The sequence below is a fragment of the Sunxiuqinia elliptica genome (assembly GCF_900113005.1).
GTDB lineage: Bacteria > Bacteroidota > Bacteroidia > Bacteroidales > Prolixibacteraceae > Sunxiuqinia > Sunxiuqinia elliptica.
The window spans coordinates 863,629-921,299 of the sequence record NZ_FONW01000002.1; the positions used below are offsets into that span (position 1 = coordinate 863,629).

Annotated in this window: 37 protein-coding genes and 1 pseudogene (2 of these 38 only partly in view); 24 read left to right on the top strand and 14 right to left on the bottom strand. The window is 41.3% G+C overall.

The window, feature by feature from the left end:
- The 3 genes from BM156_RS08310 to BM156_RS08320 form a co-directional block, all read right to left on the bottom strand.
- Positions 1-3,024, bottom strand: the 5' portion of a protein-coding gene (locus BM156_RS08310) for a TonB-dependent receptor (RefSeq protein ID WP_093919357.1). It extends 381 nt beyond the left edge of the window; 3,024 of the gene's 3,405 nt are visible here — the first part of the coding sequence; its start codon is at positions 3,022-3,024; its stop codon lies beyond the left edge, outside the window.
- A gap of 91 nt (positions 3,025-3,115) precedes the next feature.
- On the bottom strand, positions 3,116-4,135 hold the full coding sequence (locus BM156_RS08315) for a FecR family protein (RefSeq protein WP_093919358.1): 1,020 nt from the start codon (positions 4,133-4,135) through the stop codon (positions 3,116-3,118).
- 78 nt (positions 4,136-4,213) lie between these two features.
- Positions 4,214-4,804, bottom strand: coding sequence for an RNA polymerase sigma factor (locus BM156_RS08320; protein ID WP_093919359.1), 591 nt, complete (start codon positions 4,802-4,804; stop codon positions 4,214-4,216).
- A 193-nt stretch (positions 4,805-4,997) separates the two neighbouring features.
- Here BM156_RS08320 and BM156_RS08325 point away from each other — a divergent pair, with 193 nt between their 5' ends.
- The 9 genes from BM156_RS08325 (at position 4,998) to BM156_RS08365 (ending at position 21,046) form a co-directional block, all read left to right on the top strand.
- Complete coding sequence (locus BM156_RS08325) at positions 4,998-6,824, top strand: alpha-L-fucosidase (RefSeq protein ID WP_093919360.1); 1,827 nt, start codon at positions 4,998-5,000, stop codon at positions 6,822-6,824.
- 403 nt (positions 6,825-7,227) lie between these two features.
- Positions 7,228-7,839: an RNA polymerase sigma-70 factor gene (locus BM156_RS08330; RefSeq protein ID WP_093919361.1), complete on the top strand. Its 612-nt coding sequence runs from the start codon at positions 7,228-7,230 to the stop codon at positions 7,837-7,839.
- A gap of 141 nt (positions 7,840-7,980) precedes the next feature.
- Entirely contained in the window at positions 7,981-8,964 is a 984-nt protein-coding gene (locus tag BM156_RS08335) for a FecR family protein (RefSeq protein WP_093919362.1), read from the top strand.
- A 158-nt stretch (positions 8,965-9,122) separates the two neighbouring features.
- On the top strand, positions 9,123-12,419 hold the full coding sequence (locus BM156_RS08340) for a TonB-dependent receptor (RefSeq protein WP_170846898.1): 3,297 nt from the start codon (positions 9,123-9,125) through the stop codon (positions 12,417-12,419).
- Between the two features lie 12 nt (positions 12,420-12,431).
- Complete coding sequence (locus BM156_RS08345) at positions 12,432-13,961, top strand: RagB/SusD family nutrient uptake outer membrane protein (protein WP_093919364.1); 1,530 nt, start codon at positions 12,432-12,434, stop codon at positions 13,959-13,961.
- Positions 13,962-13,972: 11 nt separating this feature from the next.
- Positions 13,973-16,147 (top strand): hypothetical protein, encoded by a 2,175-nt coding sequence (locus tag BM156_RS08350; protein WP_093919365.1) that lies wholly within the window; start codon positions 13,973-13,975, stop codon positions 16,145-16,147.
- 126 nt (positions 16,148-16,273) lie between these two features.
- Positions 16,274-17,572, top strand: coding sequence for a hypothetical protein (locus tag BM156_RS08355; protein ID WP_093919366.1), 1,299 nt, complete (start codon positions 16,274-16,276; stop codon positions 17,570-17,572).
- Positions 17,565-18,794 carry a hypothetical protein gene (locus BM156_RS08360; RefSeq protein ID WP_093919367.1) on the top strand — a complete coding sequence of 410 codons (1,230 nt, stop codon included), beginning with the start codon at positions 17,565-17,567 and terminating at the stop codon, positions 18,792-18,794. Before BM156_RS08355 ends, BM156_RS08360 begins: the two co-directional genes overlap by 8 nt.
- A gap of 17 nt (positions 18,795-18,811) precedes the next feature.
- Positions 18,812-21,046 (top strand): GH92 family glycosyl hydrolase, encoded by a 2,235-nt coding sequence (locus tag BM156_RS08365; RefSeq protein ID WP_170846899.1) that lies wholly within the window; start codon positions 18,812-18,814, stop codon positions 21,044-21,046.
- 78 nt (positions 21,047-21,124) lie between these two features.
- Here the strand turns inward: BM156_RS08365 and BM156_RS08370 are convergent, their stop codons facing one another.
- The 3 genes from BM156_RS08370 to BM156_RS08380 form a co-directional block, all read right to left on the bottom strand.
- Positions 21,125-22,318 carry an AGE family epimerase/isomerase gene (locus tag BM156_RS08370; RefSeq protein WP_093919369.1) on the bottom strand — a complete coding sequence of 398 codons (1,194 nt, stop codon included), beginning with the start codon at positions 22,316-22,318 and terminating at the stop codon, positions 21,125-21,127.
- Entirely contained in the window at positions 22,315-23,493 is a 1,179-nt protein-coding gene (locus BM156_RS08375; RefSeq protein ID WP_093919370.1) for a glycoside hydrolase family 130 protein, read from the bottom strand. The genes BM156_RS08370 and BM156_RS08375 overlap by 4 nt, the downstream gene beginning before the upstream one ends.
- Before the next feature lie 195 nt (positions 23,494-23,688).
- Positions 23,689-25,515, bottom strand: coding sequence for a sodium:solute symporter family protein (locus BM156_RS08380; protein ID WP_093919371.1), 1,827 nt, complete (start codon positions 25,513-25,515; stop codon positions 23,689-23,691).
- A 151-nt stretch (positions 25,516-25,666) separates the two neighbouring features.
- On the opposite strand from BM156_RS08380, the gene BM156_RS08385 reads away from it, so the two are divergent.
- A complete protein-coding gene (locus BM156_RS08385) occupies positions 25,667-26,551 on the top strand; it encodes an AraC family transcriptional regulator (RefSeq protein ID WP_093919372.1) in 885 nt (294 codons plus the stop codon).
- Positions 26,552-26,657: 106 nt separating this feature from the next.
- Here BM156_RS08385 and BM156_RS08390 read toward each other — a convergent pair whose 3' ends face one another.
- From BM156_RS08390 to BM156_RS08415, 6 genes are all read right to left on the bottom strand, one after another.
- Positions 26,658-28,082, bottom strand: coding sequence for an alpha-L-fucosidase (locus BM156_RS08390; protein WP_244525722.1), 1,425 nt, complete (start codon positions 28,080-28,082; stop codon positions 26,658-26,660).
- Between the two features lie 225 nt (positions 28,083-28,307).
- A complete protein-coding gene (locus BM156_RS08395) occupies positions 28,308-29,912 on the bottom strand; it encodes a SusD/RagB family nutrient-binding outer membrane lipoprotein (protein WP_093919374.1) in 1,605 nt (534 codons plus the stop codon).
- Positions 29,913-29,939: 27 nt separating this feature from the next.
- The gene (locus BM156_RS08400) at positions 29,940-33,626 is read right to left on the bottom strand and encodes a SusC/RagA family TonB-linked outer membrane protein (protein ID WP_093919375.1); all 3,687 of its coding nucleotides are present in this window, start codon (positions 33,624-33,626) and stop codon (positions 29,940-29,942) included.
- 139 nt (positions 33,627-33,765) lie between these two features.
- Positions 33,766-34,797, bottom strand: coding sequence for a FecR family protein (locus tag BM156_RS08405; RefSeq protein WP_093919376.1), 1,032 nt, complete (start codon positions 34,795-34,797; stop codon positions 33,766-33,768).
- A 286-nt stretch (positions 34,798-35,083) separates the two neighbouring features.
- On the bottom strand, positions 35,084-35,668 hold the full coding sequence (locus BM156_RS08410) for an RNA polymerase sigma-70 factor (RefSeq protein ID WP_093919377.1): 585 nt from the start codon (positions 35,666-35,668) through the stop codon (positions 35,084-35,086).
- 156 nt (positions 35,669-35,824) lie between these two features.
- Positions 35,825-36,730 (bottom strand): sugar phosphate isomerase/epimerase family protein, encoded by a 906-nt coding sequence (locus BM156_RS08415; RefSeq protein WP_093919378.1) that lies wholly within the window; start codon positions 36,728-36,730, stop codon positions 35,825-35,827.
- Positions 36,731-37,013: 283 nt separating this feature from the next.
- On the opposite strand from BM156_RS08415, the gene BM156_RS08420 reads away from it, so the two are divergent.
- The 9 genes and pseudogenes from BM156_RS08420 to BM156_RS08460 all read left to right on the top strand — a co-directional run bounded on the left by BM156_RS08420 (position 37,014) and on the right by BM156_RS08460 (position 48,075).
- Positions 37,014-37,355, top strand: a complete 342-nt coding sequence (locus BM156_RS08420; protein ID WP_093919379.1) for a PadR family transcriptional regulator — start codon at positions 37,014-37,016, stop codon at positions 37,353-37,355.
- 139 nt (positions 37,356-37,494) lie between these two features.
- Positions 37,495-39,003, top strand: coding sequence for a glycerol kinase GlpK (glpK, locus tag BM156_RS08425; RefSeq protein WP_093919380.1), 1,509 nt, complete (start codon positions 37,495-37,497; stop codon positions 39,001-39,003).
- 141 nt (positions 39,004-39,144) lie between these two features.
- The gene (locus tag BM156_RS08430) at positions 39,145-40,713 is read left to right on the top strand and encodes a glycerol-3-phosphate dehydrogenase/oxidase (protein WP_093919381.1); all 1,569 of its coding nucleotides are present in this window, start codon (positions 39,145-39,147) and stop codon (positions 40,711-40,713) included.
- A 44-nt stretch (positions 40,714-40,757) separates the two neighbouring features.
- Positions 40,758-42,254: a glycerol kinase GlpK gene (gene glpK / locus BM156_RS08435; RefSeq protein WP_093919382.1), complete on the top strand. Its 1,497-nt coding sequence runs from the start codon at positions 40,758-40,760 to the stop codon at positions 42,252-42,254.
- Between the two features lie 24 nt (positions 42,255-42,278).
- Positions 42,279-43,019: pseudogene (locus BM156_RS08440) on the top strand (MIP/aquaporin family protein); the annotation flags it as partial.
- A 146-nt stretch (positions 43,020-43,165) separates the two neighbouring features.
- Complete coding sequence (gene glpT, locus BM156_RS08445) at positions 43,166-44,557, top strand: glycerol-3-phosphate transporter (protein ID WP_093919384.1); 1,392 nt, start codon at positions 43,166-43,168, stop codon at positions 44,555-44,557.
- A gap of 23 nt (positions 44,558-44,580) precedes the next feature.
- Entirely contained in the window at positions 44,581-45,510 is a 930-nt protein-coding gene (locus tag BM156_RS08450; protein WP_093919385.1) for an HAD family hydrolase, read from the top strand.
- A gap of 37 nt (positions 45,511-45,547) precedes the next feature.
- The gene (locus BM156_RS08455) at positions 45,548-46,315 is read left to right on the top strand and encodes a glycerophosphodiester phosphodiesterase (protein ID WP_093919386.1); all 768 of its coding nucleotides are present in this window, start codon (positions 45,548-45,550) and stop codon (positions 46,313-46,315) included.
- A gap of 308 nt (positions 46,316-46,623) precedes the next feature.
- Complete coding sequence (locus BM156_RS08460; protein ID WP_093919387.1) at positions 46,624-48,075, top strand: sulfatase family protein; 1,452 nt, start codon at positions 46,624-46,626, stop codon at positions 48,073-48,075.
- A 155-nt stretch (positions 48,076-48,230) separates the two neighbouring features.
- Here BM156_RS08460 and BM156_RS08465 read toward each other — a convergent pair whose 3' ends face one another.
- Positions 48,231-48,611, bottom strand: coding sequence for a hypothetical protein (locus tag BM156_RS08465; RefSeq protein WP_093919388.1), 381 nt, complete (start codon positions 48,609-48,611; stop codon positions 48,231-48,233).
- A gap of 81 nt (positions 48,612-48,692) precedes the next feature.
- Positions 48,693-49,541: a LytR/AlgR family response regulator transcription factor gene (locus BM156_RS08470; RefSeq protein ID WP_093919389.1), complete on the bottom strand. Its 849-nt coding sequence runs from the start codon at positions 49,539-49,541 to the stop codon at positions 48,693-48,695.
- Positions 49,542-49,694: 153 nt separating this feature from the next.
- Here BM156_RS08470 and BM156_RS08475 point away from each other — a divergent pair, with 153 nt between their 5' ends.
- The 5 genes from BM156_RS08475 to BM156_RS08495 all read left to right on the top strand — a co-directional run.
- The gene (locus BM156_RS08475) at positions 49,695-50,273 is read left to right on the top strand and encodes an RNA polymerase sigma-70 factor (protein ID WP_093919390.1); all 579 of its coding nucleotides are present in this window, start codon (positions 49,695-49,697) and stop codon (positions 50,271-50,273) included.
- A gap of 66 nt (positions 50,274-50,339) precedes the next feature.
- Positions 50,340-51,341 (top strand): FecR family protein, encoded by a 1,002-nt coding sequence (locus BM156_RS08480; RefSeq protein WP_093919391.1) that lies wholly within the window; start codon positions 50,340-50,342, stop codon positions 51,339-51,341.
- Positions 51,342-51,556: 215 nt separating this feature from the next.
- Positions 51,557-54,931: a SusC/RagA family TonB-linked outer membrane protein gene (locus BM156_RS08485; protein ID WP_170846900.1), complete on the top strand. Its 3,375-nt coding sequence runs from the start codon at positions 51,557-51,559 to the stop codon at positions 54,929-54,931.
- 25 nt (positions 54,932-54,956) lie between these two features.
- Positions 54,957-56,678: a RagB/SusD family nutrient uptake outer membrane protein gene (locus tag BM156_RS08490; RefSeq protein WP_093919393.1), complete on the top strand. Its 1,722-nt coding sequence runs from the start codon at positions 54,957-54,959 to the stop codon at positions 56,676-56,678.
- Positions 56,679-56,802: 124 nt separating this feature from the next.
- Positions 56,803-57,671, top strand: partial view of a glycoside hydrolase family 18 protein gene (locus BM156_RS08495; RefSeq protein ID WP_093919394.1) — the 5' portion only. 793 nt of this gene lie beyond the right edge of the window; 869 of the gene's 1,662 nt are visible here — the first part of the coding sequence; its start codon is at positions 56,803-56,805; its stop codon lies off the right edge, out of view.

A 57,671-nucleotide genomic window follows, 5' to 3' on the forward strand; every position in this document is an offset into this window, starting at 1 on the left:
TTGGAAAAAACAGGAAAAGTCGATGTTTTTATATTTGATGGAGGGACCGAAACCATAAACAATTTCTGGAACAGTAGGATGTCCCATGGTTACTCTATCATCGGAATTTATAATTCCATCATACTCTCCATCTGCATTGGGCTGGTCTATGTATTTTATATCTCCGGGAGCAACATTTTCTGAAATTTGCTGATCGGCACTGTTGGCTATATGATTCCAGTCAATAAAGAGATTATCCGATACATACCCTTCTATTCGGTTTAAATAGCTACCAACGCGTCTCAAGTGAGGGTATTCCATATAAGAGGGCTCATCGTAAGCGGTAATCTTGTTACGAGCAAATGTAAATGTTCCTTTAAATTGGACAGTCCAGTTATGGTTTAGTATTTTTCCATAATCAACGGCAAGATCAAGTCCTTGATTTCGTACGGCTGCAAAGTTTCCAAACACCTTTGTGTCAGATGTTCCGAGGTAGTTTGGAATAGTTGCTTTTTGTTGAAAAATATTTTCCCGATTTTCCCTGAAAAAATCGGCAACAATATTTATATTTCTAAATAGTTGAAGATCTGCACCAATATTTAGCTTTTTACCAACTTCCCATGTGATATCGCTATTGCTATATCGTACATATTTGGGACCAGCCAATTCTGTTGTAGTTGAGCCATAGCCGGTTTGATATTTGTTACTCCCGCTCAAATTGATATCTGAAAGATATACAAAACGGTCACTGCCAATTTGATCATTACCAACTAATCCATAGGAAGCTCGGAATTTTAGGTTAGATATTGTATTGCTTAATGGTTCAAAGAAAGCTTCACGAGATATGTTATAGCCAACCGCGATGGAAGGGAAAAATCCCCAACGATGGCTTTTAGCAAAATTTTCAGATCCATTATAACCTAAATTTACTTCGAACAAGTAGCGGTTGTCATATCCATAAGAGACACGTGCGGCCATTCCTTGTTTACGCTTTGGCAGCGAGGCCATAAGATTGTTTGCTTTATTGTTTGCTAGTTGATCTTGATTGTAAAGTAACATTGCGTTTACATCATGTACTCCAAACTTTCGGGAATAATCAAAGTAAGTTTGGAGATAGACACGACGGTTTCCGCTAATTTCACCAGAAGTAGAAAGTACAGGATCATTTTCTTCTCCTTGAGCTTCAATGGTGTAGGAATAGCTTCCATCTTCATTCATTATATAATCCGTTACTCGGTAGCCGTTATACCCCTGTTCGCGTTTTGTCGTTGTTGAAGAATTGTTGCGAAAAGAAACCAATGCCTTGAATTGTAGTCCTTTGGTTAGTATGTCGAGTTTTTGCTCGAACTCCAAGTTAGCTGTTATATTACTATTAAATGAATCTTCGTACCCTTTTACTAATTCTGCAAGTGGATTTATTCCAGAAATTCCTTCTGAGGTTCCTCCCCATTTTATCCAGGAGTCGTCTTCATTGCGTGGATACATTACTGGGAAAATTACAGGACTTGTATTAATAACTGATGAAAATAAACTTTTGGTATCTTTGGATGGAGAGCGTTTGGTTTGGAGTTGTGTGTTCAGTTTAAGACCAACTTTGGATGTTTGAGATAGCTTTAAATTAATGTTGTTTTGAAACACATAGCGGGATAGATTAATGTTGTTCTTATACGAAAAGAATTCACTACTTCGTCCTCTCAACATTCCTTCTTGATGATTGTATCCTACATTCATGAAATAGTCAAGTTTTTTTCCTCCTCCTCTCACATTGAAATTAATGTTTTGAGACATGGAGGACGATTTGAAAATTTCATCATACCAGTTTACATCAGGAAAAACATACGGGTTGAGCCCTTGTTCTGTTCCGTTTATTTCTTCATTGGTGTATAGTCTATCGCCCAATGACTGGTTACGTATAGCCTCATTAAATAAATTCATATATTGGGGAGCTGGAACAAACTCTGGAGTAGTAGTAGGAGTATTTATGGTATTTTCTATTCGTACATTAATAACAGGGCGCTTCATGTTGGCACCACTTTTTGTTGTTATTATCAGGACTCCATTTGCACCTCGAGTACCGTACATTGCAGTAGCAGTTGCATCTTTCAAAATTGAGAAACTTTCAATCGTTTCAGGCGGAAGCGCATTCAAACTGGATTTAGAAGATTCAACGCCATCGATTACAATTAAAGGATCTTTAGCTCCACTCAGAGTTGATATTCCTCGGATGTAGAAATTAGCCCCATCAGCTCCTGGTTCTCCGCTTCGCTGGAAAGCAATTACTCCAGATAATCTTCCAGCAAAAGCATTTGAAAGGTTTGTTGCAGGAATAACTAAGTCATCAGGGCGTATACTTTGAATAGAACCAACGACACTCTCCTTTCTTTGAGCAGTGCCAAAAGCTGTAACAACAACTTCATCTATTCCTTTGGTTTCTGCTATCATTGTGACATTTATTGTGTTTTGATCAGAGACTTCAATTTCTTGAGATTTCATGCCAATAAATGAAAACTGCAGAACAATGCCCTCTTGTTTTGCAACTCTTAATGAGTAGTTCCCATCAGAATTGGTTATTGTTCCTTGTGTGGTACCTTTTATGACAACGGTTACTCCAGGAAGAGGTTCCCCTGTAGTATCTTGAACTTTTCCTTTTATGTTTAGAGGTTGTTGTGTGCTTGTTCGCTTACTTGTAGTTAGAATGATTTGTTTGCCGATTATCTGGTAATCTATTCTATTGCTTGTAAGTAGTTTATTCAGAATGTTTTCGATGGCTGTGTCTTCAAAGTTGACTTTGACCTTCCGAGTAAGGTCAATTTGGTTTTTATTGAAGATAAACCGAAATTCTGATTGACTTTCAATTTTGTTGAGCACATTTTCAAGGCTTACAATTTCATGCTTTAGAGTGATTTTTGCACTTTGAGAATACCCAGTTGAAGCAGCTGTTTGTAAGATACTTACCAAGGTAAAAAATAAGGCTAGGCGCATAACTTTTAATGTTTTTGAAAGAACATGGCTTTTCCATGTTCTTTCCCCATGTTTTTTTTTCATAAATTTGGAGTGTTTAGTAATAGTTAAATAACTGTCTATATGCTAAATGTAAGAGGAAGTGTTGCGAGCATTTCCTCTTTTTTAGTTGCCTTCATTTTTTGGAGATAATGAGTCTTTGTGGTTTTCCCTTTTCTGTTTTATTTTGGTTTTGATTAATTAATTCGTATTTGATTGGTAATGCTAAAGACATATAGTTCAATAAATCGTCAATTGGGCCAATTTCGATATCGGCTCTAAATAGTTGGTTATCTATGTCTTTGGGGTTTAGTTCAACTTCTATATTGTAATAACGTTTTATTTTACGACATACTTCTTCTAGGTTTTCATTACTGAAAACCAATCGGCCTTTTTTCCAGGCTGTGTAGTTACTTGCATCTACATTCGATAGGACAATTTTATTTTCTTCCGATTGAAATTGTAGTTTTTTATTGCTGCTAAGTTGTTCTTGAAATTGTTTTTCATTGCCAGCAACTTGCACTAAGCCTGATAATACAACGACTTCGGAAATTGGATCGTCATTGTAGTTTAATACGTTGAATTGGGTTCCTAATACACGAACCGTAATGTCGTTCATTTCTACGGTAAATTCGTTTTTTGGATCACGTCTAACGTCAAAAAAAGCCTCTCCATTAACGCTAACACTCCGAGCTTGATTAAAGTCCAGATTGTAAGCAATGGATGATCCACCGGCAAGCCAGCCACTGGATCCATCAGGTAAGGTAAACTTTGTTCGTGTTCCTTCTGGGCAATGCAGCTCCACAAGCTTATTTGTATTTTGAGTGCGTAAGCCAGCTTGGTAGTTCAGTGTGAAAATCAAAATTAAAGGTAAAAGCAAAGATGCAGCCGCTGCCGATATGCCTATGAGGAGTTTCCTTTGCTTTTGATTTTTTTCAAATAGAATATCGTATTTGACTTTATACAGTATATGCTTTAAGTCAGCTGCAGGAACGCTATTATCTGATAAAATATGATGCCATTGGTTTTGCTGGTAATCTTCTGTTTCCTGCTCCTTCTTTTGCTTTCCAAGATAATCCGTAACTGAGGATACTGAAGAGAAAGAGCGTTTCCCTTCAAATATATTTTCAAAATCTTTTTTCTTCGAAGTTGTCATTTTGTTGTCTTTTTTCACAAGCAGATATACACTAAAGACAAGTTCAAAAAAAAAAGTACTATGTTTTGAGTGAAAAAATTAGTAATAAAATAAAACGAGGAATAGGGTATTGGATAATCCAGTTTCTTTGGCAGCCTTTTTTAGAAAAGCAACAGCCGATGTGATTTGGTTTTTTACAGTTGCTTCTGAAATATTGAGGTAGTTGGCAATCTCTGAGATGTCAAGCCCTTCTTTTCGGCTCAGAAGAAATATTTCTTTTCGTTTTGGAGGTAGCTGGTTAATCAGTTGGTCTACTTTTTTGATGACAGATTCGTAATCTAGCTCATCAGCATCAGCTTCTTTTTCAAAAAGGTAGTTCTGAGCAATCAATTGTTTGTGCTTTTCCTGAACCAGCTTTTTATTGAAATAGTTTCGGATGTTATTTAAGGCAATCTGGTAGAGGTAAGATTTAAATGCTTTTTCCGAGCGAATTTCCTTTTTGTGCTTCCAAAGGTTTAGAAAAACATCTTGCACAATCTCTTCGGCTTCTTCTTTTAAATCGAGGTATTTATTGACAAAGTAGAATAATTTACCGGCATACAGTCCAAATAGTGTTTCAAAAGCAGCTGAATCACCGGCTTTTAGTTTTTGGATTAGCTCTAATTCGTTATTTGGTTGTCTGTTTGTCAACTTGGTTTGTTTAAATCAGAAGTGTGCTTTTTGAGTGGCTAAATATAAAGCATCTGGTTAGAAGTTGGAAATGGCATTGCGGCTTTTTATACTCACACAGCTTAGCTCGAATCGTGAATCCCTCCTTTTTTCTTTTGCCTACTGTAAAATGTGGCTATTTTTGAGAATATCTATTTTCTCATAAAACTAGCTCATGATGAACGCTAAAATGAATACGGTGTGTTTCCGTCTGCTATTGATCTTTGTTTGTTCCTTTTCCGTCGGTTCTTTGTTTGCCCAAAAGCAAACCAATGAGCGGGCCAAGTGGTTTGTCGATTCGCGGTTTGGCATGTTTATTCACTGGGGGCTCTACAGTGGGGCTGAAGGAATTTGGAAGGGAGAGAAGTTGCGCTATGATAACGACTATGCTGAATGGATTTTTTACAGGAACCAAATTGACCGGGAGGAGTATGTGACTTTGCTGGACCGTTTTGATTGGGACAGTATTGATCCGGAGCAATGGGTGCTATTAGCAAAGAAGGCCGGCATGAAGTACATTACACTGACTGCCAAACACCATGATGGTTTTGCGCTGTGGGATAGCCAAATTGGAAATTATGATTTAGGAGATTTAACAAGTCCGAAACGTGATATTGTCAAAGAGCTTGCTGAAGCTTGTCAGAAGCATGGCATAAAACTGGGCTTGTATTACTCGCATTGGGTGGATTGGGAACATCCAAATGGCTGGAACCATGAGCGGGAAATTGCAGGAATGTCGAACGAGGAATATGATGTCTATTGGCAAGGGAAGGTGATTCCTCAAATGCGTGAGCTACTGACCAATTATGGTGAAATTAGCATGATCTGGTTTGACATGTGGATCAATCATTCCGAAGCAATTGTGAGTAAAAAACAACTTCTGCAGTTGAAATCCTTGATTCGTGAGTTGCAGCCAAACTGCTTGGTTAACTCGCGATTGGGCTTGTCAATTGAGGAAGATCAGGATATTGACTACAAGACTTTGGGTGATAATCAACTGGGGGATAAGAAAGAAGATTTTCCTTGGCAATCACCGGCGACTGTTGCTCATTCTTGGGGATTTCACGCGATGGAAGAGCAATGGAAGTCAACCACAACTTTATTGCATTCATTAATCAATAATGTGAGTTTGAACGGAAACTTCATGCTGAACATCGGGCCGAGAGCGAACGGTGATGTTCCTTATGAGATTGCGCAACGCTTGGAAGAAATGGGAAGTTGGCTGGCTGTTAATGGCGATGCAATATATGGAAGTGGGGCCTTCGATTTGGACAAAAATCAGCACGATTGGGGAAAAATTACCTGTAAAACTACGGCTGATGGAACAACGAAACTTTATCTGCACGTTTTCAACTGGCCATTAAACAAGCAACTTCAGGTAACCGGAATAACAGAGGCCCCTCAAAAAGCTTATCTCTTGGCTGATAAACAGCAGGCTGCTCTTCCTTTTGATTTTGGAGAGGTTCTTACGACGATCTCATTGCCACAAATGCAACCAGATCCTTATGTTTCGGTTGTGGTGTTGGAGTACGATAATTATCCGGAGATTGCAGAGGGCTTGGTCGCTGAAACCGTTTATGGCGGGTATTCACTTACCCCCGAAAATCATGTTTGGGCTGAAGGAAGCCAGGAGCTTGTTCAACCTCAGAAGTATGGATCAGTTCCACAGCACCTTGCCATTGAACAAACAAGTCGTTATCGCTGGCGAGTTTTTGTTGACGAGCCAACAACCGTTAATGCTGATGTTTCCTATAGTTTTCAAAGTAAAAAAGCGGGCGGAACCTTTGTTGTCCGATGCTTAAATGGGGAAACAGTAGAGACCAGTATCGATCCAACCGGTCAAACAGTAGGAGAGCCCCGCTCTGATTGGCATATTGATCGTTACAAGTCGAAACGGGTTGGACAACTGAGCTTTTCCAAAGCTGGTTATTACGATATTGAATTGGAGGTCAACCCAGCTAAAGGTGCACCGGTTGATTTTCAATGGCTGTGGCTTCAGTAGAAATTGTAAGAGAATAAACGGGAAGTTTCAAGTTCAATATTCAGGGAGGTTGAGTGATTGAGCGGGTAGGTGATTAAAGGCAGTTTAGTCTACCTTTTTAATCATTCAATCTTTTTACTTCCCAGTCGTTTCTTCTTTCTATTTTTAACCTCAGGTTGAAGTTGTTCAAGGAACTGATATTTTACCTCCTAGCTTTGATTCTAAAAGTTTGAATATATGAGAATATGAAAATCTATTGTCCTTAATGGAAACTTCAGCATAAAGTCGTTCGAGTTTGAATTTATAGGTTCCCAACTTGCTAGAGAGTTATAGACATTATTAAAAAATGGCTTGATGGGAGGAGGGGTGAGAAAAAATGATGTGTGATTTTTAGATCGCAGGATTTTTCTATTTTTACGTCTCCATGAACCAACTTAAAAACACTAAACCAGCGCCAAATAGCTTGCTGTTTGATGATGAAAAGATGTTTGAATTCATCTTCAAAGCATACTATTTGCGGCTTCGAGCCTTTGCCCGAAAGTTTATTCGGGACCATGAAGTCGCGGAGGATATGGTGCAGGATGTGTTTTTAAAGGTTTGGCAGAAACGAAAAACGATCCAAGAGGATACCTTCGAATCTTACTTGTTTACCTTGATGCGAAATGCCTGTTTGAATCATGTAAAGCATCAGAAGATTGTTAATTCTTATCAGCTTGATTTAGAACAATCTCAGACGGAGGAAGGGCTTTATTATGCCGACTTCTTCAGTGATCCATTTCATCAAACGATTTTCAATGAGATTCAGCAGGAAATTGATTTGGCCATGCAAAAGCTGCCGGAGCAAACAAGAAAAGTTTTTCATCTTTCGCGGTTCAAAGGATTGAAAAATACCGAAATAGCTTCGTTGCTCAACATTTCGGTCCGCACGGTCGAAAAGCATAATACCAAAGCTCTTCACCGAATAAAAGCTCATTTGTCAGCACACTACTTGTATGTTGTTGCAGTCTTGGATCTGCTAAAAGAGATCAGTAATTAGTTCCAAGTTCCAAGTCGTTTGAAGTGGTTTGAGGGTGTCCGAGCATCCGATCATTTAGAAAATCAGAATAAAAAAACTTACAAAGAGGGGGGCGGTATTTGTTTGCTTGGTTGTATTCCTTAATAAGAAAGCATCAAGTTTATGAATACAATGAGCGAAGAATTAATGAATGGTTATCTGAATGGGACTTTATCTCAGGCCGAGGAGCAAGAGCTTTTAGCGTGGATTAAAGAATCAGAAGATAACTTGAAGGCGTTTAAACAGTTCCTTTCAGACCATCAGTTTTCTCAAAGTTTGGGAGATGAGACGTTGCAGGCATGGGCAAAACTCAAAGTAAAACTAGCATCTCATCCGGAGCGAAAGAGCAGTCGTGTGCTGCAATTACCAAGTTGGGTAAGAGTGGCTGCAATTGCTGTAATTGCTTTGTTAGCTGGCTTTTTTGTCAACCAGTTTTTGCAGTCCGATATGTCGGCATTGGCGCTGAATGAGATCGTTGTCCCCAATGGAGAAAAGGCTCAGGTTCGGCTGTCGGACGGGACCGTTGTTTATTTAAATGCAGGAACAACATTTAGTTATCCGGCCGCCTTTTCTCAAAAGCAGCGGGAAGTGATTTTGGTGGGAGAAGCTTTCTTTGAGGTGAGCAAAGACCGCTCAAAGCCTTTCATTATTGAAACTCCGGATTTTGATGTGCGGGTGACGGGAACCTCATTCAACCTAAAAACTTACCCTGAGGATCATGAGAATTCATTGACTTTACATTCAGGATCAGTAGAAATTACCCAGGCTGGAAAAAACTACCAGCTAAAACCCGGAGATCAATATACGCTTAACACAGAAACACAGCAAGCAAGTGTTGGAAAGGGAAATCTGGCTAAGTCACGACTCTGGAATGAAGGTGGGATTTACTTGGAAAATCTCGATTTGGAAGAAATTGCAAGGGTGCTGGAGCGAAAGTTTGATGTGGAGCTGATTATTGCGAAGGAAGAATTGAAGGTGATCAGGTATAACGGACAGTTTAAAGCACACGAAAGCTTGGAAGAGGTGTTGCATGTGATTCAGAAAACATCGCCTGTGAAATTTGACTACGAATTGAACGAAACCAAAGATCAAATTACGATACACTAATGAGATAAAAAAAGAAGGCGGAAAATGTTGCCCCATTCTCCGCCGGATTGCAATTTAATTACATACAGTAACTTAATTAACATTTCAAATTTATGAAAAAAAATTGTGAAATGAGGGATTCTCTGTTTTGGAGAAAACTCTCTAAACTAGTACTGATCATGAAATTTACAACCTTATTGATGTTGTTATTTGCAGTGCAGCTTTCAGCAAATGTTTACTCACAGCAAACACGGTTGAAAGTTGATTTCAATCAGGCAACATTGAAAGAAGTGATTGAAAAGATTGAAACCCAAACCAATCTGACTTTCTTTTATAGCAGTGATGTGCTGAACATCAACCAAACAGTGACCTTAACAAGTAAAAGTATGTCGCTGGAAGATGTGTTGCTACTTATCAGCAGTCAGACAGGGCTTTCGTTAACTGTTGATCAGGATCATATTTTGGTGAAGAAGGAAGAGGCTGGCAAGTCAATGATGGTTCAACAAGTGGGGAAAGTCTCGGGTCAGGTAACCGATGCCTCGGGACAGCCACTGCCGGGAGTGACCATCGTTATTGAAGGAACAACCAAAGGAGCCATAACGGACACCGAAGGGAATTTCTCTTTGAATGACGTTCCATCCAAAGCTCACCTGTTGTTCTCGTTCGTGGGGATGGAAAGCCAGCGTGTTGCTGTTTCAGGGAAAACATCGATCAATGTGGTGCTGGAAGAAGAGGCCATTGGAATTGAAGAGGTGATTGCTGTGGGCTACGGAACCATGAAAAAGAGTGACCTGACGGGAAGTGTTGCTTCCATTAAGGCCGATGATATTAAGGTGACGCCTTCCGGTTCTGTTGAAAAACTTTTGCAGGGGAAAATTGCCGGGGTTCAGATTATCAACCCTTCGGACGATAATCCGCAAGGGGGAGCAACGGTTCGTGTACGTGGAGCCAGTTCAATCAATGGTTCGAAAGCGCCATTAGTGGTGGTTGACGGTTTTCCGATGGGCGATGCAGGAAGCCTGAATATGATCAACCCAAACAATATTGCCAGCATTGAAGTTTTGAAAGATGCTTCGGCAACAGCGATCTATGGCTCAAAAGGGGCAAACGGAGTCATTTTAGTTTCAACAAAAAGAGGGCGTGTTGGAGGAACCAATGTCTTTTTCAATACAAAAACAAGTATTTCACAATTCAGCGATGAGCTGGATTATTGGAAAGACCCGGTGAAAATGGCGAAGCTTGAGAATGAAGCATTCATCAACCAAGGGCTTGAACCGCTTTATCGTGGTGCGAGAAACACGCTGGGAATTTATTATCCATCTGTTGAGCAGTTGGAAAGTGGTGCTTGGCCATATTATACCGACTGGACCGATTACGTTTTTCGTACGCCTTTGAACCAGGAATACAATGTTGGTGTGGAAAGCTCAAACGATAAAACCAGCTTTTTCCTGAATGTTGGGTACTACCAGGGAGAAGGGATGCAGGTAAAAGATGACTACAATAAATTCAGTGCCGATGTGGTGGTCGAGCATCAGTTACTTGACAATCTAAAAGTTCAAACGAAGTTTGGAATGGTGTCAGGCAATCGGAACCGAAATGGCGGTCTGAATTATGGCCGAAATCCAATCTTCCCGGTTTATACAGGGGATGGTTCTTATTTTAAAAGCTATTCCAAAGATTATGGCAACGTAGTGGCTTTGCTCAATGAGCGCACTAGTTACAATAAGACCAAAGAGCAGTTTGCTCAGCTTAAGTTTGATTGGGAGATCAGTCGAAAATTCCGGCATACCACTCAGCTAAATTACCGTCATGTGAGTTATATGGCAACATCTTTCTACCCGATTATTTATACCGAAGAAGGAGATCAGAATCATGGGCGGGGAACTTTGACCATGACGACAAATGACGCCGTGGTTGGTGATACTTACCTGACTTATGAAGAGGCTATTGGAAAGCACAACTTTTCGGTAATGGCCGGAGTGTCGTACGAAAATGATACCTATCGAAGTTCATTTTTAGAGAGCCGCGAATTTACCAACGATATTTTGCGTGAAGAAAACTTGTCGGCCGGGTCAATCAAATACCTGGGCAATGGCTACGGTTCACCTAAACTATTGTCTGGAATCAACCGGATCAACTATTCCTACAACAACAAATACCTGTTTACATTTACTTCTCGATTAGATGGTTCATCAAAGTTTGGCGAAAACCATCGCTGGGCGTATTTCCCATCGGGGGCTTTTAGTTGGAGAGCTTCAGAGGAGGACATGATTAAAGCATTGGGCGTTTTTGATAACCTGAAGTTTCGTGCAAGCTATGGTATTTCCGGAAACCAGGGAATTCCTTCAGGCTTAACTTATGAGCGTTTTGGTGAGAGTTATTACTACACCGATGGTGAAGAGAAGATCATCAACGGAATCGGTTACATTGCATCGCGCGGGCGTTTTGCCGAGTGGGGTGGAATTGCGAATAAAAGTCTGGGTTGGGAGCAAACAGCTCAGGCAAACCTTGGGGTAGACATGTCCTTTTTTAATCAACGTTTGAATGTGGTGATGGATGTGTACAGCAAGAAAACAACCGACCTTTTGCGGAAGAAGTTTTTGCCACCAAACACCGGGTTCGATGAAATCTGGATTAATGATGGAGAGGTTCAAAACAAAGGGATTGAATTGTCATTGTCCGGCGACATTATTCGTGGGAAAGATTTCAACTTTTCAGCCGACCTGATTTTCTACAAAAACAAGAATAAGGTGGTTAACATTGGTACCAAAGAAGGTGCCGGCTACAATGTTGACGAGTATGGTAATCAATATACATTCTACGGCTCACGAAGAGTGCTCGGAACCGACCAGGTGGTGAATGTGCTGGCTATTGGCAAACCCATCAACGTGTTTTATGGCTACAAGGTTGATGGCATTATTCAGGATGGCACTAAAGAAAGTGAGTTGCTTCAACCCGGAGAATACAACTATGTGGATTTGAATAACGATGGTGAGATTACTTCAGCCGACCGGACGATTATTGGCGATCCGAATCCGGATTTTACGGGAAGTGTAAACCTGAATTTAAGTCATAAGTCGGGACTTTCGTTAAGTATGATGTTCTACGGCGTGTATGGCAATGATATCTTTTCACTTCGTAAATTAACCACTCCAAGATTAGTGGAAGGGCGCTGGACTCCTACCAATCCCAATAACGATCGTCCAAGCTTGCGTTCTGGAAGACAATATAAAATTTCGGACTGGTTTGTTGAAGACGGTTCTTTCCTGCGTCTTCAAAATGTGACGCTGGGCTACGATTTTAAACGGAACTTCCTGGGGTTCTTTAAGGAAGCTAAAATTTATACCAATGCAACCAACTTGTTTACCATTTCAAATACAAGTGAATATGATCCAGAAGTGGGCGAAAATGGTATTGGCGGGAATCCTTATCCAAGGGTAAGTGCTTTTACTTTAGGAATCAATGCTAAATTCTAAAACAACGAAACAATGAGAAATAAAATAGTCATTCTAATTCTGGGAATCGTACTTTTTTCATCTTGCGAAAGCTGGGTGGAAGAGAACCCCTACGGAGTTTACTCCAACGACAATTTTTTCGAATCGGCAGATGATGCGCTTTCCGCTTTGCTTTATGCGTATGATCCACTGAACTACATTGAATATGGATCGCGGTTCATTTTTGATATTGCCGATGCGACTACCGACCAGATGATTACTTATGGAAAAGGAGAGCAGGCTTATCGTATTGAGATGTTCAACTGGACGTTTACCTCTTCGAATACGGTTATCTCAGGCTTCTTTAAATATTGCTATTTGTCCATTGCCCGGTCCAACTCTGTTTTGGAGAATATTCCGAAAATTGAGTCCATCCAGAATGGTGTAAGGGATCAATACATGGGAGAAGCTTATTTCTTGAGAGCTTTTAACTACTTCTATCTCGTTCGAACTTATGGCGAAGTGCCGGTGAGAACTAAAGTTGTGGCTGACATCAATGACGTTAAAGTTGATTTTTCTTCGATTGAAGAGGTGTATGCTCTCATTATTGAAGACTTGGAAAAAGCAGCTGATTTGATGAGTGTGCGCAAGCAACAGGGGCGGGCCGACCGGGTGGCTGCTCAGGCTTTGCTGACAAAGGTATATGCTACTTTGGCTTCGTCTAAAATGACCGGAGCAGAAGGCTATGACTGGGTTGCGGACTATGAGACCATGTATGCCGAAGCAAAGAAATACGGACAGCTGGTTGTTGAAGGGCAGGGCGATTATCGACTTGATCCGGATTTATTGGGACTGTACGAAGTTGATAACCATGAAACGAGTCCGGAGCATATTTTTATGCTTTCGCAAAAACGGTTTTTAAGTGGTGAAGAAGGAAACTTTTCGCAGATGCCTCAAATGTTTGTCATTAGTTTACCCAAGGTGTATGTAAGCAGCGAGCTGGACATGGTGGGGAATGTGTATCCTATGGTCAACAATCAAAGCTGGGCCGTTTTCCGGACCGATTCAACCTTTTATAAAAGTTATGCTGAAAACGATAAACGTCAGGATTTGTTCGTATCAAAAATATACGATGCCAATGGTTCATTATTGGCTGAATATCATCCCTCGAATATTGATAGCGAAGATCAGATTTTGAGCGCTTTTTATTATCCGTTTTGCCGGAAGTATTCCGATCCTGAATCGGACGGAACAAAAACCAGTGCCAATCCTTACTTCATTCGTTTTGCTGATGTGGCTTTATTGTATGCCGAGGCTTGTGGCAATACCGAAGAGGGCTACCATTGGGTTAATCAGGTGCGCTCACGGGCCGGACTCGACGAGTTGGATACGGGTTTGTCGTTGGATGATTTTAGAAAAGCAGTCTGGAATGAACGGAAGTATGAGTTGGCTTTTGAGGGACACCGTTTGTACGATTTGAGACGGACCAACCGCGTGGTTGAAGAAATCACGAATAAGACTGTTGACGCTAACTATGCCAACTTTTTCCCGATACCACAAAGAGAAACTGATTTAAACCAATAACACAAGAACCAATGAAAAACAAGATAATAAGTGGCCTGCTGCTTTTGGCATTTGTGGTGGGGCAATACAGTTGTAAAGAAGATGAATTTTCGCAAGGAACTCAGGTTTCCTTGACCAGCCAGGAAGAGGTGAATAGCTTTAATTATCCTCGGGAGATTGATGTGCTGAAAATATCAGGAGAAGGAATTACCGATCTTTCTGCGGTCTCTGTTCAGGTTGTGAACACGTTAATTGTTGAAAATACTGGAATAACAAATGTTGATTTGCCGAATTTAAGTGCTGTGCGGGTGGCTTTAGTGGTTAAGGATAACCCTGCATTGACTCGGTTTACCGAAGTTCCGTCCTTGAAATTTTTAGGCGGAAGTGTTGAGTTTGATAACAACGACAATCTGGAAGATATCTCCGGATTTGACTCGTTCGAGTTTGTGAAGGGAGAATTGATCATTCGCAATAATGACAAGCTTGGTGAGGATAAAGATTGTGCCATTGAGGAAGGAAGCTTTTGCGGATTGTTGAATCTATACAATGCGGGAGTGCTTGAAGGAAAGGTTACGTTGAGTAACAACCATCCGAGTTCAGTTTCTGATGTCAGCATGATTGGTTCCATTGCTCGTCAGAGTGGCTACATCGATTATGTTTTGACTTCGCAGGCTGCGATTGATCAATTTACACCCGCCAAGGATACCATTGGTAACCTGACCATTCGAGGAATTGATATTGGTTACATCGGCTCGATTGCACAAAAAGTGAAGGTGGTTAAGGGAACAATTACCATTCAAAATACTTCGGTACCAACAACAGAAGGCTTCTTCGATGTTGTTCGGGCCGATAGCAGTGTTTACCTGTTGGACAACCCGGAACTGAACAACCCGAATGGCTTTAAAAATACCAGTCGAATTAATGGAGATTTGGTGGTGGATAATTGTCCTAAGCTGCCATTTGCATGGGCTCCTGATGCCTTTACAAAAATCGATTCAGTTTATGGGGACCTGATTATCCGCGACTGTCCTCAGTTTATTTCCGGAGCTATTGGTTTGCAAAGCTTGGTTTATGTTGCTGGCGATTTTGAAATCTCAGGTAGTGGGGGTGATCTTTGGAACTTAGGTTCCATGAATCCTGGAATTAAATACATTGGTGGCGACCTGACTTTCTCAGGAAACCAAGTGGTGAATAGCCTCGATGGATTCCAAAACCTGGAGTATTTGGGCGGTGATAGCATTACCATTGTGGACAATGGCGGTATTCCTAAATACTCCGGTGAGGATGGCCCCGGTTTCTGCCTGTTGCGAGAAAAGTGGGCTGAAGGTAAGATTGCTGCTTCGGTTACTCAGCTGAAACGCTCAGGTGAAGAGAATTACATCGATTTTAATGCCTTGCGAATGTGTGATGGAAGTGATGTGCCTCAGTTTACTTCGTATAGTTTGAGTAGTCAGGGAGAAGTTGATACGTTTCAACCGGCCAATGATACCATTCAGGATTTGATCATTGAGGGAGGAAGCATTGACTACATTGGCTCAATTGCCGAGAAAGTAAAAGTGGTGATGGGGGATGTTCGGATTGAGAATACGGCACTCACGACCACCGAAAATTTCTTTGAGTTAATAGAATTTAAAGGGAATATTGAACTGCGTAACAATGCGAGCATGAATAATCCCAATGGCTTTAAACACATGGAAGTGATCTATGGTGACTTGGTTCTTGAAAATTTACCACAAATGCCTTTCAACTGGGCCCCTGATGCTTTGACTAAAATTGATTCTGTCTACGGAAGTGTCGTCGTCAAGGACTGTCCTCAGTTTATTGACGGAGGTATTGGCCTGCAAAGCCTGGTTTATGTTGGTGGCGATTTTCATGTTGAAAATAGCGGAAGTGAAGGCAATAAGCTGTGGAATTTTACGACAATGAATCCGGGACTGGATTACATTGGAGGAAACTTGATAATCAAGTACAATCCGTTTGTCAATAGCCTTGGAGGCTTGGATCAGCTAAGCTTTATTGGAGGCGACCGGATTGAGATTGTAGAGAATGGATGGATTGCCAATGAAACAAATGGAAACGGGCCTGGAATGTGTAGAATAAGAGAATACTATGATGATGGCGTAATTCAGAATGACGAAGTGGTAATTGTATTAAAACGAAGCAACGAAGATGCCGTTGATTTCGAAAGCTTAGTTCGTTGTAACTGATGAAGTCATTTTCTTTCGATTTTAATGAAAGAGTAGCGTAGTCGATTATGCACCAACACATCTGGTTTGGTGCATAATCTTTAACAAAGACTTGTGGCAGAAGCAAGTCTCAAATGAAAGGTATTTATGAAAAAACATTGGAAATATTTACTGTTGCTGTTATTGGTTCCTGGACTCCTGGCTTGTGGTGACGATCCAAGTCCGCTGCCCGATGATTCGGATGATGAAAATCCAACAACTTTTGAACGAAGCTATGCCTTTTCCGAAAGTATGCCCGAGAATGTGCTTCGAAGTTATTTAAGTCGTTCGATCACCATGGCGGAGTTCCTCACGGCTGATGAGTTTATCTACGATTCCGCAATTCCCCAGCGGGAAGACGATGAACGCATGCTTATTGACATGGGCGCTAAGTTTATTGGGCGGTCAATATTTATGTGGGGCTCGGAGAATAAAGCAGCCAATCCGGATTTTTTTGCGAAAGCCAAACAACGCTTGGAGCAAATGCATGCATTGGATGGTGATTTGATTTTCCAGGCTTGTATCTTCGAAATTATTACCACAAAGGTGAATGAGATTGCCGTTCCGGCTTGGGTTTTCGAAGCATTCAGTTTGGATGTTGAGGATCGCATGTTTGATTATTCAAAGATGATCAACACCTCGGGCAAGTTTGTGAATCAATGGGCTGATGGGGCTAGCGTCCCCGATGTGAGTCGGTTGGAAACCCGGATGTGGTTCTATTTTTTAGCGAAAAACTACATCGATATCGGAATTGAAGCCATTCATTGGGGGCAAGTTGAACTGGATGCCATGGCTGACAAAAACAACAACTACGAAGGTTGGAACGATGTGCTGACCCGTGTACGTGATTACGCATCGGAAAATGCACGTCGAAAGTTTATTCTTTCTGATGGGCATGTGCCAAGTGGTGGGCTTGTTGTAGATGGAAACTTACTGTTGGACTTTCACAGTTTTCCACTCCGGATGCGGGAGATCTACGGAAAACCTCAGGAGGCTGAGCTGGTGCTTTATTACGAAGATGCTTTTTATCGCCGAAGCAAAGGAGGAATAACGCCAAGTGGTTGGGAGAGTGAAAACTTGCCCTATTTGGTGGAGTTCGATAATTTTGGAATCTCCAGCTTTCCGGGAGAGGCAAAGTTAAGTTCTACCTGGGTGTGGGGCTACGATGAAATTACCTGGTTTAGCCTTCAGCCAGAAGACTACCGAAATGAATTCTTAAAGTATGCCTGGGATTGGATTGAAGAATATGATCCCATCGGCAACCTGCAAATGCCTGGAAACCGAAAGGTGGTTCCTTATGCCGGTTCATGGAATGAACGTTATCGTGCCAATAGGAAAACGGCCGATTTTGAGCATGGTTACAGTCAGGAGGAAACAATCAAACAAATTTGGAGTGACGATGAATAAGTGGTTAGGATTGTTGGCGATTTTGCTGTTGATGGGCTGCGCAGGAGCTGTAAAACAAGATGATCCCTATTTTTTTGAAGGGAGTATTTCTGAACCAGTTCTGCGAAACTACTTAGCCAAAGCAGTAACCATGTCTGAATTTTGTGTAAAAGCAGAGCTGGCACAAGATGGTTATAATCCCTGTAAAGACGATGATGTCCGGTTTTTGGAGAGCATTGGAGCGAAGTTCGTCGGACGGGCTGCTTTTCGCTGGGGGAACGAGGATCAACTAAACAAGCCTGAGTTTCAGAATTACATGAAGGAGACGATTGAGCGGGTTCACGAAAAGGATGGTGATGTCATTTTTCAGGCAGCTATTTTTGAGGCTGTATCCAGGCAAGTGAATCAAGTGCCAATTCCAGCCCGTGTGTTTGAAGCTTTTGGGCATGAAGTTGTGCATCGAAATTTCAACTATGGTGCAATGTTGGACGATTCCGGACGTTATGTCGATTTATGGGGAGCAGGCTGCAGTGTCCCTGATTTAACCAAATTGGAAACTCAATATTGGTTTTACTTTTTAGCAACCATGTATATCGATGCCGGATTTGAAGCGATTCATTGGGGGCAGATTGCCTTGATTGGAATGAATGATACGAATCATGCTCAGTTTCAGCAATTGTTGGATCAGGTTCGAACCTATGCGTCGATCCATGCCCGAAGAAAATACCTGTTGTTTGATGCGCACACTCCCAATAAGGGGGTGGTGGTTGATGGTCGTCTGCTATTGGATTTCCATTCTTTTCCGTTACGGGTGAAGGAGCTTGCAGGAAAGCCCATGGAAGGCATTTTTGAAGTAGGGCATTTAGATGCTTTGTACACCAAAAGCAAAGGGGGAATAGCGCCCAGTGGTTGGCACTCTGAGAGCTTGCCTTACCTGGTTGAGTTCGATAATTTTGGAATTAGCCAGGCGCCCGGAATTGCCGATACCACGTCGCACTTTGTGTGGGGTTACGACGAAATTACCTGGTTTAGCATGCTGTCGCTTGAAGATCAGTCAGCGTGGATGGCTTATGCTTATCAGTGGCTTCAGAAGAATGCTCCCAATGGTTATTTACAGATGCCCGGCGTTCGAGTGTTGACACCAGGAGATGGTTCCCGACGAATTTTTAAAGCAAATGATCGGGAGTTTTGCCCAAAAGGTGCTAATTTGGAAGCTTCAATCAAGCAAGTCTGGAATAATTAAGCCCAAAGATTAAACCGATGAGAAAAATTTTTAACCTTATAGCCTTGGCCGTTTTGGCCTTTGGTGTGTCGTGTTCAATTCCGAACAATGGGGATGAGTCAGAAAATTCCCCCGTTGACTATGTTAATCCGTACATGGGGAATATCAGTCACCTGTTGGTGCCTACCTTCCCAACCATTCATTTGCCCAACAGTATGCTGCGTGTGTATCCTGAACGTCGTGATTACACCGAAATCAGGCTGAAGGGATTGCCCTTGGTGGTGACCAGCCATCGCGGCAGTTCGGCGTTTAACCTGAGCCCTTTTCAGGGAGAGGAGAAGGATTTAGCTCCGGTGATCAACTTTAGTTACGATCAGGAAAAGCTGACTCCTTATTCTTATTCAGTTTTTTTGGATGAACAGCAAGTACAAGTTGACTTTGGCTTGTCACATCAGTCGGCGGCCTACGAGTTCAAGTTTATGCAGGATGCACCGGCTTACCTGATTCTGAACTCGGGCAATGGAGCAATGAGCTGGGATGGAAAAGCTTTAAGCGGCTATCAACTTATCGAGAATAATACAAAAGTGTATCTCTATTTAGAGCCGGAGGTTATGCCTCAAATAGTGGGATCGCTGGTTGATGGCAGCTTGCATGCCGGGAAAGAGGTGGAAGGCCGGGATGCTTGTTTGGTGCTGAAGTACCCTCGGGGAACCAAGCAGCTTCGAATGCACTATGGAATCTCGTTTATTGATGAAGCGCAGGCTAAGGCCAATTTAACCCGTGAGGTGGCCGGCAAAACGGTTGCCCAATTGCAGGAGCAAGGACGCGACGTTTGGAACAAAGCTCTAGGTAAAATCCAAGTTTCAGGAGGCACAGAAGATGACCGGACTGTCTTTTACACGTCGTTGTATCGTTGCTACGAGCGTCCGGTGTGTATTTCAGAAGATGGCCGTTACTACAGTGCATTTGATGGAGAGGTGCATGCTGATGCCGGTCGGCCATTTTATACCGACGATTGGATTTGGGACTCGTATCGGGCACATCATCCTTTGCGTATTTTGCTTGATCCGAAAGTGGAAGAAGATATTTTGCATTCTTTTGTGTTGATGTCGGAGCAGATGGATAATTTTTGGTGGCCTACTTTTCCTGAGATTACCGGTGATAGCCGTCGGATGAATTCAAATCATGGCGTTGCTTCGGTAATTGATGCCTATCAAAAGGGATTGCGGAACTTCGATTTAGAGAAAGCTTACCTGGCCTGCAAAGGAGCAATAACCGAGAAGACCTTGGCTCCGTGGTCGGGCATGTCGGGCGGAGAACTCGACCAGTTTTATAAAGATCACGGCTATATTCCGGCCTTGTACGAAGGGGAGGAGGAAACAATTCCGGAGGTACATGACTTTGAGAGTCGTCAGCCGGTTGCGGTTACCCTGGGGACTTCGTATGATGAATGGTGTTTGTCTGAGATCGCCCGGATCCTGAGAAAAGAAGAAGATGCCCAGAAATTTAAAGAAGCTTCCTTCAACTACCGTAACCTGTTCAATTCTAAAACTGACTTCTTTCACCCGAAAGACAAGGATGGGAAGTTTATTGAGCCATTTGATTACAAATTTTCGGGGGGCATGGGCGCCCGGAAGTATTATGGTGAAAATAATGCCTGGGTTTATCGCTGGGATGTTCAGCACAATATCCCCGACTTGATTGAGTTGATGGGCGGAAAAACGAATTTCATCAATCGTTTGGATGAAATGTTTACTGAGCCTTTAGGACGAAGTAAGTATGCATTTTATGCGCAATTGCCCGATCACACCGGAAATGTTGGGCAGTTTTCGATGGCGAATGAGCCTTCGCTACATGTTCCTTACCTGTACAACTATGCTGGCAAACCTTGGAAAACCCAAAAGCGCTTGCGTAAGCTGTTGTACGAGTGGTTTCGCAATGACCTGATGGGCGTTCCGGGCGATGAAGATGGGGGAGGCATGTCGGCCTTCGTCGTTTTCTCAGCCATGGGCTTTTATCCGGTAACCCCCGGATTGACTACTTACTCAATTGGTAGCCCGGTGTTTGAGCAGGTGACAATTAATTTAGGAAATGGAAAAACATTTGAGATAAGTGCTCCTCAAGCATCATCGGAGAATAAGTATATTCAGTCAGCCAGTTTGGATGGGCAGGCCTTGGTGAAGCCCGAAATTTTGCATGAGGCTATTTTGAATGGAGGGAAGTTGGTCTTTGAGATGGGCCCCAAAGCGAACCGTTCATGGGGAGTTGAATAATATTGGTATAAGTTTTATCAACGAATAAAAAAGGTACGAATTCTAAAATGAGTTCGTACCTTTTTCTTTTGGCTTGACTTATTGCAGTCGTTTCAGAATTTCCAGGCAGCCTCTGCTATTGTGGTACGGACATTTCCAGAATCCGGCTTTCACCTGGGATTGGTCCGGCTTTAGATCCTGATTAACGGACCAGTGCCATTCCCCATATTCGATGTCAAATAAGTTGTTTTTAGTGAACTCCCAGACTTTAAGCGCTTGGGTTAAAAACTGTTCGTCTTTAGAAAGTTGCCAGGCGTTAATCAAGCCCACAATTGCTTCAATCTGTGGCCACCAATGATAATCGGTATCCAGGTGGCCGGTTGCCCGGTCAAATTCATTGAGAACACCACCATCAGTAGTGATGCCTTCCGCTACAAATATTTTTGTCATTTGGATAGCCAACTCTTTAACTTCTTTCAATTCAGTTGGAGTGGCTACCTCTTCGGCTGCTTCGCATAGCAGCCACGAAGTTTCAATGTCGTGTCCGTAAGATACCAGTTGGCTTTTGATGTTCCAGTCTTCATCAAAGAACATGTTGAGGTGAAAATCAGCCCGAATAAATTTCTTTTTGAATAGTTGGAGTAATTTATTTAGTGCCTGCTTGACCTTTGGGTTGGGATAAACCTGGGCTAAACTTGAATAGGCCTCCAGCAGGTGAAGGTGAGTGTTTAGGATCTTCTTTTCATTCAGATCCTTCTCGCTCAGTCGCATGTCGTCTAGTTCGTTCCATTTTTTGTCAAATGCATCGAGGTAACCGCCATGTATTGGGTCTGTTGCTTTTTCTTCCAGCAAATCAAAAAGGCTGATTGCTAAGTCCAGAGCTTGCTGTTCTTTGGTTAGTTGGTAGTAGGCCGACAGGGCATAGATGAAAAAGGCTTGTGCGTAGATTTGTTTTCGGCTGTCTTGGTTTTTCCCTTGATAATCCACCGTCCAGACAACTCCACCAAACTCCTGATCCAGAAAATGATCCAGTAAATATTGATAGGCACGCTTGGCCATTTCAATATGTTCGTGTTTTTGAGATCGTTGGGCAACGGTTGAAAAAGTCCAAAGGATTCGTGTGTTTAAAATGATTCCTTTGGGAGCATCTGGAACCGGCTTGCCAAAGAAATCTAGTTCTCCCAGGAATCCGCCATGGTGCTGATCTGGCATTCGGCTATGCCAAAAGTCCATGATGCGGTGCAGCTCTTGCTCAACTTCGTGTTTGAATTGATGAATTAGCTCTTGTTTCATTTTACAAAGGCTTCGTTTCGGGTGATTAATTCATTGATGGTATCTACCGATTGGGCTGAGTGAAAATGATCCTCGGGAGTATTCATTACATAGTCAACCAGTTGGTCAACACTGGATGTTGCCACATGCATACGAGTGTCTGATGAAGCGTAATAGATGTAGATTTTGCCATCATCATCTGCAATCCACCCATTTGAGAAGAGTACATTGGAGACATCGCCAACCCGCTCGTCATCTTGCGGTGCCATAAAATATCCACCTGGATGATGGGTAACTTTATCCAATTCAACCAAATCAGTCATGAACAGGTACAACACATAGCGAAGTCCTGCTGCGGTATTGCGCACTCCGTGAGCAAGGTGCAGCCAACCATGCTTGGTTTTGATTGGAGCGGGCCCCAAGCCATTTTTCAGTTCGTAAACGGTGTGGTATTGTTTGTTTTGAATGATGCACTCATTTTCAACCTTCGGGTGTTCCATCCGATCGATAAATCCAAGGCCAATACCACCGCCACTGCCCACATTGATGAATCCATCCTGTGGGCGGGTGTAAATGGCATACTTGCCATCGACAAATTCCGGGTGAAGGACCACATTTCGTTGCTGCCCCGAAGTGGAGATCAGGTCTGGAAGGCGTTTCCAGGTTTTCAGGTCACGACTTCGGACGATGCCAGCGTTGGCAACAGCCGAACTGGTATCTCCATCAGGAGCATTCGGATCTTTTCGCTCAGTGCAAAAGATGCCATAAACCCAGCCATCTTCGTGGGCGGTCAAGCGCATGTCGTAAACATTCACATCCGGATCTTCGGTTTGAGGGAGGCTGATTGGCCGATCCCAAAAGCGGAATTGGTCAATACCATTGGGACTTTCGGCTATAGCAAAGAACGATTTGCGATCCCAGCCTTCGACCCTTGCGGCTAGCAGGTATTTATCCTCCCACTTGATTGCTCCGGCATTAAATACAGCATTGATGCCAAGTCGTTCCATTAAAAAGGGGTTGCGCTCTGGAGATAAGTCAAAGCGCCAGTTTAAAGGTGCGTGGTCTGCTGTAAGTATGGGGAATTGGTAACGTTCAAAGATCCCGTTGGATCGTTCTTCTATTTTATTTTTACGCTCAATCAGTTGCTTGTGCTTGTTGGAGAGCAGGTTGAGGCGTGTTGTAAAAAGCTTGTTCATTATTTAGATATTAGATTGTTAGATAATAGATTTTAGACAATAGATGTTCAGATTTTCAGAATCAAGAACTAAGAGCCACGTCTGACCGCATCAGCCGGGCAGGAGGGACCAAGGCAATAGACACTTTGGTTTTAGACAAGCACTTATAATCGCTCAAGTACTGATCACCGTCCACCCATCTCAGATCACTGATTATTAAAACTCATTTAGTTTATTCCACCAGGTTTTCTTCATGATAAAGACACAGACAGCTATAACGATGGTGGTAAGCACCATCGGAATGTTTTGTTTCAGTACAAAATAGATGGGAAGTAGCACAAGGGCTGTTTGCCCAATGATTCCTAAGGCGACATTGAATGCATCACGCTTAAAGCTTGTTTTCTTGATAAAGGCTGGATCTTCAGCCACGACTTTTTCATGTATTGGTTTCCAGAATCCCCAAGGGCGTACATTCTTGTAAAATGACTTCAAAACGCCTTCCTCTGTTGGTGGGGCTAGGTAGGTTCCGACGATACAGCCAACTGTCGAAATGAGGAAAATCAGTGGGAAATAGTACAAGTCCAGCGTTTCTGTGAATACGTAAGGGAAAATCAAGGCCGGAATCAGGCCGGCAACCATCCCCCAGAAGAAACCACTTCCATTGAATCGCCACCAGTGCCATTTTAAAACGTTGGAGGCAATGTAACTTCCATATAATCCGGATACTAACCATTGCAGGATGGAGTTAATGTCGGTTGCGAAAATTCCAAAAATGATGCTGATGGCAACCACAACAATTCCAGTGGTGTAGTTGGTTATTTTAATCTCACGGTTGGAAGCATTGGGTTTGTAATAGTTGAGGTAGATATCGTTTACCAAATAAGCCTGTGCTGCATTTAATGTACCGGCAAAAGTGGACATAAAAGCAGCGAGCAAACCGGCGAGCAATAAGCCAGTAAAGCCAATTGGCACAAACTGGTTGATTGCTGATGGTAGGATTTGCTCAAAATCGATCTTGCCGGCTATGACCAGGTTAAGCTGGTCATAATAAAGAATGGCCAAAACGGCAAAGCCGGTAATCATCAAATAGCGAACGGGAACGAGGACGACACTCACCAAACCACTCATTTTCGCAGCTTCTTGAGGCGATTTGGTGGATAAGATTTTTTGCATGTCGTAATTTGGAATTGGCCCGGCTACACTGGCTAAGACTCCTTTGAATAGCATCATCATGAAAAAGATGCTGAAAAAGGAATAGCCATCTGATGCAATTTTATCATTCATCTCATTAATAATACCAGTCCAGTCGAGATCTAATTTGATGCCGAAGAATGGATTCATCCAGCCGTCGGGGACATTTAGGCTCTGATGCCCCAAGGCTGTCATGGCGATAACTGCTATAACAACAGCCGAAATTGTCATGATGATGTATTGAATTAAGTCGGCCCAGACAATCCCAGACATTCCGCCAAGAATGGAGTAAAACACCGCAAAAAGGGTGAAGGCGATTCCGTAAACATGGGGAACGTACTCTGCTGCTACATGGAACGGGAAGTAAGGTTGAACAATGTCCCAAGGGACAAAGATTTGAACAAATTTTCCCAGTCCAATGAACCCATAAGCCATCAAGCCCAGGCAGTTGATTAAAGCAAAGGCAATAACAATTGTATGCGAAAGTTTGGCTTCACGGCCTGAGCCAAAGCGGGTTCTGATCCATTCAGCTCCGGTGGTTACGTTCGATCTTCTTAGCCACATCGACAGGTAAACCATCAGGAAAATTTGGTTGAACGAAGGCCAGAGCCAGGGGATCCAAACGCTCTTTAATCCGTAAACAACGGCCAGGGTAACCATCCACATGGTGCCTGAAATATCGAACATCCCCGAAGCATTCGATAAACCCAGCATGTACCAGGGGAGTTTGTTGCCGCCAAGCAGGTAAGCCGATTTATCGCGTTGTGCCCATTTTCGAAGAACCAGCCCAATGAGGACCGTAATGGCCAAATAGGCAATGATTACAGAGATGTCAATGATACCGAGTTTCATATGTTGTTAGTTTAAGTTTTTTATTGTGTGTTAGCTTATTATGTGAAAAATCAAGGGTAATTGGTAAGACCTTGAAAATGATGGATCAAAAATATTTTATATACTTGCAGTTGGCAAATACTATTTTATCAATTGTTTGTATTATCGAAATATGGAATCTGCAAAATCGACTTTTTTTAATCGGGAAATTACACCATTGACAGCTGAGGATTGTTTGTTGGTCTTTGATCGCTGGAAGGATAAATTTGACTTTCCAGCGCATTTTCATCCGGAGTATGAGTTGAATTTCATTGCGCATGCCCCCGGTGTAAAAAGGATTGTTGGCGATCATATTGCAGAGATAGGGGAGTTGGAACTGGTTTTGGTTGGCCCCAATTTACCTCATTGTTGGGAGCAGGGTAATTGCCGGTCAACCAAGGTGCGGGAAATTACCATTCAGTTTCACCGCGACCTGTTTGATGAAAGCTTGCTGAATCGGAACATTATGCAGCCTGTTCGCGATCTGTTAAAGCGCTCCTTGTGGGGAGTAACCTTCTCCGAAGAAACAACTCGGCAAACACAGGAGCGCATTGAAAAGCTGGCTAGTTTGAATGGTATGGATGCTTTTATGGAGTTGCTCTCGCTGCTTTTCGATCTTTCCACCTCCAGAAATCAGCAAACTTTGTCTTCGACAACCGGGAAGCATGATGATTTTTACAGTAACGAAAAGGTTCAGCGAGTTTATGAGTTTGTTCAGAAGAGTTACATGCGCAAGATTAAAGTGGAGGAGGTGGCCGATTTGTTGCATATGACCGAAGTGTCGTTCAGTCGACTTATCAAACAGCGAACCGGTAAAACTTTTGTCGATTTTTTGAATGATACGCGCATTGGTTTTGCAACGCGGCAGCTTATTGAAAATAACGATAGCATTTCAGAAATTGCTTTTCGCTGTGGGTTTAATAACCTGGCTAATTTTAACCGGATATTTAAGAAGAGAAAGGGAACCACTCCAACGGAGTTCCGGAATAATTTTGCGGGGATCCGTCGGGTGAATTAAAAAAACAAGAACCCTGTCTTTTAAAAAAACAGAGTTCTTGTTTATTGCGTTGTTTCAGCTTTTTTCTACGACAGAGAGTAGACAGTGCATCGTTTTGTTCTTGATTTTAATCTTCCAGTTTGTCAATTTTCAGAACCCAAGCTTCGCTGTGCTTTTGTTTTTTTCTAATTGACTCCGGGATTTCAACAACAAAGCCTTTCCCTACCTTTTCCCATTGAAGTTTTACATTGCTACCGAGCAATGTAACAGTAGCTTTTTTAGCCGGAGCAAATGTTGACATCCAGAGTTTAGATGGAAGTGATTTTTCATCTTCATCTGCCAAATAAATGGCGTAAACTGCTTTGGTGTGGCGGTTTTGCGTCAGGGCAACTTTGCCTTCTTTGTACGGAGCAATCGCTCTGGAGCTGTAAATAGCCTCTCCGTTAATGTCCATCCAGTTTCCAATTTGTTCCAATAACTCGTAGGCTTCAGGATCAAATTCTCCTTCAGGAGTTGGTCCGATATTCAGCAATAGGTTTCCTCCTTTGGAAACGATATCAACCAAGGTGTGGATAATCTGGTTGATAGATTTGTACTCCCGGCTTTCACGCCACGACCAACCGTCAGCAGATCCTGTTAAACAGGTTTCCCATGGAACAAGTAGAGCTTCTTCCGGAACTTTATTTTCCGGTGTGATGTAGTTTTGGTTGTGACCTTCAACGGCGCGGTCAACAACAATAAGTCCCGGTTGTTTGATCCGTGCTTTGGCGGCAATCTCATCCATTCTTAAATCCTGACTTTGCAGGTTAAATTGCTTGAAGCCTTTCATGGCACGGTAAGCCCACAATTCCTGTTCGGTGTATGGTTGCACCCAGCCCCCGTCAAGCCAAAGGATGTCAATGTCTCCGTAATTGGTCATGAGCTCATCAATTTGGTTGTGGGTGTATTGCACAAAGTTTTCCCACCGCTCAGGATAGCGCTCAATGTTGTAGTTGGGGTTTCGGTCGGCCGTTGCATTTTCGGGCCACCAAAAATAGGGCGAACTCCAGTCAGGCTTTGAAAAGTAAGCACCAATCATAAATCCTTCAGCTCCAAATTCCTTGAAAATTTCTTTGGTTACATCGGCTTTGGGATTGGTATGAAAAGGCGTTTTCTCGCCGGTAATTTTGTAGTCTGAGTATTGGGTATCATACATCGCAAAACCGTCATGGTGCTTGGTGGTGAAAACAACATACTTCATCCCGGCTTTTTTGGCTGCTTTAGCCCATCGTTGAGGATTGAATTTTACCGGATTGAAGGTGGTTTGCAGGTTGTGATAGTCCTTCTTGTACTCTTCGTAATTGTCGTTGTTACGAAAGCGTTTAATCCATTCTTCATCTTCGCCACAAATTGACCAGGATTCGATAATTCCCCATTGGCTATAGGTTCCCCAGTGCATCATCAGCCCAAATTTAAGGTCTTGCCATTGCTCCAGTTTTTCCAGAACTAAAGGATCTGTAACCGGAACATATTTTTGCTTTTCTTCCTGTGCTGAAGTGTTAATTGTCAGCATTGCTAGGATAGCTAGTAGCAAGAACTGGCCCCCCTTAAGTAGCTTTTGGGATTGTAACATAGTAAAAACAAGTTAGCAGTAATTGAATAATAGTGTGGCTAAAATAGAGAATAAAAAAAATGCAACTATACTGGTGTGTCCTGTATCAGTATTTATTGCAAAAAGACTAGTCCTAAATAGGAGTAATTGATTATTTAGGACTAGTCAAAAAAGAAGACTTAATAATTATTTATGCCAAAATAGCTTTTTATTTGAAGTATTATTTCCCTGTGTCGCATTTTGAAAGTTATCGTTATTATATAGCTTTTCACTCTCAGGATAAATTACATTGTAAAAACTATAGTCTCCGTCACTATAGTTTCCGGATTCATCTCGCGGGGTTAGTTTTGTTCTACGATAAAGGTTAAAACCGACCCAAGGCTGCATAAAGGAATCAATCCAAATCTGTTTGTAAATTTGATTTAAAGCTGTTGATTCATCTGAACTATAAGCAGCAAATTCTAAATAATCATCAATCTGAGTTTGCGATAAAGATGGTTTGTTAATTTTCCATCGCTCACATGGCTCAACAACCTGGTTGTACCAAAAATCCAACGATGCTTTTATTCCGTTCTCATACTCTTCTTTGGCTAATGAATTATTTTGAGACACCCCAATTCCCCTGTTGTAAAGTTCTGCTTTCAGAAAGTGGACTTCTGCTACAGTTATAAACATTTGAGGGATAAACTCGCGATCGGATACCAGGTAGAAGTTTACGGGAGAGTAGCGGCATCCTGCTCCTTTGTTGCTCCACTCTTGCTCGGTAGCCCCTTCTCCTCTTCCATCAGGATAAGATGCAGTTAAGTATGCTCCACGGTCTTGCACCGGAGTCGATGCATCCGGGTTTTGTGGATATGCTTTCCACTCACCGTCAATGTTTGGTTCAAAAAACACGTAGCATCGCGGATCAATAATTCCGCTTCCGTCTACATTGTCATTTTTCGACATCTGATTCCACATGGCAGTCCCCAAACAAGAGTTATTATTTTCTCGGAATGAAGCCGACCTTGAGTCTACACTCCAGTTTCCCATATTACCGGGCCACAGACCTATTGATTCGTCTCCTTCTATTAAAGGTCTATTCATAGCCTCGGTTAATAAGGGGACATAGAAATCTGAATTGGTATGTTGTACCTGTAAGGCGTAGCGAAGTATTATTGAATTGGCAAATTTTGTCCACAACTCAAAGTCTCCTTTCAAAAACGTGTCATTATTCCCAAATGTTAATTGATCAGTATCACTCGTATTCATTAATACCTTAACAGCATCATTCAACATGGTCAAACATTCTTTGTATATCTGTTCCTGATCATCATATTCAACCTTGTAATATTCTGCCCCCAAGTCAGCTTTACCTGCATTAGAAAAAGGCATGTCGCCCACGTAATCAACTGTCCTTAGTGTTTTATATGCCCAGAGAATATTCAAACACGCATGTGCTTTGTCTGTCTTTAAGCTTTGTGTTTCATCCAACATTTTTTGCAGCAGATGTATGTTTTTTAGTGGGCCGTAATAAATATTCCATATATCATTGGCACCGCTGCTTAAAGGACGTGCAGGAGTAACATTCCCCAATTGTTGCGATTGGAAATAGTATTGTTCATTATGTATAGCTGCTATTTCGTTGTATCCTAATGGTAATGATTCTTTTATAATTCCATTAAACAGGGTGTAAACTGATGTTTCTGTTGGGTTCTTAGGATCAGTATTTAATTCTTCAAACCCATCCGTACAGCTTCCTGCCAATAGGAACAGGAATGATGCACATAGATATATTATATTTTTCTTCATTGTATTCTTTTTTACAGGTTGATAAAATTAGAACGCAGCTTTTAAGGTAAAGCTAAATGACCGTGTTCCGGGCAAAGCTCCAAACTCAAGGCCTTGTGCATTTCCAGCTGAATTACTCAGGGCTTCCGGGTTCAGGTTGTCAGGCAGGGAGCTGTATAGATAAAACAGATCCCTCCCGGTAAAGCCAACACCCAACGATTGGAATACTTTGGTTTTACGGACAAAGCTTTGTGGTATGTCGTAATAAACAGATACCTCACGTAACTTAATCCAGTCGTTGTCCAATACTGATGGAGTTGTTAGGTTCCCAACGCCCCAAGAGCCTAAACGTCCGTATTTCCATGCATAATGTACCACATGATTATTGGGAGTGCCGTCTTCTAATACACCGTCCATTTTTACTCCATGGTTGGCAGTAGTACCGTCGGGATAGGTATATGGCAGGCCTCCTCCGTTTCTCTCTAAAAGTGTTGACGGGCTTAAACCTGAAGATAATGAAGTGGCATAAGTTCCACTCCATAAATCGCTGCCAAAGCTAAAATCGGCCAGACATGAGAAGCTTAAATTCTTCCATCTTAATGATGAGCTGATACCTCCAATAAAATCGGGTGTTATATTTCCAAGTTTTACACGTTCAGGAGTTGTTTTATACTTGGTGCCAATTACTTTTGTGGCATCGGTTTTATCGTAGATAACCTCAATGATTTTTTGACCTTGTTCGTTTTTGAGGTAATCCCATCCGTAAATATTTCCGTAACTGTCTCCTACTTCAACCTGGATTACAGGGCCTGCACCTCCAAAAATCTGTCCAATTTCAAATACCTCAATACCTTCGCTCATAGATAGCAATGTGTTTTTATTCTTCGAAAGATTAAGACCAATATTCCAGTCAAAGTCTTTTCTTCTAATTACGTCATAACCCGTTATGATTTCAATTCCTTTATTTTCCATCTCGCCGGTATTAAAGCGCAATCGATTATAGCCTGATGATAGAGCTACCGGTGCTTCCATAATTTGGTTGAAAGATCGGGTTTGATACCAGGTCATATCAAACTTAAACCGGTTTTCAAATAAGGATACATTGATCCCGGTTTCTATCGACTCTGAACGTTGTGGTTTTAGATTTACCGGTGGGAGTGTTGTTTTTAAAGATGTGTAAGAAGCTCCTCCAAATACTCCGGAAGAGAATGTTGGTACTACTTGGTATGGATCAGTGTCAGTTGCAGCACTGGCGTATGCTAAACGGAGTTTCCCAAAATTAAACCATTCGGGCATCGTTATAGTCTCGGTAAAAACAAAGCTAAAAGAAGCCGACGGATAAAAATAAGAATTATTGTTCATCGGCAGTGTACTTGACCAATCGTTGCGGCCTGTAAGTTGTAAGAACAACGTATTGTCGTAGCTTAAATCGATAAACCCGAAGACCGAGTTAATTCTTTTATTTAAGATGTCCTCTTTTGTAATTTGTTCGCCCCTAATTTGTCCGTTCTGTTTGTCGGGGTCGTAATTTCCAAATGTATATAGGTAGGGGTCTTTAAACCATTTTTTTCCTGATGTTTGTCCGGATATTTCATAGAAGCTGCGTTCCCAGCGCGTGGCTCCTAGCGAAAATTGGGCATTAAGTTTTTCTACAAATAGGCCGTTTTTTGATGCAGTCGCAAGAAAATCCGTATTTGTAATGACTTCTTTGTCTAGTTTATGTTGATAGAATCCGTTTTGTAATCCCAGGTTATCTGTTGGTTTTTCTTTCAGTATTTTGTCATCAATTCGCAAATCAATACTGTTTCTTACCGACAGGGTTAACCAAGCGAAAGGATTATACAGGAGGTTTAGGGAACCTAATAAATTATCCCTCTCATAGTCATAGGCATTCTCGTACAAATTCCAAAACAAGGAATTTCCGGTACCGTAAGTATTCCCAAAGTCGAATCTTGACTCATCAGCTTTTTTATACATTGAGTATGCTAGCTCTGGTTTATAGTCTGTAGGGAAAATATAAAAATATTTACTGAATAGGTTGTCATTATTTCCTATATCTAAAACATTATGTCTGTAATAGTTATTGTAGGTGGCATATACTTCAGCGCTTAATGTCTTTGAAATATTCAGGTTCGACCCCAGGGAAAAAGCGGTACGGTTGTAGTCGGTGTTATCTACGATGCTTTTACTGTCTTCTCGTGTTATACCAACCCTGACTGTTCCAAATTCCCCACCATTTGAGAATGAAATATTATGAGTGTTGGTAATCCCATTCCTATAAAAATACTTTTCACCTTCAGAACTTGCTTCATGAGGTCGCATTTCTCCATCCCACCATTTGATCATTGAACCATCTAATTTGCGTCCCCATGACATGGAATAAGCATGCCAAGTAAAAGCAGGGTCTTCATATGTCATATAGCCACCTGGCATCCTTCCGTAGATTGCATCCCAGCGAGGGGACCCCCAAGTTTGTTTAGGATACACAGTATTGCCCTCTTCATCTTTGGGATACTCTGTTGTCGCTGAATACATAGAATAATGAAGTCCTCCATAGCCATATTCCGTTTGCTGATCACGAAACCGGTAAGGGGTTGTAATTTTAGATGTAAAGGAATAGTCAATTCCGATACCGTCTTTCTTTGTTCCTTTTTTTGTTGTGATTAATATTACACCATTGGCTCCTCTTGCTCCATATAAAGCAGCAGCTGCAGGTCCTTTCAGCACATTCATATCTTCAATGTCATTGCTGTTAATGAAATTGAGCGCCGAACCAAAATCCCTGACTCTGGATGTATTCTCGGATGTTTCCCCTTCTTTAATATTAAGGTTAACATTATTCTCCAGTGGCATTCCGTCAATAACAATCAATGGCTGGTTATTGCCTTGTATATTGTTGTTTCCCCTTAGGACAATTCGGCTGGATCCACCATCTAGTTGGTTGGCATTTGTAATATTGACACCAGCAACTTTGCCTGAAAGGGCACTGGCAATGTTTGTTGTGTTTGCTTTTACAATATCACTTCCGGAAACTTTTTGGGTGATATAACCTATGGCTTTTTGTTCACGTTTAATCCCTAATGCTGTTACAACAACTTCATTTAATCCGGTCGTCTCTTCATTCATTGTTATGTTGATAACAGATTGTCCAGAGAGTTGAACTTCCTGGGTTTTCATCCCAATAAATGAAAATTGGAGCGTAGAGGCATTTACAGGAATCAAAAGCGAATAGTTCCCATCAATATCAGTTGAGGCTCCAATTGTTGTTCCTTTTATAACGATAGTTGCTCCGACTATTGGTTCACCGTCTTCGCTAACTACTTGCCCGGTTATCTTTCGTTCTTGTTGTGAAGCCAACTTATCTCCAGAAGGAACAAGGACAATTTGTTTATCTATGATCATATAACTGGCCTCTGATTTGGCAAATAACTGGTTAAGTACTTCTTCAATATTTGTTTGGTCCATTTTTAGTGAAACCTGCCTGTCAACATCTACTTTTTTACTATTATATAGAAAGCTGAATTCTGTTTCTGTTTCAATTTGGCTCAGAACTTGTTTGACGGTCGCGTTATGCATGTTTAGATTTATTTTGACCATTTGAGCGTAGCTTTCTGACGCGACTCCCTGAAGGGCAAAGGCAAATAATAGAATGCTAATTAGTTTCATAACGAGTAATTCTTTATCGAATCGCCTGATACTGCAGACAATCCAGTCGTAAATACGTTTTTTTTTCATAATTTTGACAACTTACATTTTTAATTGATTGCTTCTTTTTTATCAAAAAGGAGCAGTTAAGATTTTTGAAAGGGAGGAGGTGGAGCTCTTCTCTTTCTTTTTGCATAATATTGATTATTCAGTTTGCTTCATAGGCATATTATTTATAGATTTTTATTTGCATTTTTTTATAACTACCATCTGTTTGTATTTCTCTTGGTAGTATATCATATTTTAGAGGAACGGAAACTTTCATTAGCTCCATGATTTGTATCAAAGATTCTTCTTTGAAGTTTGCATTTAATAAAAAATCATCCCAATCGGACTCCTTATATTCGAGTTTTATATTGAAATAACGCTCCAGTTTGTCAACAACAACAGGCATTGGGTCATCTTCGAAAAATAGTCTGCCATTAATCCAGCCTATATGTTTTTCGATATTATCGGTTTTAATAACTAGATTATTTGCTTCCTGATTGTAGGTGGCCAGTTCTCCAGACTTTAATTGTAGTAGAGGGAATGGACTATCTTTGTCTCCAGTAAACAGTTCGATTTTGCCATGAGCTAAGGCAATCTTAGTCAGCCGGTCTGTCGGGCTATATAGCACATTAAATTTTGTCCCTAGTACTTTTACATTGATTTTGCCACAATTGACAATAAACGGTTTTGTTTGTTTAGGGGCTACATCGAAATATACTTCTCCGTATGGTTTTACTTCTCTGATGTTTGCTGAAAAGTGACTTGGAAATGACAATTTTGAGCCAGAATTAAGCCAAACTTTAGTTCCATCTTCAAGAGTAAGTGAAGTACGCGTCCCTAGTGGAGTCGTTATGGTTTGCCAAGGTTGGACTGATGCTGTTTGTTTATTTTGGAAATATAAAAAAGAAAAATACAGGCTGCCTAGTAGTATAGGAATAACGAGAATAGCTGCAATTCTTCGTATAAAGTTGATATTAACCCGCCTTTTGTTATTGGAGAAGCATGATTGATTAAATCTGGAAAGGGCAACGTTTGCATCAAACCGTTTCATTTGTTCTTTTAACAAGAAAAAATCCCATGTCTTTTGGTATTCGTTGAAAATAGATTGGTTAGATTTGCTCCATTTTTCAACGTAGGCTTTTTCTTTTGGCGATAATGTATCGTCAAAATATCCAGCAATTAACTCTTCTAGCGATTTTTGTTGATCAGACATTCAGTAAATTGTAAAATGGACTAACTTTTTTACTATTAAGACGTGTTTCAAGTCAACTACACGTAAACAGAATGACATTTTTTGTCAATTTTTAAAATTTAATAGATTTTAGACTGTCAGACATTTGCAGTACTATAACCTTAGAGTGGTTGGCAGATTTTGTGGAGTTATATGACGTTTAAAATCAGATGTCACCAAAATCTAAATAATTATTGGAAATAAGGATTAAAAAGAAGTGTAATAATTAAGCGATATGTATTAAAAAAGATAGCTGTTTGCAGGGAATTTAAGCTTGGTTTAATAAAGTTAAAATACCCATTGCAGCTAAAACGCAATGAGGCAAATAATCGGCAAGTTCTACTCGAAGGATCTTTAAGGCGTTGCTAATATGGGTTTCAACTGTTCTTTTGGAAAGGCCTAGGCTAATAGCAATTTCATTATTTGTTTTTCCTTCAAAGCGGCTTAAACAAAATATGTAACGACATTTTTCTGGAATTTTCTTTAAGGCTTGTTCCAAAATTTCATCTAATTCAGATTCAGTATAGAATTCATTAATAAGAACGCTTTGCCAGAGGTTTTTAGATATAGATTGTTCATGTTTTTGTTTGACTTCTTGGTGTCGAATAAAATCAGTACAGCGGTTTTTTATGGCTGTAAAGAGATAAGCTTTTAGAGATGTATTGATTATAATAGCAGACTTACTTAGCCATAGCTTTAAAAATAGCTCTTGAACAAGATCTTCAGAGCTGTCTTCATCACTCAAAAAGTAATAAGCATAAGTACATAATCCAGAGTAGTAGTACTTAAAAATCAGGTCAAAAATGTTTTTATCCTTCCTGTTTAGCCCTTCTATTAGATAGCTTTCATTCAATGAGTAGGTTTTTTTTGGGGAGTGATAAGTTAGCTTTTTTGTATAGAAACTTTAATTGTTTTCCTATTCTCTTATGAATTTTGTTTTGGGATATTTTTCATAAAAGGAGTGAAGCGTTTAAAAGCCCGGTTTTAAAATTGCCCCGGGCCTTTATTGTTATGATAAAATATTAGTTGTCAGGTTGACAATGCTAGTTTCGATTCCTTCAAAAGGTTTACCGTTGCCTTGGTTGTCATCTTCAACAAACAAGTATTTGGTTCCGGCAGTTTCTTTAGCCGCTAAAATGCGTTTGAAATCAATTACTCCTTCGCCTACACTGCATACATCTTCTTTATATACATTGTAGAAAGGAGCTTCGTTTGTACGCATATCTTTCATGTGTAGCAGTTGGAAACGTCCCGGATACTTGTTGAACATTTCAACTGGATCTTGTCCTGCTTTTGAAGCCCAGAATAAATCAAGCTCCATGGTTACCAGATCAGCATCCAGCTCAGGCATAAACAGGTCGTAATAAGGAACCAATCCGTCCAACGTATCAAATTCAAAATTGTGGTTGTGGTAGCCAAACTGAATTCCGCGTTCTTTCATGATCGCACCAACTTTATTCCATTCGGCAATCATCTTTTTATAGGTCTCAACTTGTCTGTCTTCATCATTGACCCATGGCTGAATGCAGTATTTCACACCCAGCTCGGCGTGTGCATCAGCCATTAGTTTGGCATTCTCAAGGGTAATTCCTGCTGCCTCAACTTGGGTATGACTACTGATGATGTCCATGTCCAAATCGTTAACCATTTTTTTGAACTCAGCAGGTGTGTAACCATAAAATTTTCCGTTCGAATAGCCTGCCAGCTCCAAGTTTTTATATCCAAGATCCGAAACTTTCTTTAATGATCCAGGAGTATCGGCACTCATCGCATCTCGAATGGTGTAAAGCTGTATTCCAACTCCGTAACTTTTTCGGTCGGCAGGAGCGGTAGTGCAGGCTGAAAATGACCCAAGTAAAGCCATCCCAACAGAACCTGCTGCTGAAATTTGTAAAAATTCTCTTCTACTCTTCATAGGTTTTAATTGTGTTTAAGTATCAACTTCGAAAGAAACCCTAAAATACAAAAAAGAATTAAAGTGTAGCGACTTGAGCTTATGTTAGGGGGCTTTTGTTTTTGGATGTTAACGATCGGAGTTTAATGCCTGATTAGGCATTCGCTATCATTTGTCTGTAAAAAGGAATAAGATTGATTTTTAGTTTTTCTGAAGTCATTTTATGTTTTAAAACAATTTAATACGATGTACCTTGCAATACTAGGTAATAGTTTTTAAGTTTGTTCAGAGAAGAAAATTGCGAATGGATACCTATTTTATTTCCAGGTGGAAATCTCAGATCAAGAAAGGGCTGTTGGAGTACATTATCATGCTGATTTTGAAAACGAAGCCCTGTTATGGCTATGAGTTGATTGCTGATATAAATCGCTTGGCCGGAATGGAAATAGCAGAGGGGACGATTTACCCACTTTTGAATCGGTTGAAGAAGGAGAATTTGCTGAAATCGGAATGGATTGAAAAAGAAGTGGGCATTCCTCGAAAATACTATCAATTAACTCCGGAAGGAATTGAGCAGCTAAAAGTGATGCAAAACTATATGGAATCGTTGAATGAATCAATCACTCAATTAATGAACATCAAGTAAGTAGGAGAAAAGGCGATCGAAGTTGCAGGAATGATGGAAGGAAGAGAATCGCCGGAAGCGTAGGTCAAATGTAATCTGTTTGAGCGGTTAGCATTCAACTGGTAAAAATAAGAAAAATTGTTTACTAAGTTGATTTGCAATGAATACGGAAAGAGAAAAATATATCCTGGCCCTTGATCTTGGTACTTCGGTAACAAGTGCAATGGTTTTTAATCATGCTGGTGAAATTTTTTCCCATGCCTCAAAAGAGTTTGAACAGTTTTTCCCAAAACCAGGATGGATTGAACAGGATGCCGAGGAGTTGTGGTTCTCCATCGTTTCTGTTGCTCAAGTAGCTTTGCGCAAAGTTGGCCTGACAGGAAGTGACTTAGCTGGGATCGGAATTACCAATCAACGAGAAACCACAATTCTGTGGAATAAAGAAAGTGGAAAACCAGTTGGAAATGCCATTGTTTGGCAAGATCGGAGAACCTCTCGTATCTGTGACCAGCTCAAGGATAAGGGCTTGCAAGAGAAGATAAAATCTAAAACCGGTTTGGAAATTGATGCTTACTTTTCAGCAACTAAAATTATGTGGTTGCTGGATCATAATGCGGAAGCAAGAGAATTGGCTGATCAGGAAAAACTGGCGTTTGGTACCGTCGATTCCTGGGTATTGTGGAAGTTTACCAAAGGTGCCTGCCATTATACCGATGTGAGCAACGCAAGCCGGACCATGTTGTTCAATATCAATACCCTGACTTGGGATGAAGAACTCTTGGAGCTTTTAAACATTCCTTCCAGTATATTGCCTGAAGTACGTTCATCCAGTGAGATTTATGCTAGAACTCATCCTTCGATATTTGGATGTGACGTTCCCATCGCTTCTTTGATAGGCGATCAGCAAGCAGCTCTTTTTGGGCAGCAATGCTTTGAACGCGGGACAGTCAAGAACACCTACAACACCGGTTGCTTTATTTTGATGAACACCGGAAAGGATCCCATATTTTCAAATCATAAGCTAATTACAACGATTGCCTGGCAGATTGGAGATGAAGTTACTTATGCCTTGGAGGGTAGTGTGTTTAATGCCGGAACGGTGATTCAGTGGCTTCGGGATGTGTTGAACCTGATTGACTCGCTTGATGAGGTTGAAGAGCTGGCAAAATCGGAGAAAGACAATGGCGGCGTATTTATTGTTCCTTCATTTACCGGCTTGGGAGCTCCTTACTGGGACCAGTATGCCCGTGGAACATTTTGGGGACTGAATATGGGAACGACTCCCGGACATTTGGCGAGAGCTGCTTTGGAGTCAATTGCCATGCGATCGGCCGATGTAATTAAGGCCATGGAGGCTGATCTGGAGATGGAAATTCCGGAAGTAAGAGTTGGTGGAACGATCCTGAATGACACGATGTTGCAGTTTCAGTCTGATATCTTGAACTTACCCGTTGTTCAGCCGGTGCGAATTGAAATGACTTTGTTGGGTGCTGCTTATTTAGCTGGTTTGGCTGTGGGGTTCTGGAAAAATAAAGAAGAGTTACAATCACAATACAAGGTTGCAAAACAGTTTAAGTGTTTGGCTGATCCGAAGGATGTCGATCATGTGTTGAAGTATTGGAATCGGGCGGTAAACAGCTCTTTGGCTTGGCTTGATCCGATGGATTAAAACCAACGAGTGGAAATAGCGATGGAGGCACATGGCTATTTTTTTGCCGTCAATACATCGTATAACAATGTATCTTTTAAAAGAAAGTACATGCTATTATTAAATACATTATAGATCCATTAATCTTAAATTAGTTTAGCGATGCAACGCGAAAAAATGTTAGAACAACTGGAAAACCGGCAAGAAGCATGGGATCTGGTGATCATCGGAGGGGGAGCCACCGGCTTGGGAGCAGCAATCGAGGCGGTTAGCAGGGGATTGAAAACGCTACTGGTTGAACAGTATGACTATGCCAAAGGAACTTCAAGCAGAAGTACCAAGTTGGTGCACGGAGGCGTGCGGTATTTAGCTCAAGGGAATGTCACTCTTGTAAAAGAGGCTTTGCGGGAGCGGGGCCGTTTGAAGAAGAATGCGCCACATTTGGTCAAAGACCAATCCTTTATTATACCAAATTATTCGTGGTGGGGAGTGCCTTTTTACACCATCGGTCTGGTGCTCTATGATTTGTTGGCCGGGCGCTTAAGTCTTGGTAAGTCCAGGCCATTTTCAAAATCTAAAACCTTACAAAAGGTACCGACCTTGGTGGCTGACAACTTGTACGGTGGAGTTGTTTATCACGATGGGCAGTTTGATGATTCCAGGTTGGCGATTAATATGGTACAGACTTTTGCAGATATGGGGGGAGTTGCCGTCAATTACATGAAAGTGGATGGATTGCTAAAGCAGGATGGGCAGGTAAATGGAGTTAAAGTTGTTGATCAGGAAACGGGCAAAAACTATGAAATACATAGCCGGGCGGTACTGAATGCAACTGGTGTTTTTGTGGATGACATTTGTAAAATGGATGATCCTCAAGCGCGGGAACTGGTGCGTGTTAGCCAAGGGGTGCACTTGGTCTTGGATAAAAGCTTTATTCCTGGCGACTATGCGATCATGATTCCGAAAACACGGGATGGACGTGTCCTTTTTGCTGTCCCCTGGCATGATAAAGTGGTCGTGGGAACAACCGACATTCAAAAAGAAAAAGCGGAGCTGGAACCCCTGGCTTTGGATGAAGAGATCGATTTTATATTGGAAACGGCAGGACGTTTTCTGGTTAAACCACCAACACGAAAAGATGTGAAGAGTGTATTTGCTGGCCTACGTCCGCTGGCAGCTCCTCAGAAAGAGGGAAAAAATACCAAAGAGATTTCCCGGGGGCATATTATCAAGGTGGCCGACTCTGGTTTGGTAACGATTACCGGAGGAAAATGGACAACTTACCGTCAAATGGCTCAGGATGTTATCGATTTGGTTGGGGCAAAGTTTAATTTCAACCTGCAGGGATCAAAAACGGTGAACTACAAGTTGCATGGCTACAAGGAAAATGTTGATCTGAGCAATCCTTTCTACTACTATGGGGCTGATGAGGAAAGTATGTTGGCTTTGGCTAAAGAGAATAAAGCATTGGCCGAACCAATCAGTTCAAATTTAAGCATTATCAAGGCACAAGTTGTATGGGCAGTACGTCAAGAAATGGCGCGGACTGTTGAAGATTTTTTGGCGAGAAGAACCAGGGCTTTGCTACTTGACGCCCGGGAAAGTGTTGAAATTGCTCCGGTTGTTGCCGAACTGATGGCTCGTGAATTGCATAAAAATGGCGAGTGGACTCAACAGCAGCTGAAAGATTATGAAGAGCTCGCGAAAAACTATATTTTAGACTCAAACTAACACTTCATTAATAAACTTGATTTTTAACCTAACTAATTATACTGATGTCAAATCGTTTTATCTTGTCCTTGGATCAGGGAACGACCAGTTCAAGGTCTATTCTTTTTAATCATATCGGGCAGATCATTGCTTCCAGCCAGAAAGAGTATACGCAACACTACCCAAAGCCCGGCTGGGTTGAACATGATCCGATTGAAATTTGGAATACGCAGTTTGAAACTGCCAAGGAGGTTTTGGCCCAGGTTGAGAATGATAACGCTACTATTGAAGCAATCGGTATTACCAACCAACGGGAAACTGTAGTTGTTTGGGACCGGGCTACCGGAAAGCCGATTTACAATGCCATTGTTTGGCAAGACCGGCGAACTTCAAAGTACTGCGATGAACTTAAAGCCGGAAAGTGGGCGGAAACTATTCAGTACAAAACAGGGCTGGTAATCGATTCTTATTTTTCGGGAACGAAACTGCGCTGGATTCTTAATCAGGTTGATGGGGCGATGGAGAAGGCTCAAAAAGGAGAATTGGCCTTTGGAACCGTTGATAGCTGGTTGATTTGGAATTTGACCGGCGGAAAATTGCACGTAACCGATGTAACGAATGCTAGCCGAACCATGTTGTACAATATTCGAACGCTTTCATGGGATGAGGAATTGCTCAATTTAATGGGCATACCCGCGAGCGTTTTGCCAAGTGTTAAGTCTTCTTCCGAAGTGTATGGCTATAGCAATGGAGAACTTGCTTCCAAGCCGATTCCAATTGCGGGAATTGCAGGCGATCAGCAGGCTGCCACCTTTGGGCAAATGTGTCTTGATGTAGGTAGTGTGAAAAATACCTACGGAACAGGCTGTTTCATGCTGTGCAATACGGGGCAAGAGGTCATCGAATCTAAAAACAATATGGTGAGCACGATTGCCTGGCAAATTAATGGTGAAACCACCTATGCGCTTGAGGGAAGTATTTTTACCGCCGGTTCAATTGTTCAGTGGTTGCGCGATGAACTGGGCATTATCCGGTCATCGGCAGAAGTGGAGGATCTTGCGCGAAAGGTTGAAGATAACGGAGAGGTGTATTTAGTGCCGGCCTTGACGGGGTTGGGAGCTCCGTATTGGGACCAGTATGCTCGTGGTGCTATTATTGGATTGACCCGCGGATCAAACGCCAGTCATATTGCACGGGCGGCGTTGGAGAGTATTGCTTTTCAAACTTATGATGTGCTGAAAGCAATGGAGGCAGATATTGGTCACCCCATCAAAGAGTTGCGTGTGGATGGTGGTGCTGTAGTGAATAATTTGCTCATGCAGTTTCAGGCGGATGTGCTTGGCGTACCGGTTTATCGCCCTACCATTTTGGAAACAACCGCTCTGGGTGCTGCCTACCTGGCAGGTTTAGCTGTTGGTTTTTGGAAAGATGTGGATGAAATCAAAAAGCAATGGGCTGTTGATGAGTGTTTTCAGAAAGAACTGAATCCAGATCGGGTGGAGAAATTGCTGGCCGGATGGGAAAAAGCAATTTCCAGAGCCATGAAATGGGAAGAGGAATAATACGAAACACATTCAAAATCAAACAACATGAACGAATTATTTGCTGAATTCATCGGAACAATGATATTGATTCTTCTCGGAAATGGGGTGGTTGCGAATGTCGTGCTGAACCATACCAAAGGAAGTAATGGTGGCTGGATTGTCATCACACTGGGGTGGGGACTGGCTGTTTTTGCAGGTGTGATTATTGCCGGGCCATATTCCGGAGCTCATATCAACCCCGCGGTCACACTAGGTTTGGCCATTGCCGGCAAATTTGCATGGATGAAAGTCGCCAGTTTTATTCTGGCCCAATTAGCCGGTGCTGCAACGGGTGCTTTACTCGTGTGGCTATTTTATCGCCATCACTACAATGCTACAACAGATCAAGGCGCTATTCTGGCCACTTTTGCCACATCGCCTGCTATTCGGAAATTGCCCAATAATTTTTTCAGCGAAGTGGTCGGAACCTTTGTTTTGGTGTTTGTCATTTTATACATCGAAGGACCAAGCATTTTATCCAACGGGTTGCCTGAGATGAAAATTGGCTTGGGGAGCGTTGGAGCACTGCCGGTTGCCCTGTTGGTTACCGCCATCGGTTTGTCGTTAGGAGGAACAACGGGCTATGCGATCAATCCTGCTCGTGACCTTGGGCCTCGCCTGATGCATGCGATTTTACCCATAAAGGAAAAGGGGACAAGCGACTGGAACTATGCATTTGTTCCGGTAGCTGCGCCTATTGTTGGTGGAGCAATTGCTGCAGTCCTTTTTATGACTTGCTGCTGATTCTCTGATCAATTAGAACAACAAGGAGAAGTACCCCTAGGGAGTGCTATGGGAAAGTATTGCCTTTGTTTGAGTATGACAGACAGGAACTTTCGAAAAAAACTTTTCAAAAATCTTATTACAAAACCACATAAACTAAAGATTGAATGTTTACGCTAAAAAACATATTAAAGCCTCCGGCCCATAAAGAGCTATTGCCTGAAGCGAAGATTGATCCAACCTACAAAAGACTACGTTTTCAGGTTTTTATGGGCATTTTTATCGGTTATGCCGGCTATTATTTAGTTCGAAAGAATTTTTCACTGGTAATGCCCGATCTGATTGACCAAGGGTATACCAAAGGGCAGTTAGGGATTGTCGCTTCAGCTGTTTCAATTGCCTATGGCTTAAGCAAGTTTCTCATGGGAGGAGTCTCTGACCGAAGCGATGCCCGGCTATTCCTTAGTTTAGGTTTGCTCTTTTCTGCATTAACAATTCTGGGAATGGGAACCCTGCCTCTTCTAACCTCCTCTGTAACCATCATGTTCATTGTTATTTTTATTAATGGATGGTTTCAGGGAATGGGCTGGCCGGCTTGTGGACGTACAATGGTACACTGGTTTTCAACCAACGAACGAGGAACAAAAATGTCCATCTGGAATGTGGCACACAACGTAGGTGGTGGCCTTATTGGTCCTCTTGCCGTATTAGGTGTCGCCATTTTTGGTGATTGGAACAGTAAACTTTATTTCCCGGCAATGATTGCCATTGTTATTGCGTTTATAGCCTACCTGCTCATCAGAGATACGCCACAATCATGTGGATTGCCTAACATCGAGGCTTTTCGTGACGATTATCCAAAAGATTACAACAGAAGTTTCGAAAAAGAATTTTCTGCTAAAGAAATATTCTTCAAGTATGTACTTAAAAATAAGTTTCTGTGGCTGATAGCCATCGCCAATTCCATGATTTACCTGGTACGTTACGGCGTACTCGATTGGGCTCCCACCTATCTTGACGAGGCCAAAGGTTTTTCCATCTCCGAGTCGGGCTGGGCGTACTTCGCTTACGAGTATGCCGGAATTCCGGGAACATTATTGTGTGGGTGGATTTCGGATAAAGTGTTTAAAGGAAGGCGAGCTCCTGCGATTGTCATCTACATGCTTTTGGTAATGGTCGCAATCTATATGTATTGGAAAAATCCATCCGGGCATATTGTAGTTGACAATATTGCACTGATAGCTATTGGATTTTTGATATACGGTCCGGTGATGTTGATTGGTGTCCAAGCTTTGGATTTAGTGCCGAAAAAAGCGGCGGGAACAGCTGCCGGACTTACCGGACTTTTTGGATACTTGGGCGGAGCATTGTTTGCCAACATTGCAATCGGTTTTATTGTGGATTATTGGGGTTGGGATGCTGCTTTCATATTAATGCTTTCAGCCTGTGTCATCTCAATTATATTCACTGCTTTTACCTGGAATAGAGAGAAACAACACTTAAGTGAGCACAGAGCATTTAACCAAAATGGAGCTCAGTCTGGAAATCACACAAACTAAAAACGAATACCGATAACCTAAAAATGAAAAAGTTCTTAACAATAGTGACTGTTATCGTCTTCTGCGGCTTGCAAAGCGTTCTGGCACAAACTTACCGTCCCGTAAGCGGATGGAACAAGGAGATAAATAACAAAATTGAAAGCTTTTTGAATTCTACGCTTACGATGAAAGAGCGCAAAGTGGCTGTTTTCGATTGCGACGGAACAACTTTTGGGCAGGTTCCTCATTATCTGGCAGACGAAGCGCTCTACCGCTATGTCGATCAGGTATTAAAAAAGCGAAGCGATAAAGAGGGCAAGGAAAAGCTTCAGATAATCAATCGCATGGTAGAAAGCGGTGACAATGTTGGCAAAACTTATGTCGAAGACCGGATTCACTTTTTGGCAGGCCTTTCCCCCAATGAAATTGAGATGATAGGCTACAACTGTTATCGAGAAGCATATGAAGGCAAGTTTTTCCCGGAAATGAAACAGTTTATTGCCAATTTAAAAGAATACAATTTTGAAGTTTGGGTACTTACCGCTTCTCCCGAAATCCTCTATCAGAAATTTGTGTCGGAACAATTGGGTATTCCTAAAGTAAATATACTGGGCGCAAAATGTGTTATAAAAGAAGGGAAAACCACCAATGAGATCATCCTCCCCATTCCACAGGATGATGGCAAAGCACATACCATCGAAACCTATATTAAGACCAAACCACTAATTGTTGGAGGTAATAGCCGTGGGGACATGGACATGCTCAACGAATCAGCCGGACTGAAAATCGTTGTTAATCCCGATGACAAAACTGTTCGTGGCTCAGAAGATGGCCCAATGAATGGATATACGGTAAAGTCCTACTGGGAAAAAGAAGGGGCAGTCATTGTAAAATGCGATGACGTTGTCGATCCCTCGATTGATTTTTCAACCACAAAATGGAAAATCAGACAGAACCGACCCAATCCCAAATAAATTAAAGTGACTATAAAAACAAACAAATTTAAATCGAATGAAAACAACATTTCTCTTATTTTTCTTAATTGCAACAAGCTTCCCCTTGTTGGCACAAGTGGAGTTTGTCGCTCACCGAGGAGCTTCTTATCTGGCTCCAGAGAACACGATTGCAGCAGCCAAACTCGGATGGGAACTGGGTGCTGAAGGCGTTGAAATCGACGTTTACCTGACTCCCAATCAACGGGTGGTAGCCATCCACGACAAAACTACGAAAAGAACAACCGGAGTAGACCTGGTCGTTTCGGAAACAAAATCAAAAAAACTTAGAAAGCTGGATGCCGGTACCTGGAAAGATGAAAAATTTGCTGGAGAAAAGATCCCCTTTGTAGAAGAAGTCCTGAAGATTATTCCCGAAGGCAGATACTTAGTTATCGAAATTAAAACCGGTCCTGAAATCATGCCGGCCTTAGAAAAAGCCATCAAAAAATCGGGCAAGGTAAAGCAGGTTAAATTTATTGCTTTTAACTGGAAAACCATCCTCTCTTCGAAAAAGCTTTTCCCGGATAACGACTGTTACTGGCTCACATCATCGGCCAAAGCTTTAGACAGTAAAATTAAAGAATGTGCCTCTGCAGGTCTTGAAGGAATAGATGTAAATGCAAAGCTGGTTACTGCGGATATAATGAACAAAGCAAAGGAACTCGGACTGGATGTGTGGTGCTGGACGGTAGACAACCCGGAAGAAGCAAAACGAGTTGCCGACTTGGGAGTAAGCGCTATTACAACCAATCGTCCGGGATGGCTGCGCGAACAATTACAGTAACTTTTTGACATCAGCTATTTAACTCTTGATTCGCATTATGCATAATGCGAGGTCTGTTTGAACTAATCTAAATCCAACAAGGAAAAGAAGTCGTGTTGACGGCTTCTTGTTCCTTCCTTTAAGTTTCAAACCAGTAATTTGCAAAGTCATTCTGTCTTTTTTAGGCAGAATGACTTTCGTTTTTATAAGGAGGTGAGTAAATAAACAACAGATGGGAGTACAATCGATTGCACTATTGCTGTAAATTCTCTAATTTTACACCATTGAATAAAGAATGAATTAGCAACTCTTAGTTTGAAGATGAACTTATGAAGAATCGATTTATAACTTTTCTGGCTTTGGCTTCTTTGTTTTCGTCTTGTGTAAAAATGCAAACGGAAGATGAGCGTAAAGCTTCACCAAACCTGTTATTTATTTTTGCAGACCAGTATCGTCGAGCCTCTTTAGGTTTTTTGAATGAAGATCCGGTCAACACTCCCAACTTGGATAGTTTGGCCTCAAAAGGAGTGTTTTTTAGCAAGGCGGTAGCTAATCATCCCTTGTGTAGTCCATACCGTGGCATGTTACTTACCGGGAAGTATCCGCTTTCAAATGGCGTTATTTCGAACTGTAATTCTGCAAGAACGGAGTATGGGAATTACCTGAAAAAAGAGGAAATCTGTTTCTCGGATGTGTTGGTCGAAAATGGTTACAGTGCCGGGTATGTGGGGAAGTGGCATTTGGATGGGCCAACTCCTACTGCCAAGGGAGAACCGGTTGTTTGGGATACTTGGTGTCCGCCAGACCATCGGCATGGCTTTAGCTTTTGGTATGCTTATGGAACCCATGGGCGGCACAATCAACCGTATTATTGGGCAACCAATTCGCCTGAGGACGAGCCAGTGGTGGTTGATCAGTGGTCGCCGGAACATGAGGCGGATATTTTGATTAATTACCTGAGGAATAGCCAGCAAGAGCGCGATTCGGATAAGCCTTTTGCTATGTTTTGGTCCATTAATCCGCCACATACGCCTTTCGACGAGGTGCCAGAGCATTACAAAAAAGCCTATGGCAACCGGAATTATCGTGAAGTGTTGAATCGGGAGAATGTCGAATTTACATCAAATCGCGATGTCAAAGGAGGTGATCGTGGGGTTGAGCAAAAAATTCATTTAGCTCCGGACTATTTTGCCATGGTTGAAGGTGTTGATGACCAAATTGGACGGGTGATTGCAGAGTTAAAACGCCTGGACTTATACGAGAATACCATCATTGTTTTTTCAGCTGATCACGGCGAAATGATGGGTAGTCATGGCTTAATGCACAAAAATGTATGGTTTAAAGAAGCCTACGAAATTCCGCTCATTGTTCATTACCCCAAAGCGCTGAAAGCAAAAACAGATGATTTGTTGATCAGCGTTCCGGATTACATGCCAACCATGCTGGGACTGCTGGGCTTAGGTGAGTCAATTCCTCAGGAAGTAGAAGGCAAAGATTATTCTGGGGTATTTACTGACGAAAAGATTGTTCGACCCGATAAGCAGCTTTACTTTGGCGCCAATCCGGACAATCCGGGCGGTGGTAAAAGAGGGTTCCGAAATAAAGAATACACATTTGCAGTATCAAAAGGAAAAGATGGTGAGAAGTATTATTACTTGTATCACGACAAAGAAGATCCGTACCAGTTGACGAATATCTGGGGACAGAATTCGGAGCTGGATCAACAAATGGAGCAGGAACTGGAAGCCTTGCTAAAAGACATGAATGATCCTTGGCTGTAAGGTTCAAGGAGGATAACGATAAAATGAAAACAGGCAGTCAATTCAAATTGAGTTGGCTGCCTGTTGGTTTGTTTAGAAGTTGGTTGGTTCAACAAATAGTAATTGCTTGTAAGTTATTTGCGAATTGTTTTCAGGGCTGAAAGGCAAGGCAGTTGTTATTTCGATGACTCAACTTTTTTGGCTGTCAGAGTCATTTGACCTTGAGACGTATCCACATTGCCCGACATCTTTTGGCCATCGATTTGTACTTTTACTTTCACGTACTCATAGTCGACATAAAGCCCACAGCTAAAAATACCATCTTCAAATGTGAGCTTTTTTAACTCGATTTTGTACCCATCCGGAAGTTTTACTTCACCAACCAGCTGGTTGTCTTTTTCGGAGATAACTAAAACTCCTTTTTCGTAGCCATAAGGAGCCGAAGGAACTTCGTATTTCCATTCACCTAGCACGGGAGTATTGCTTGAACTACTTACTGCATTGGCGAAAAAAGGTATCATACCAATCATAAAAACAAGAATCATTAGCTTTTTCATTGTCGTTTGTTTTAAGGTTTATGCAAGCAAAAGTGAATCAGTTATTTGAACTGTCCAAATAATAGGGGGCAACTTGGCTATTTAGGGATGAAATGGCAGTTCCGGGGATGAAATAGCTTCAATCTGGGGTGAATATTTTTCAGAAACAGGAATGTTGCGTTCCAAACTTTTTAATTTGAGCTGTAGCTTTTTCCCTTGTTTTCGAATCATTTCAATTTTAGCAAGGTTGATCATAAAAGAACGATGACAACGAGCGATTCCATAATCAGCGAAGGTATGTTCTAGCTTTTTCAACGAATTTCGTAACAGTTGACGCTCTATTTTTTCACCTGCTTTAAAATAAACAGTAACATAATTGTCGGTAGACTCAAGTAGAAGAATGTCTTCCAGTGCTAGTGAGAACTTAACCTTCCCATACTCATCTTTAAAAGCGATTAGCTGATTTTGAATCGGAGTTTGCATCTGGTCGCTCATGGTTCGGATTTTGACTTGCTGCTTGCGATAATAGATAATCAGCAAGGCAAACGAATAGGGCACACAGATTCCAAGTAGGGTGTATTTTATTGAAAAGATGAAATCATTCATGAAGTTTCCCAAGGGATTTCCATACAGGAAAATGTAAACTAAGCTCATCAATAAAATCTCAATCACTACCCAAAAAGAGTAGGTCTTCAGGGTAAACGATTTTACATCAAAGAGCTTGCGAAGTGGAAATTGGGTGAATAAAAGAACCAGGGAAACGACAAAACCATAGCTCGAAAGCCGCAGAAATTGGATAAAACCAGAGTCGGAATACCACCGGTTAATATTGAAAGGAACAAAGACATTGATAAAAAGAACGCCAAAAACAAGACAAACCAGAATCATAAAATAACGATCTGATTTTTGATCAAGCAAGGTAAATTTCTGATGGGCAAAATCCCAGTTCATAGTACGTTCTTTTTCAGCATCAATTATACACCATTAGCCTAAGACATCCAACAATCGGTTTAAATTTTATTGGATAAAAAGTTTGGAGGGCCTCTTAAAAATGTATTTTAAAATTTTAGAAATCAAGAAATTTTATTCGCTATTTTTGCCTCGATGACTCAGCTAAGCGATAAAACACTATTCTTAAAAATCAAGGAAGGAGATGAGGCGGCCTTTAATAAAGCGTTCGAGTCTTATTATTCCAGGTTGTGTTTTTTTGCTGATAACATCATTCATGATTACGATCAATCCAGTTCAATCGTACAGCAGGTGTTTGTTGATCTTTGGCTGAAACGGGCTCGCTTGGATGTGGTGTATTCCTTGAAAGGATTTTTATTTCGATCGGTTAGAAATCAAGCCTTGGATTGGTTGAGGCATCGAAAAGTGGAATCGGAATACCTGCAGGAGCTAAGTTTTAAGCAGGAAGAAGCCGTCTTTTTGGATCAATTGGAGCTTGCCGAACTAAATGATAAGATCAATACAGCCATTCAAGAGCTTCCGGAAAGGTGTCGGGAAATTTTTGTTTTGTGTCGTTTTGAAGGACTGAAGTATGCCGAAATAGCTTCGCAACTTGAAATTTCAGTGAAAACGGTAGAGACACAAATGAGCATTGCCTTAAAAAAAATAAGAACAAAAGTTTCAGATTCACAGTACTTTAATCTTCTTGTCTTTATTTTTTCGAAAAAAAACTGATTTTCTTTTCAGGGGATTTGCTTTTGAATACGTCTCAGGGGTAAAGTGTTTATTTAATCAAGCAATATGTCCCAACGAATGGATGATCAACACATCGAATTTTTGATTACCCGAAAGCTTAGTGGTGAGGCCAAGCCTGAAGAGCAGGCTCAGCTTGAAGCGTGGATTTGTTTCAGCGAACAAAACCGGAAAAACTTTGAGCAGATTCGTCGCATTTGGAAAAATAGCAAGCGACCGATAAGTAGCCAGGATGTTCAGCGGGCTTTATCAAACGTAAAAACAACAATTCAAAAAGAAGAACGACATATCCCGAAGAAACGCCTTTTGCAACGATGGATGCAGGCTGCTGCAGTTATTGCAATGCCTTTACTATTGGCACTTGGCTGGTATTTGGGAAACAAGTCCATTCATTCGGTGGAGCTTTATAGCGAGTTGATCGCACCGGAAGGGCAGGTGGCAGAAAGTATACTGGCAGATGGAACACATGTTTGGTTAAATGCCGGCTCTTCATTGCGTTATGATCCTTCGTTTCAGGGAAACCAGCGAAATGTTGAACTGATTGGTGAAGGATATTTCAAGGTTAGTAAAAATCCAGAAAAACCATTTGTGTTAAAAACCAGTAAGTTGCAGGTGAAAGTGCTCGGAACCTCATTTAATGTGCGGGCTTATCCAGACGAAAATCACACAGAAGCTGTGCTGGAAGAAGGCGCCATTGAAATGCGATTGATCGATTATCCCAATCAGGCCCCCGTTAAAATAAAACCGGGAGAGAGTGCTGTTTATAATTCAGAGAAAAGGAATATTCAGATTCAGGAAACAGATACCTATTTGCACACGGCTTGGCGCGACCGAAAGTTTGTTTTCAAAGATGCTGATCTGAAAACCATTATTTATCATTTAGAACGATTTTATAAGGTGCGGTTTCACCTGAAAAATGAGGCAATGGGGGAGACGCACTTTCGGGGAACTTTCGAATATGATCAGAATATTTTAGATGCTTTAGAAGCTATCGAGCAAACAACATCGATTCGTTTCCGGGTGGAAGGACGCGACATTTGGATGGAATAACCGATATCCCAAATACATAACTAATTCTTCAAAATTTTATGCGATGAAAAGAACAGACTAACGATGAGAATATGAAAAAACAACAGGACTAGCGCCAACTAATCCTGCTGTAAAAAACGAAAATCATTTTTTAACGATTAACAATCAAATTTATGAAAAAAATTCCATGTTCGAGTGGAGGTAGTATGCCTACGCTCAAAAAACTGAGATTAATTATGAAGCTAAATTTTTTACTATTGCTCATATCGGTTTTCCCAGTGGCTGCGGGAGTGAATGCTCAAAATGCCAAACTCAATCTCAAAATGACTAAGGTTACGATTGCTGAGGTTTTTGATGCCATTGAGCAGAAATCGGATGTCTATTTCTTTTACAATAAAGAAGAGGTGGATGATACGCAATTGGTAGATGTCGAGTTTAAGAATAAAACACTCGAACAAGTCTTAGACTACTTTGAGAAAACTTTGTCTGTCGATTACCACCTTGCAGGAAAGAATGTAATTATCAAACCACAAGCTGGAGAGTTTTCTGGACAACAAAAACGAAAGATTTCTGGAAACGTGACCGACACATCCGGACAACCACTTCCCGGAGTAACTGTCTTGGTTAAAGGAACAACTAAAGGGGCAGTCACTGACTTTGATGGGAATTATTCGATTGATGATGTTTCTGTTAGTGGGACTTTAGTATTTTCTTTTGTGGGGATGCGAACTCAGGAGGTTGTTGTTGGTAATCAGTCAACAATTAAAGTGACAATGGACGATGATGCGATTGGATTGGAAGAAGTAGTTGCGGTTGGTTACGGTACTCAAAAAAAAGTAAGTTTAACAGGTTCTGTTACCCAAATTAATAGCGATGAATTAACAGTAGCCCCTGTTGGTAATGCTGCTATTGCTATTGCCGGAAGAATGCCAGGCGTGATTACAAAACAGACTTCAGGTATGCCGGGTAGCGATAATGTTAATATTTCGGTTCGAGGATTCGGCACTCCGTTGGTATTGGTAGATGGTATTGAAACCAGTTTCAATCGGATTGATCCGAACGAAATTGAATCGATTACGGTTTTAAAAGATGCTGCTGCGGCTATTTATGGTTCAAGGGCTGGAAATGGGGTTGTTTTAGTTACTACTAAGCGTGGTAAAATAGGAAAACCTGTTATTGAATTTAAGAACAGTTATTCACTACAACGCCCGGTAGTTAACCCTAATTATGTAGATGCGGGTGGTTTTGCCGAGATGTGGCGAGAAGCAAACCTAGCAGATGGTATTGATCCATTGATAAGTGTTGGTGGGCAATTGGTCCCTCTTACTCCAGAGGTTGTGGATAATTTTAAAAATGGAGCTCCCGGTTATTACAATACCGATTGGGCTGAAGTATTGTTTAGGGATGATGCTCCAATGATTGAGAATAACCTATCAGTAAGAGGGGGGAGTGAAAAGATTAAATTCTTTACCTCTTTAGGGCATTTTGATCAACGAAGTATTCTTGCTTCTGATGATGTGTCATTCAAACGCTACAGTGCAAGAGCCAATATTGATGCAGAAATAGCTGAGAGCCTGACATACACACTCGATTTGGCTTATAGAAACGAATTCAGAGACCGATTGGCTCTTCCTGTTTCTGATATTTTTAATGGATTGGATTTTGCACAACCTATTTATCCTTATGTGCCAGGCGATGAGATGGCTTCCTATCATGGAAATGACCAGACATCCATTGATGGTTTTTCTGAAAGAAACATATCCGGATTTGAAGAAATAAGTAATGATATTTTTAGCGGGAACATGAGCCTTAAATACGACTTGCCCTTTATCAAAGGCTTGTCGTTGAAAGCAAAATTATCGTATCTGTATAATGGTCAATTTAATAAGCGTAGAGGTTTGAAGTTTGATATTTATACGCTTGATGGAGAGGGGATTCCGTTCGTTTTGCACAGTAGAGAAACAGACGGAGGAAGTTTGACAGAAAAATTTAATAAATATATCCAGGTTTATCCCCTAATTTCAGCCGAATATGACACTGAAATTGATGAAAATAACAAGATAAATGCGATGTTGCTTGCCGAGCAAATTGACAATCGTAGTGTGTATTTTAGTGGCTACAGGGGGCAGTTTCTTTCAAAAGAATTGAATGAATTTTTTGCCGGAAGCGAAACAGGACAGAATGTCTCTGGAGGTTCAAGTGAAACTGCGCGTCGGAGTTATGCAGGTCGTTTAAATTATAGCTACAAAGATAAATACCTGTTATCGGGGACTTTTCGCTTCGATGCTAGTTCTAAATTTCCTTCAGACAGCCGTTGGGGATTCTTTCCAAGTGTATCGGCAGGGTGGAGAATTAGTGAAGAGCCTTTTTTCAATACAGATGTTGTAAATAATTTGAAATTGAGAGGATCCTACTCAGAAGCAGGGGTCGATAATATCGATAATGCTTTTCAACATCTTATTGGTTTTAATGTACAGGGAGGAGATCCATTCCTGTTTGGAAATAATGAGGCGTATGCTCGAATAAGAGCCACCGGTTTACCAAACCCTAATGCAACCTGGGAAAATGTGACGACCTATAATTTAGGTGTCGATGTTTCACTTTTGAACAGTAAAGTTGTTTTTGAAGGGAATGTTTTCTATCGAGAGAGGGAAGGTATTTTGGCAAATTCAACTGCCCAGATCCCAAGTACATTCGGACTTTCGTTACCGCAAGAAAATATAAACAGTCAGAATAACCGAGGCTATGATGCAACGTTAACCTATCAAGGGGAAACAGGAAAGTTTAAATACACTATCTCAGGCAACCTTACATTTAGTCGGGCAAAATGGGATCATTATGAAGAAGAAGAATACACTGATCCTGATCAAATTCGAATTTATCAAAAATCTGGGCAATGGACCAACCGTATATTCGGTTACTTGACTGACGGTTTCTTTAATTCTCAAGCGGAAATTGATGAACTCCCTTACGACCAGGATCAACATGGTAATTCGACTCTGAAACCGGGAGACATTATCTACAAAGACGTAAATGATGATGGTGAAATTAATTTCAGGGATCAGGTTGAGCTGGGCTATGGTAGTTTCCCAAATATGTCTTATGGGCTAAGGTTAGCTGGTACTTATAAGAATTTTAGTGCTGATATGCTATGGCAAGGGGCTAGTCGTTTTAACATGTCTATTACCAGTGCTGCACGTAGTCCATTCTTGAACAACGGTGTAGTCCCTCAAAAATTCTATGAGAAATACAGGTGGACACCGGATGATCCAGCTAATCCAACTAAAAACATTAATCCTGATGCTGAATTACCAGGAATCCATTCTAATGGTCTAATGGGCAACAATACTAAGATGTCAGATTTATGGCTGAAGGATGGGACTTATCTCAGGTTGAAAAGCCTCAGTGTTTCGTATAAAATTCCAACTCGGTTAATCAAGGGTGTCCTTGAAGGGGCTTCAGTTTTTGTTAGTGGAACAAACTTACTAACCTTAAGTAAGCTTGGTATTTATAAAGATAGTTTTGATCCGGAGTTTTCAGGTGTTGGTACTACTACATTGGTCTTTCCAAACCAACGATCGATTACCGTAGGATTGAATATCGTATTATAGGGTTTTATTTATAAAATGTAAAAAAATGAAAAAAATAACAGATATAATTTTATTTGGCTTATTGTCACTGCTATTTGTAAACTGTAGCGATGATTTTCTGGATAAGTCTCCCAAAAGTTTGATTTCGGAGGTGGATGTTTTTAAAGACCCCAATCTTGTTGATGCTCTTCTTGCCGATTTGTATAGCCGTACTGATTTTCAGTATCAAGGCGGTTCAAATCATAATTTAGGAGCTTGGTGGCAAATAGGTGGAGAGGCCAGAGCGTTTGGCCCTTGGCAGGATCCTTGGCAGATCACTTATAATCTGCCGGATGAAAATGGATCAAGAAAATATGATTATTGGGTTTATGGTAACATTAGAGCCTACAATGACTTTATACAGAAAATCGAATCCAATGAAATTCTTGATCCCGAGATTATTAAGATTAAGTCGGCAGAAGCTAAGTTTCTTCGAGCGTGGTGTTATTTTGAGATGGTTCGTCGTTTTGGCGGTGTCCCTTTAATTCTAGCCCCCCAAGACAAAGATGTAGATGATTTGTTTGTTGCAAGAAACAGTGAAAAAGATATCTATGATTATCTTGATACTGAATTGGAAGTAATTGCTGAAGCATTACCAGAGGAAACAGAAGCTGGTCGCGTAAATAAATACGCTGCGTATACATTCAAGAGTCGTGTAATGCTCTATGCTGCAAGTGTTGGAGAATTCGGTGGAAGTGTTCAACTGGATGGATTGCTTGGAATGAATTCAGCTGAGGCGGACGAATACTGGCAAAAAGCGTATAATGCAGCCCAATCCGTTATTTTAAGTGGGAAATATGCACTGTATAACAAAAATTCCGATCCGGTGCAGAACTACATTAATTTATTTTTGGATGAAAGTGAAAATCCAGAACCTATTTTATCTGTATTATTTGACGGAGCTGCTGGTAAAGGACATATGTATGATAATATAGGTATGCCTATGGGGTTTGCTTCATGGAACTCCAATTATAACCCATATTTGGAAATGGTGGAATATTTTGATTTTGTTGATGGAAGATCTGGTATGATTGACCGCGCCGAATTCAACGGGGAAAACCATTGGGATATTCATGACTTGTTTGGAAAACGTGATCCTCGGTTTAGAGCTTCAGTTTTTTATCCTGAAAGTCAATTTCAGGGGCAAACAGTTTGGATGCACCAAAAGTCTGTCGGTACCCGACCTGAAGATTCAGAGGTTCCAACAGCCGGTCCAAACCGGAACTGGCAGCGTACTGGATTTATTACCCGTAAAAGAATTGACGAAAATCATGTAAATCCGATTGCAGGCTATAGTAGCACCGATTATCATGTTTTCAGATATGCTGAAGTACTTCTTAACAAAGCTGAAGCAGCATTCTATCTAAACAAGTCAGGAGAGGCACTTGCGTTGGTGAACGAAGTACGTGCACGTGCAGGTATGTTTCCACTAACAGAAATCACGGAAGAATTAATTCGTAAGGAGCGTCAGGTGGAGTTGGTTTTTGAAGACCAGCGCTTTTGGGATTTAAGAAGATGGAGAACTGCTTATGATGAATTAAATCGAGTTTATAAGGGATTAGTATTTACCTATGATTTTGATGCCACTGATGGTGAAAACTATATTATAACCGTCAAAAATGCAGATGGATCTGATCCTCATATTTTCGAAGAACGTTTTTATTATTTCCCATTTGGGTTAGGACGAATTTCTGATAATCCAAACCTTGTGGAAAATCCTGGCTATTAGTAATCGTATTGATTGGCTTATTTATAACATTGGGGATAAGATTTTTATCCCCAATGTTATAAATAAGCCAATTAGTAGAAGTCCCCAAATACATAGAACAATACACAAGTAAAAAAATACTATTATGAATTCAATAAATATATTACTTCGCGTATTAATCATTTTTTGTTCTTTTTTATTAAGCTCATGTGATAGAGAATCAGTCGTCTTGGAAGAACCAGATAATAATACGGACAATGATGATACATCCTACGAGAAATTCTTTAGTTCCTATATAAGGTTAAATTTTTACGAGACCGGTCGTGTTTCTGATGAGTCGGTTTTGGCCTATGACGACCTGATCATGATCGCATTCAGACCTTATACAGATGGAACCCTTTTTTTTGATCTTCCTGATAACCAGGCTTCTTTTTCTAATGCCAGTTATCTAAAAGATTTTGATAATCGAAATGGAGTCATCGATTTTAATGGAACAGATGCAGATATGAATGTTGGTTTTGACCTCTTGAATAACGTTAAAATTGCCGGAGGATCAGATGGTTCATATAAACAGTTTACTTTTGGAACTTGGCTTTCGCTGGATAACTGGACTCCCGGAGGTTTTATTTTTAAAAAGGCCAATGAAAGTGGGAGTGTCTATTGTAAAATGAGTGATGCCGTTGGCGTTTTCGAGTTTAACATCAACGGTAAAAGTGTTACTATTCATGCTGACAATGTATTGAACGGATGGCATCATTTTGCTTTAGGATACAACGGGAATAAAGGTACTGCTGAACGTGTTGCCTGTTATATAGACGGGACTTTGTTAGATAATGTTGTGGTAGCTTCAGATTTTCCAAGCTCTGTTCCTTTTATCCGGGAAGCTTTTCATATAGGCTCTGGGATTGATGCTAAGTTGGATGAAACATTTATAAGTAGTTTGTTTTTGCCGGCTGGTACGGTCTCTGGATATATGAACAATGGGATTAAGTTGCGAAAAACAGATTGGAACTC

What these genes read in the sequence shown, in the direction of transcription:
- BM156_RS08465 (WP_093919388.1), bottom strand. Translation starts at nt 48,611, where the DNA reads ATGAAAAAGCTAATGATTCTTGTTTTTATGATTGGTATGATACCTTTT.
- glpK (WP_093919382.1), top strand. Translation starts at nt 40,758, where the DNA reads ATGTCAAATCGTTTTATCTTGTCCTTGGATCAGGGAACGACCAGTTCA.
- BM156_RS08330 (WP_093919361.1), top strand. Translation starts at nt 7,228, where the DNA reads ATGAACCAACTTAAAAACACTAAACCAGCGCCAAATAGCTTGCTGTTT.
- BM156_RS08475 (WP_093919390.1), top strand. Translation starts at nt 49,695, where the DNA reads ATGACTCAGCTAAGCGATAAAACACTATTCTTAAAAATCAAGGAAGGA.
- BM156_RS08370 (WP_093919369.1), bottom strand. Translation starts at nt 22,318, where the DNA reads ATGAAACAAGAGCTAATTCATCAATTCAAACACGAAGTTGAGCAAGAG.
- BM156_RS08325 (WP_093919360.1), top strand. Translation starts at nt 4,998, where the DNA reads ATGATGAACGCTAAAATGAATACGGTGTGTTTCCGTCTGCTATTGATC.
- BM156_RS08405 (WP_093919376.1), bottom strand. Translation starts at nt 34,797, where the DNA reads ATGTCTGATCAACAAAAATCGCTAGAAGAGTTAATTGCTGGATATTTT.
- BM156_RS08450 (WP_093919385.1), top strand. Translation starts at nt 44,581, where the DNA reads ATGAAAAAGTTCTTAACAATAGTGACTGTTATCGTCTTCTGCGGCTTG.
- BM156_RS08415 (WP_093919378.1), bottom strand. Translation starts at nt 36,730, where the DNA reads ATGAAGAGTAGAAGAGAATTTTTACAAATTTCAGCAGCAGGTTCTGTT.
- BM156_RS08385 (WP_093919372.1), top strand. Translation starts at nt 25,667, where the DNA reads ATGGAATCTGCAAAATCGACTTTTTTTAATCGGGAAATTACACCATTG.
- BM156_RS08360 (WP_093919367.1), top strand. Translation starts at nt 17,565, where the DNA reads ATGAATAAGTGGTTAGGATTGTTGGCGATTTTGCTGTTGATGGGCTGC.
- BM156_RS08430 (WP_093919381.1), top strand. Translation starts at nt 39,145, where the DNA reads ATGCAACGCGAAAAAATGTTAGAACAACTGGAAAACCGGCAAGAAGCA.
- BM156_RS08395 (WP_093919374.1), bottom strand. Translation starts at nt 29,912, where the DNA reads ATGAAGAAAAATATAATATATCTATGTGCATCATTCCTGTTCCTATTG.
- BM156_RS08315 (WP_093919358.1), bottom strand. Translation starts at nt 4,135, where the DNA reads ATGACAACTTCGAAGAAAAAAGATTTTGAAAATATATTTGAAGGGAAA.
- glpK (WP_093919380.1), top strand. Translation starts at nt 37,495, where the DNA reads ATGAATACGGAAAGAGAAAAATATATCCTGGCCCTTGATCTTGGTACT.
- BM156_RS08470 (WP_093919389.1), bottom strand. Translation starts at nt 49,541, where the DNA reads ATGAACTGGGATTTTGCCCATCAGAAATTTACCTTGCTTGATCAAAAA.
- BM156_RS08335 (WP_093919362.1), top strand. Translation starts at nt 7,981, where the DNA reads ATGAATACAATGAGCGAAGAATTAATGAATGGTTATCTGAATGGGACT.
- BM156_RS08350 (WP_093919365.1), top strand. Translation starts at nt 13,973, where the DNA reads ATGAAAAACAAGATAATAAGTGGCCTGCTGCTTTTGGCATTTGTGGTG.
- BM156_RS08400 (WP_093919375.1), bottom strand. Translation starts at nt 33,626, where the DNA reads ATGAAAAAAAAACGTATTTACGACTGGATTGTCTGCAGTATCAGGCGA.
- BM156_RS08460 (WP_093919387.1), top strand. Translation starts at nt 46,624, where the DNA reads ATGAAGAATCGATTTATAACTTTTCTGGCTTTGGCTTCTTTGTTTTCG.
- BM156_RS08380 (WP_093919371.1), bottom strand. Translation starts at nt 25,515, where the DNA reads ATGAAACTCGGTATCATTGACATCTCTGTAATCATTGCCTATTTGGCC.
- BM156_RS08490 (WP_093919393.1), top strand. Translation starts at nt 54,957, where the DNA reads ATGAAAAAAATAACAGATATAATTTTATTTGGCTTATTGTCACTGCTA.
- BM156_RS08420 (WP_093919379.1), top strand. Translation starts at nt 37,014, where the DNA reads ATGGATACCTATTTTATTTCCAGGTGGAAATCTCAGATCAAGAAAGGG.
- BM156_RS08455 (WP_093919386.1), top strand. Translation starts at nt 45,548, where the DNA reads ATGAAAACAACATTTCTCTTATTTTTCTTAATTGCAACAAGCTTCCCC.
- BM156_RS08390 (WP_244525722.1), bottom strand. Translation starts at nt 28,082, where the DNA reads ATGCTGACAATTAACACTTCAGCACAGGAAGAAAAGCAAAAATATGTT.
- BM156_RS08345 (WP_093919364.1), top strand. Translation starts at nt 12,432, where the DNA reads ATGAGAAATAAAATAGTCATTCTAATTCTGGGAATCGTACTTTTTTCA.
- BM156_RS08365 (WP_170846899.1), top strand. Translation starts at nt 18,812, where the DNA reads ATGAGAAAAATTTTTAACCTTATAGCCTTGGCCGTTTTGGCCTTTGGT.
- BM156_RS08340 (WP_170846898.1), top strand. Translation starts at nt 9,123, where the DNA reads ATGAAATTTACAACCTTATTGATGTTGTTATTTGCAGTGCAGCTTTCA.
- BM156_RS08480 (WP_093919391.1), top strand. Translation starts at nt 50,340, where the DNA reads ATGTCCCAACGAATGGATGATCAACACATCGAATTTTTGATTACCCGA.
- BM156_RS08355 (WP_093919366.1), top strand. Translation starts at nt 16,274, where the DNA reads ATGAAAAAACATTGGAAATATTTACTGTTGCTGTTATTGGTTCCTGGA.
- glpT (WP_093919384.1), top strand. Translation starts at nt 43,166, where the DNA reads ATGTTTACGCTAAAAAACATATTAAAGCCTCCGGCCCATAAAGAGCTA.
- BM156_RS08375 (WP_093919370.1), bottom strand. Translation starts at nt 23,493, where the DNA reads ATGAACAAGCTTTTTACAACACGCCTCAACCTGCTCTCCAACAAGCAC.
- BM156_RS08485 (WP_170846900.1), top strand. Translation starts at nt 51,557, where the DNA reads ATGAAGCTAAATTTTTTACTATTGCTCATATCGGTTTTCCCAGTGGCT.